Annotated in this window: 48 protein-coding genes and 1 riboswitch (1 of these 49 only partly in view); of the genes, 21 read left to right on the forward strand and 27 right to left on the reverse strand. The window is 49.4% G+C overall.

What is annotated here, in order from left to right:
* The first annotated feature begins 55 nt into the window (after positions 1-55).
* Complete coding sequence (gene cutC / locus ACO05Z_RS18090) at positions 56-2,449, forward strand: choline trimethylamine-lyase (RefSeq protein ID WP_421903579.1); 2,394 nt, start codon at positions 56-58, stop codon at positions 2,447-2,449.
* Between the two features lie 241 nt (positions 2,450-2,690).
* On the opposite strand, the gene ACO05Z_RS18095 is transcribed toward cutC, so the two are convergent.
* From ACO05Z_RS18095 to ACO05Z_RS18110, 4 genes are all read right to left on the reverse strand, one after another.
* Entirely contained in the window at positions 2,691-3,986 is a 1,296-nt protein-coding gene (locus ACO05Z_RS18095; protein WP_421903580.1) for a serine dehydratase subunit alpha family protein, read from the reverse strand.
* A gap of 232 nt (positions 3,987-4,218) precedes the next feature.
* Positions 4,219-5,418, reverse strand: coding sequence for a dicarboxylate/amino acid:cation symporter (locus ACO05Z_RS18100; protein WP_421903581.1), 1,200 nt, complete (start codon positions 5,416-5,418; stop codon positions 4,219-4,221).
* Between the two features lie 70 nt (positions 5,419-5,488).
* On the reverse strand, positions 5,489-5,863 hold the full coding sequence (locus ACO05Z_RS18105) for a RidA family protein (RefSeq protein ID WP_421903582.1): 375 nt from the start codon (positions 5,861-5,863) through the stop codon (positions 5,489-5,491).
* 272 nt (positions 5,864-6,135) lie between these two features.
* Complete coding sequence (locus ACO05Z_RS18110) at positions 6,136-6,834, reverse strand: helix-turn-helix transcriptional regulator (protein WP_421903583.1); 699 nt, start codon at positions 6,832-6,834, stop codon at positions 6,136-6,138.
* Between the two features lie 186 nt (positions 6,835-7,020).
* Between ACO05Z_RS18110 and ACO05Z_RS18115 the strand changes: the two genes are divergently transcribed.
* Entirely contained in the window at positions 7,021-8,022 is a 1,002-nt protein-coding gene (locus tag ACO05Z_RS18115) for a sensor domain-containing diguanylate cyclase (protein ID WP_421903584.1), read from the forward strand.
* Between the two features lie 70 nt (positions 8,023-8,092).
* Here the strand turns inward: ACO05Z_RS18115 and ACO05Z_RS18120 are convergent, their stop codons facing one another.
* Positions 8,093-8,917 (reverse strand): TatD family hydrolase, encoded by an 825-nt coding sequence (locus ACO05Z_RS18120; RefSeq protein ID WP_421903585.1) that lies wholly within the window; start codon positions 8,915-8,917, stop codon positions 8,093-8,095.
* Between the two features lie 172 nt (positions 8,918-9,089).
* Positions 9,090-10,073: a glycosyltransferase family 1 protein gene (locus ACO05Z_RS18125; protein ID WP_421903586.1), complete on the reverse strand. Its 984-nt coding sequence runs from the start codon at positions 10,071-10,073 to the stop codon at positions 9,090-9,092.
* A gap of 177 nt (positions 10,074-10,250) precedes the next feature.
* Here ACO05Z_RS18125 and ACO05Z_RS18130 point away from each other — a divergent pair, with 177 nt between their 5' ends.
* The 7 genes from ACO05Z_RS18130 to nhaB all read left to right on the forward strand — a co-directional run bounded on the left by ACO05Z_RS18130 (position 10,251) and on the right by nhaB (position 17,802).
* Positions 10,251-11,615, forward strand: coding sequence for a sigma-54 interaction domain-containing protein (locus tag ACO05Z_RS18130; protein ID WP_421904199.1), 1,365 nt, complete (start codon positions 10,251-10,253; stop codon positions 11,613-11,615).
* Between the two features lie 3 nt (positions 11,616-11,618).
* A complete protein-coding gene (locus tag ACO05Z_RS18135) occupies positions 11,619-11,954 on the forward strand; it encodes a NifB/NifX family molybdenum-iron cluster-binding protein (protein WP_421903587.1) in 336 nt (111 codons plus the stop codon).
* Positions 11,955-12,212: 258 nt separating this feature from the next.
* Positions 12,213-12,575 (forward strand): response regulator, encoded by a 363-nt coding sequence (locus tag ACO05Z_RS18140; RefSeq protein ID WP_421903588.1) that lies wholly within the window; start codon positions 12,213-12,215, stop codon positions 12,573-12,575.
* 41 nt (positions 12,576-12,616) lie between these two features.
* Positions 12,617-13,171 (forward strand): CBS domain-containing protein, encoded by a 555-nt coding sequence (locus tag ACO05Z_RS18145; RefSeq protein WP_421903589.1) that lies wholly within the window; start codon positions 12,617-12,619, stop codon positions 13,169-13,171.
* Positions 13,172-13,188: 17 nt separating this feature from the next.
* Entirely contained in the window at positions 13,189-14,658 is a 1,470-nt protein-coding gene (locus tag ACO05Z_RS18150) for an SLC13 family permease (protein WP_421903590.1), read from the forward strand.
* A 142-nt stretch (positions 14,659-14,800) separates the two neighbouring features.
* A complete protein-coding gene (locus tag ACO05Z_RS18155) occupies positions 14,801-16,240 on the forward strand; it encodes a transferase (protein WP_421903591.1) in 1,440 nt (479 codons plus the stop codon).
* A gap of 71 nt (positions 16,241-16,311) precedes the next feature.
* Positions 16,312-17,802: a sodium/proton antiporter NhaB gene (nhaB, locus tag ACO05Z_RS18160; protein WP_421903592.1), complete on the forward strand. Its 1,491-nt coding sequence runs from the start codon at positions 16,312-16,314 to the stop codon at positions 17,800-17,802.
* Positions 17,803-17,885: 83 nt separating this feature from the next.
* Here the strand turns inward: nhaB and ACO05Z_RS18165 are convergent, their stop codons facing one another.
* From ACO05Z_RS18165 to ACO05Z_RS18210, 10 genes are all read right to left on the reverse strand, one after another.
* Positions 17,886-18,767 carry a DMT family transporter gene (locus ACO05Z_RS18165; protein WP_421903593.1) on the reverse strand — a complete coding sequence of 294 codons (882 nt, stop codon included), beginning with the start codon at positions 18,765-18,767 and terminating at the stop codon, positions 17,886-17,888.
* Between the two features lie 144 nt (positions 18,768-18,911).
* Positions 18,912-21,227, reverse strand: coding sequence for a methyl-accepting chemotaxis protein (locus ACO05Z_RS18170; RefSeq protein WP_421903594.1), 2,316 nt, complete (start codon positions 21,225-21,227; stop codon positions 18,912-18,914).
* Positions 21,228-21,456: 229 nt separating this feature from the next.
* Positions 21,457-23,769 (reverse strand): methyl-accepting chemotaxis protein, encoded by a 2,313-nt coding sequence (locus ACO05Z_RS18175; protein WP_421903595.1) that lies wholly within the window; start codon positions 23,767-23,769, stop codon positions 21,457-21,459.
* Between the two features lie 170 nt (positions 23,770-23,939).
* A complete protein-coding gene (locus ACO05Z_RS18180) occupies positions 23,940-24,170 on the reverse strand; it encodes a hypothetical protein (protein WP_015853375.1) in 231 nt (76 codons plus the stop codon).
* A 162-nt stretch (positions 24,171-24,332) separates the two neighbouring features.
* Positions 24,333-26,390: a ribonucleoside triphosphate reductase gene (locus tag ACO05Z_RS18185; protein WP_421903596.1), complete on the reverse strand. Its 2,058-nt coding sequence runs from the start codon at positions 26,388-26,390 to the stop codon at positions 24,333-24,335.
* A 264-nt stretch (positions 26,391-26,654) separates the two neighbouring features.
* Positions 26,655-26,805: riboswitch (cobalamin riboswitch) on the reverse strand.
* A 270-nt stretch (positions 26,806-27,075) separates the two neighbouring features.
* Positions 27,076-29,310 carry a methyl-accepting chemotaxis protein gene (locus ACO05Z_RS18190; protein WP_421903597.1) on the reverse strand — a complete coding sequence of 745 codons (2,235 nt, stop codon included), beginning with the start codon at positions 29,308-29,310 and terminating at the stop codon, positions 27,076-27,078.
* A gap of 261 nt (positions 29,311-29,571) precedes the next feature.
* Positions 29,572-29,982: a MarR family winged helix-turn-helix transcriptional regulator gene (locus ACO05Z_RS18195; protein WP_421903598.1), complete on the reverse strand. Its 411-nt coding sequence runs from the start codon at positions 29,980-29,982 to the stop codon at positions 29,572-29,574.
* A gap of 13 nt (positions 29,983-29,995) precedes the next feature.
* Positions 29,996-30,721 (reverse strand): sulfite exporter TauE/SafE family protein, encoded by a 726-nt coding sequence (locus ACO05Z_RS18200; RefSeq protein WP_421903599.1) that lies wholly within the window; start codon positions 30,719-30,721, stop codon positions 29,996-29,998.
* A 213-nt stretch (positions 30,722-30,934) separates the two neighbouring features.
* Positions 30,935-32,056, reverse strand: coding sequence for an amidohydrolase family protein (locus tag ACO05Z_RS18205; protein ID WP_421903600.1), 1,122 nt, complete (start codon positions 32,054-32,056; stop codon positions 30,935-30,937).
* A 94-nt stretch (positions 32,057-32,150) separates the two neighbouring features.
* Positions 32,151-32,747: a LysE family transporter gene (locus ACO05Z_RS18210; protein WP_421903601.1), complete on the reverse strand. Its 597-nt coding sequence runs from the start codon at positions 32,745-32,747 to the stop codon at positions 32,151-32,153.
* Between the two features lie 100 nt (positions 32,748-32,847).
* Here ACO05Z_RS18210 and ACO05Z_RS18215 point away from each other — a divergent pair, with 100 nt between their 5' ends.
* Positions 32,848-33,402 (forward strand): helix-turn-helix domain-containing protein, encoded by a 555-nt coding sequence (locus tag ACO05Z_RS18215; RefSeq protein ID WP_421903602.1) that lies wholly within the window; start codon positions 32,848-32,850, stop codon positions 33,400-33,402.
* 45 nt (positions 33,403-33,447) lie between these two features.
* Here ACO05Z_RS18215 and ybaK read toward each other — a convergent pair whose 3' ends face one another.
* Positions 33,448-33,912, reverse strand: a complete 465-nt coding sequence (gene ybaK, locus ACO05Z_RS18220) for a Cys-tRNA(Pro) deacylase (protein WP_421903603.1) — start codon at positions 33,910-33,912, stop codon at positions 33,448-33,450.
* Between the two features lie 132 nt (positions 33,913-34,044).
* Between ybaK and ACO05Z_RS18225 the strand changes: the two genes are divergently transcribed.
* A complete protein-coding gene (locus tag ACO05Z_RS18225) occupies positions 34,045-34,605 on the forward strand; it encodes a DUF4125 family protein (protein WP_421903604.1) in 561 nt (186 codons plus the stop codon).
* 43 nt (positions 34,606-34,648) lie between these two features.
* Here ACO05Z_RS18225 and ACO05Z_RS18230 read toward each other — a convergent pair whose 3' ends face one another.
* The 6 genes from ACO05Z_RS18230 to ACO05Z_RS18255 form a co-directional block, all read right to left on the reverse strand.
* Positions 34,649-35,452, reverse strand: coding sequence for an energy-coupling factor ABC transporter ATP-binding protein (locus tag ACO05Z_RS18230; RefSeq protein ID WP_421903606.1), 804 nt, complete (start codon positions 35,450-35,452; stop codon positions 34,649-34,651).
* On the reverse strand, positions 35,442-36,296 hold the full coding sequence (locus ACO05Z_RS18235; protein WP_421903607.1) for an energy-coupling factor ABC transporter ATP-binding protein: 855 nt from the start codon (positions 36,294-36,296) through the stop codon (positions 35,442-35,444). Before ACO05Z_RS18235 ends, ACO05Z_RS18230 begins: the two co-directional genes overlap by 11 nt.
* A complete protein-coding gene (locus ACO05Z_RS18240) occupies positions 36,283-37,080 on the reverse strand; it encodes an energy-coupling factor transporter transmembrane component T family protein (RefSeq protein WP_421903608.1) in 798 nt (265 codons plus the stop codon). Before ACO05Z_RS18240 ends, ACO05Z_RS18235 begins: the two co-directional genes overlap by 14 nt.
* Positions 37,081-37,091: 11 nt before the next feature.
* On the reverse strand, positions 37,092-37,682 hold the full coding sequence (locus tag ACO05Z_RS18245) for an ECF transporter S component (protein WP_421903609.1): 591 nt from the start codon (positions 37,680-37,682) through the stop codon (positions 37,092-37,094).
* Positions 37,683-37,687: 5 nt separating this feature from the next.
* Positions 37,688-38,098: a PPC domain-containing DNA-binding protein gene (locus ACO05Z_RS18250; protein ID WP_421903610.1), complete on the reverse strand. Its 411-nt coding sequence runs from the start codon at positions 38,096-38,098 to the stop codon at positions 37,688-37,690.
* A gap of 217 nt (positions 38,099-38,315) precedes the next feature.
* On the reverse strand, positions 38,316-39,818 hold the full coding sequence (locus tag ACO05Z_RS18255; protein ID WP_421903611.1) for an APC family permease: 1,503 nt from the start codon (positions 39,816-39,818) through the stop codon (positions 38,316-38,318).
* A gap of 591 nt (positions 39,819-40,409) precedes the next feature.
* Between ACO05Z_RS18255 and ACO05Z_RS18260 the strand changes: the two genes are divergently transcribed.
* Complete coding sequence (locus ACO05Z_RS18260; RefSeq protein ID WP_421903612.1) at positions 40,410-40,970, forward strand: DUF4125 family protein; 561 nt, start codon at positions 40,410-40,412, stop codon at positions 40,968-40,970.
* A 7-nt stretch (positions 40,971-40,977) separates the two neighbouring features.
* Positions 40,978-41,712 (forward strand): sulfite exporter TauE/SafE family protein, encoded by a 735-nt coding sequence (locus ACO05Z_RS18265; protein WP_421903614.1) that lies wholly within the window; start codon positions 40,978-40,980, stop codon positions 41,710-41,712.
* A 92-nt stretch (positions 41,713-41,804) separates the two neighbouring features.
* On the opposite strand, the gene ACO05Z_RS18270 is transcribed toward ACO05Z_RS18265, so the two are convergent.
* Positions 41,805-43,304, reverse strand: coding sequence for a sigma-54 interaction domain-containing protein (locus ACO05Z_RS18270; RefSeq protein ID WP_421903615.1), 1,500 nt, complete (start codon positions 43,302-43,304; stop codon positions 41,805-41,807).
* Positions 43,305-43,638: 334 nt separating this feature from the next.
* Between ACO05Z_RS18270 and ACO05Z_RS18275 the strand changes: the two genes are divergently transcribed.
* The 4 genes from ACO05Z_RS18275 to ACO05Z_RS18290 all read left to right on the forward strand — a co-directional run bounded on the left by ACO05Z_RS18275 (position 43,639) and on the right by ACO05Z_RS18290 (position 47,971).
* The gene (locus ACO05Z_RS18275) at positions 43,639-46,092 is read left to right on the forward strand and encodes a glycyl radical protein (protein ID WP_421903616.1); all 2,454 of its coding nucleotides are present in this window, start codon (positions 43,639-43,641) and stop codon (positions 46,090-46,092) included.
* A gap of 117 nt (positions 46,093-46,209) precedes the next feature.
* The gene (locus tag ACO05Z_RS18280) at positions 46,210-47,103 is read left to right on the forward strand and encodes a glycyl-radical enzyme activating protein (protein WP_421903617.1); all 894 of its coding nucleotides are present in this window, start codon (positions 46,210-46,212) and stop codon (positions 47,101-47,103) included.
* Between the two features lie 23 nt (positions 47,104-47,126).
* Positions 47,127-47,654, forward strand: a complete 528-nt coding sequence (locus ACO05Z_RS18285; RefSeq protein WP_421903618.1) for a C-GCAxxG-C-C family protein — start codon at positions 47,127-47,129, stop codon at positions 47,652-47,654.
* 23 nt (positions 47,655-47,677) lie between these two features.
* Positions 47,678-47,971, forward strand: a complete 294-nt coding sequence (locus ACO05Z_RS18290; RefSeq protein ID WP_421903619.1) for an ErpA-related iron-sulfur cluster insertion protein — start codon at positions 47,678-47,680, stop codon at positions 47,969-47,971.
* Positions 47,972-48,057: 86 nt separating this feature from the next.
* On the opposite strand, the gene ACO05Z_RS18295 is transcribed toward ACO05Z_RS18290, so the two are convergent.
* The 3 genes from ACO05Z_RS18295 to ACO05Z_RS18305 form a co-directional block, all read right to left on the reverse strand.
* Positions 48,058-49,518, reverse strand: a complete 1,461-nt coding sequence (locus ACO05Z_RS18295) for a hypothetical protein (protein WP_421903620.1) — start codon at positions 49,516-49,518, stop codon at positions 48,058-48,060.
* A gap of 53 nt (positions 49,519-49,571) precedes the next feature.
* Positions 49,572-50,789 carry a hypothetical protein gene (locus ACO05Z_RS18300; protein ID WP_421903621.1) on the reverse strand — a complete coding sequence of 406 codons (1,218 nt, stop codon included), beginning with the start codon at positions 50,787-50,789 and terminating at the stop codon, positions 49,572-49,574.
* Between the two features lie 171 nt (positions 50,790-50,960).
* Complete coding sequence (locus ACO05Z_RS18305; RefSeq protein ID WP_421903622.1) at positions 50,961-52,520, reverse strand: sigma-54 interaction domain-containing protein; 1,560 nt, start codon at positions 52,518-52,520, stop codon at positions 50,961-50,963.
* A 258-nt stretch (positions 52,521-52,778) separates the two neighbouring features.
* Between ACO05Z_RS18305 and ACO05Z_RS18310 the strand changes: the two genes are divergently transcribed.
* The 4 genes from ACO05Z_RS18310 to hpsH form a co-directional block, all read left to right on the forward strand.
* Positions 52,779-53,180 (forward strand): SAM-dependent methyltransferase, encoded by a 402-nt coding sequence (locus tag ACO05Z_RS18310; RefSeq protein WP_421903623.1) that lies wholly within the window; start codon positions 52,779-52,781, stop codon positions 53,178-53,180.
* A complete protein-coding gene (locus ACO05Z_RS18315; protein ID WP_421903624.1) occupies positions 53,177-54,052 on the forward strand; it encodes a helix-turn-helix domain-containing protein in 876 nt (291 codons plus the stop codon). The genes ACO05Z_RS18310 and ACO05Z_RS18315 overlap by 4 nt, the downstream gene beginning before the upstream one ends.
* 233 nt (positions 54,053-54,285) lie before the next feature.
* Complete coding sequence (gene hpsG / locus ACO05Z_RS18320) at positions 54,286-56,766, forward strand: (2S)-3-sulfopropanediol dehydratase (RefSeq protein WP_421903625.1); 2,481 nt, start codon at positions 54,286-54,288, stop codon at positions 56,764-56,766.
* Positions 56,767-57,041: 275 nt separating this feature from the next.
* On the forward strand, positions 57,042-57,671 hold the 5' portion of the coding sequence (gene hpsH / locus ACO05Z_RS18325; protein ID WP_421903626.1) for a (2S)-3-sulfopropanediol dehydratase activating enzyme. Its footprint extends 303 nt past the window's final position; the window shows 630 of its 933 coding nt (coding positions 1-630); it begins with the start codon at positions 57,042-57,044; its stop codon lies beyond the right edge, outside the window.

Here is a 57,671-nt window from a genome sequence, read left to right on the forward strand (position 1 = left end):
TGCGCTTTATTCTTCTGCTGTTGATAATGTTTTCTACAGGAAGGGGTTCCAACAAATGAAGACAGATTATACTGAAAATTTTCTTACTGACAGAATCAACAAGCTCAAGGATAAGTATCTTAAAGTAAAACCGAGCATTTCAATTGTTCGCGCTCAGGCTTTCACTGAAGTTACCCGCGACAATCCCGACCTGCCGGTCAATATCCGCCGGGCCATGGGCTTCAAACGCGCCTGCGAAATCGCGCCCATGTACATCCAGGAAGACGAACTCATTGTCGGCCACCCCTGCGGCAAGCCGCGCACCGGATCTTTTTCCCCTGATACAGACTGGCAGCTGATCAGCAATGAACTGGATACCATCGGAACCCGCTCTCAGGACCCTTACCAGATCAGCGACGAAGACAAGAAAATTTTACAGGATGAAATATTTCCTTTCTGGGAAGGCAAATCCATTGCCGAAGCCTGTGAAACTGAATTCCGCAAAGCCGGAATCTGGGAATTCGGCGCTGAATCCTGCGTCAGCGACCTGACCTACCACATCTCCAGCGGCGGCGGTGATACCAGCCCCGGTTACGACATCATCCTCTTTGAAAAAGGCATGTCCGGCGTAAAAGCCGAAGCTGAAGCACATCTTGCAGAGCTGGAACAAACTGCTCATCCTGATCAGGAAAGGATCAACTTCTACAAGGCTTCCATCATTACCTGTGAAGGTATCCTGCTTTATGCCGAGCGTGTTGCAGCATACGCAAAAGAGCTGGCTGCAAAAGAAGAACATCCGGTACGTAAGGTAGAGTTAGAACTCATCGCCGAGATCAATGAGCGTGTTCCGGCTAATCCTCCCAAGACTTTTCATGAAGCCCTGCAGGCAGTCTGGACCATCCAGTCCCTTTTCCTGCTGGAAGAGAACCAGTGCAGCACCTCCCTTGGACGTTTCGACCAGTACCTGCTGCCCTGTTACGAAAACAGCATCAAATCCGGTGAAATCGATCAGCAGCAAGCCTTTGAACTGATGAGTTGCTTCATCCTCAAATGCTCTGAAATGATCTGGTACACCCCGGAAGGCACCGCCAAATACTTCGCGGGATACATGCCCTTCATCAACATGTGTGTTGGTGGTATCAAGCGCGAAGGTGGTGACGGCACCAACGACCTGACCTACCTGATCATGGATGCTGTTGCCAAAGTCGGTGTTTACCAGCCGTCTCTGGCCTGCCGCATCCACAACCAGTCACCCCACGAATACCTGCAGAAAATTGTGGAAGTGGTTAAATCCGGCATCGGCATGCCTGCATGCCATTTTGACGATGCCCACATCAAAATGATGCTCCACAAGGGCTTCGATTTCGAAGATGCCCGCGATTACTGTCTCATGGGTTGCGTTGAACCCCAGAAGTCAGGCCGCATCCATCAGTGGACCGCCGGGGGATTCACCCAGTGGCCCATTGCCATTGAATTTGTCTTCAACCGTGGAGTACTCAAATCTTACGGTGAAAACAGACAGGGTCTTGATACCGGAGACCTTGAACAATTCACTACCTATGATGAATTCGACGCAGCAGTAAAAAAGCAGCTTGATTACATCATGGAAATCACCGCACAGGGAACTCTCATCAACCAGAAATTGGTCCGGGATCTGGCCCCGACCCCGTACATGTCCCTCTTTGTGGACGGCTGCATGCAGAGCGGTAAGGACGTCACCGCCGGTGGAGCCTGTTTGTACGAAGGTCCGGGAACCATCTTTGCCGGACTGAACACCTACGCCGATTCAATGACCGCCATCAAGAAGCTGGTCTTTGATGACAAAAAATACACCCTCGCCCAGTTGAAAGAAGCTCTTGACGCCAACTGGGAAGGGTTCGAGGCAATGCAGAAAGATTGCCTCGCTGCTCCTAAATTCGGTAACGATGATGATTACGCCGATCTGATCACCTCCGACATCATCGACTACACCGAAAAGACCATGAATGGTCACAAATCATTATACGCCCGCATGATTCACGGAACCCTCTCCCAGTCATTCAACACCCCGCTGGGTGAGATGATCGGGGCTACCCCTGACGGACGCATGAGCGGAATGCCCCTCTCCGATGGAATGAGTCCCACTCAGGGAGCCGATACCAAAGGCCCCACCTCCGTGATCAAATCCGTAGGCAAACTCAATGTGGAATCCATGAGCCTAGGAATGGCTCACAATTTCAAGCTCATGCCCGGTTCCCTTGATACACCGGAAGGTGAAAACGGACTCATCGCCCTGCTGCGCACTGCCTCCGTGCTCGGCAACGGCCAGATGCAGTTCAACTATGTTGATAACCAAACCCTGCTCAAAGCCCAGCAGAATCCTGATGATTACCGCGGCCTCATTGTTCGCGTGGCTGGGTACTGCGCTTTCTTTGTAGAACTCTGCAAGGAAGTACAGGACGAAATCATCAGCAGAACTATGCTTGATTAGTATTAAACCTCCTCTGTTCAAGCATACACGCCCCAGGCTTTGAGAAAGTGCCATATGCTAGGCGCAAAAAAAAGCTGGAACGATGCGTATACAGACATACGTGAGTTTCAGCTTTTTTTGCAGCATCGACGCAGATGGTGCTTTATCAACAGACTGTAAAGCCCCCGGTTAGTGGTAAAACCGGGGGCTTCTTTTTATCCGAGGGAGGACGGATTTAAGGGGGAGGTGTAGTTCTGTAAATTTAAGCTGCCGGGGCAGTTGTATGCTTTCCGGTCATAATCTTGAGGATGACCTTATCAGTCTGAGCCATACCCACGGAACCGAGCTGGCCCACGTTATGGATGCAGGTCTCAATGTCATCATCAAGGATACCGTCTTTACCGGGAATGGATATACCTTTCATGGCCAGCAATGCGGAATTGATGGCTGCTTCAACTGCGGAGGAGACCTTCAGGGCGCAGGAGGTCTTTGCACCGTCGCAGATCATTCCGGCAATATCACCGAGGGTGTTCTTGATGGCACTTTCCACTTCTTTTAGGCCGCCGCCGAGAATAAGCACTATGCCGCAGCCGGAAGCAGTTGCCGCAAGGCTGGCTCCGCAAAGAGCGGAAAGCTTGCCGAGGTGACTCTTCATGTGCACTGCGGAAAGGTGGCTGAGAATAAGAGCACGGATAAGCTCCTCTTCACTGGAATTACGGCGTCTGGCAAAAGCCACAACAGGCAAAGTTGCGGTCAGGCCCTGATTACCGCTGCCGGAGTTGCTCATTACCGGCATCTGGATGCCTTCCATGCGCGCATCGGAAGCAGCGGCGGTCAGCTTGATAGCGTAGGAAACAATATCGTCTGAGCGGATACCGTCTTCAATATCCTTGGCAATGGATTTACCTACTTTCAGTCCCCAATCAGAAGCAAGTCCTTCAGCTGCGACCTTTTCATTAAGCTCCACAGCTTCAAGGATGAAGCGCAGATCTTCAAGCGGGGCTTCGGTGGCGTATTCAAAAATTTCTTTCATGCTCATGGTGCAGCCGGACTTTTCTTTGTCTTCGCTGAGCCAAGGAGCGGAGAAAACCTCTTCACCGTTCTTTTCCACCAGCACGATGGCAGCATGCGCACGGGCGATCACGCAACGGGCAGAATCTTCACCGGCTTCGACAATCGCTTCCACGTAGAGCAGTTCTTCAGTATCGGAAAGTTCGACATGCAGACGGCCATCGGCGATCAATTTCTTGCCAGCTGCCAGCTGTTCGGCATCAAGGTCACGCAGGACTTCAAGTGCGAGGTCGGATTTACCACCGGTAACACCTACAGCAGCGGCAATGTCCAGCCCGGTCATACCGGTACCGGGAACACCTACGCCCATACCGTTTTTGAGCAGGTTACCACTTACTTTAACTACAACTTTCTCAGCTTCTTTGCCGAGTGTCTCAGCAGCCTTGGCTGCAGCAAGGGCGATGGCAACAGGCTCTGTACACCCCAGAGCGGGAACAACTTCACGTTTCAGAATTTCTGCGTATTCAGACCATTTTTTATTAAGCATAATATGCCTCCGGCGGCTTAAACCCTTTTGATTCGCCCCGTCCTGGGGCTCACCCCTTCGGGGCGTTGCCGTTTGGGCAACGTCCAAATCTGCAGTCATACAGATTTGTGCCAAAAGGGTTTAAGAATCCCAAAACCTTTTAGTTTGGCTTCGCCGCTATAAATATTAAATTTGTGCTTTTTCTAAATCCCTGCGGAGCCTCATGACTCCGCAGGGTAATGGAAGACCGGGCTTAAGATGATGCGCGGGCTTTATCGAGTTCACCGTTGCGGTTGAAGATACCTTCCATCATCAGAGCAAGGGCACCGTCACCGGTTACGTTACAGGCAGTACCGAAGCTGTCCTGCAGGGCGAATACTGCCAGCAGCAGAGCCACGCCTGCGGGGTCGAAGCCGAGTACGCCGACAACGATACCGAGGGAAGCCATAACGGTTCCGCCGGGAACACCGGGTGCGCCGATTGCAAAGATCCCGAAGAGCAGAATGAACATAGCCATTGTGCCCACGGAAGGCAGGGTGCCGTAGAGCATCATGGAGATGGTCATGGCAAAGAAGGTTTCAGTCAGAACGGAACCGCAGAGGTGGATGGTTGCTCCGAGGGGAACCATGAATTCAACGGTGTCCTTGCCAAGCGCCTTGGACTTGCCTGCGCATTCAAGGGAAACAGGCAGAGTTGCAGCACTGGACATGGTACCTACCGCAGTGAGGTAAGCGGGAGGATAATGTCTGAACACTTCAAGGGGGTTACGTTTGGAAATGATTCCAGCAAGGGTGTACAGGAAAGCAAGCCAGATAAAATGCCCGGCGAGGACGATTACAATAACTTCGAGAAAAACCGGGAGCTGCTTGGTGAGACTGCCTTCGTAAGCAAGACCAGCAAAGGTGGTTGCGATAAAGAAAGGCAGGACAGGAATGATGATACGGCTTACAACCTGCATCATAATGTTTTCAAATTCGCCGAGCATGTTTTCAAAGGTCTTAGCCTTAACCCAGATGGTTGCGATACCGAGAACAACTGCGGTTACCAGCGCGGTCATAACAGACATAATCGGGGGGATGGACAGCTGGAAAACAACCTCGGGAAGTTCACGAAGACCTTCAACCTGAGTAGCAATGGAAAGATGGGGAATGAGAACGTATCCGGCAACAGCAGCCATGGTAGCGGCGCCTGCTGCGGAAAGGTAAGCAAGGCTTACGCCCACGCCCAGCATCTTGGATGCGTTCTGGCCCAGTCTGGTAATCGCAGGAGCGATAAAAGCCAGAATAACGAGGGGCACAGTATAGAAAATGAACTGACCCATTACATACTTAGCAGTAACAACGACTTCCATTACCGCATGGTTGGCAAAAAGACCGATCACAACACCGGCCGCAATACCGATGAGCAGTTTGATGATCAACCCGAACTCTTTGAATTTTGATTCACTAGACATTTTTCCACTCCTTTGTAAGAGCCGCAAGCGGCCCTAAAATTTCACCCGGCAGCACCACAGCCGGATTTAACTATTTAGCCGCGACAGCCTCAATCTCAACAAGAGCACCGAGAGGGAGGTTAGCTACTTCAAAGCAGCTGCGTGCGGGAAACGGTTCAGAGAAATAAGTCGCGTAAACTTCGTTGATGGCAGCGAAGTCTTCGATGTTCTGGATCAGCACGGTGGTCTTAACCACGTCATCCATGGTCGCGCCGGCTGCTTCAAGAACGTATTTGAGGTTATCGAGAGCCTGTTTGGCCTGAGCAGCAGGACCTTCGGGCATTTTTCCGGTTTCAGCATTGATGGGCAGCTGACCGGAGGTGAAAACCATATTACCTGCTTCAATTGCGTGAGAGTAGCAGCCTACTGCTGCGGGAGCTTTCTCACTTACAACTACTTTTTTCATTTCTATCTCCTATATGGATATTTTCTTTGCGTTCAAAAACAACCTTCACGTTGCTACGGATTCACGTATAGCGATAAGAAAATCACACGTCAATAATTTTTTATTTAAACAAGAAAAAATTATTATCAAGAGATAAAAATATTTTATTCAGAAAATGAACACTTACTTTTTTGCGAAATATGCAAATTCAACCCTTGTCATACTCAAAAACAAAAAAAACGGACCAAACTCAGTAGAGTTTAGCCCGGTTCAAAATTCTATGCCCGTAATAATTATTTATCGTTAATCTTCTGCAAGTAGCGATAAACTGTAGCTTCGGAGACCGCCAGATGCTTGGCAACGTCTTTAATCGCTCCCTTGAGCATGAACACTCCACGCTCATCAAGAGTTGAAACCACATCCATTTTTTCTTCGGAAGTCATACGTTCCGGCAGGATATTAGTATCTGAAATAACCCGTACAATCAGCGATTCTGTCAAGTCTTCCATGGATTTTGGAAAAGTCTCGCTATGCTCTTCCTCTGGCTGGGAAGCTGAAAAATCTTCCTTGCGCACGCTGCGGTCAAAACCGGCACTGTGAATCACTTTATTAATCAGGTCACGGGCTGCCAGCATGTCGGAGGTATCCATGTTCAAGCAGAGCATGCCGAGCAGTTCACCTTCGGAATCCTTAATAAAATACGTCGCAGAATGAAGAATATGACCGTTTCGGCCCTCGGTGGTATAGCCCATCATCCAGTCTTTTTCACGGTAGACTTCATCAACCATAAACTTAAGGGCCAGATCGGTCAGCGGCGCGCCTACTCCGCGCCCGGAAATATGTTCATTGGCAATGGCAAGGACCGATTTTTCCTTGCTGGTGGTATCATGCAGGACCACCTCGCAATTCTCGCCCAGAAATGTTCCCAAAAATTCAACAAAAGGAACATAGTTATCAATCTTTCTTGATTTAGTTTTGGATTTAGCTGGCAAAAGACTCTCCCTCATAATAATTTTTTATCAGCTCCAGAATTTTTTCTACTCATGATAATTTTTTTGTCAATCCTACATTTTAATAAAACCAATTTGCGCTAAATTTCACTAAAACCTAATACTATATTTTTGTCCGAACCCATTGTATGCTCTAAATAACCTACCAACACCAACACCCGACCGAACATGTCCATTGATAAATTCGATTTCGATTCGACCCTGCTGACCGTAAATTTCGCAACCCGTCTTCTTGCCATGGAAGTTGACCGGGATATTCTTGTTGACCGTGTTCTGGAAGCTTTCTGCGACCTTGGCAACTGTCAGGACGCAACCCTGATGATGTATGACGAATATGACCAGCTCAAAGGAATTGCCGCATCACTTAAAAGGCGCAGATTCATAATTGATGAAGAAATTCCAATGACCAAAGCTATGGAAGAAGCTGCCCAGTCCTTGAAACCGGTAGTCCGTCCGGTCTGCGACGACTCAATATACCCGCTGCCCTCAGAATGCTGCGACACGGACAAAACCTGCCTCTGCGTTCCGCTTGTCGGTTCCCGAGACCGCATCCGCGGCTTTGTCACCCTCTACCGGGCAAAGGAACAGCAATGGGACATTTCAGAACTTTTCCAGCTGGGTATTATTTCAACAGTTGCAGCAATTTCCATCGAAAACTCAAGGCTGTTCCGCCAGACAATAGAGGACAGCCTGACCGGACTATACATGCGCCGCTATCTTTTCATCAGGATGCGTGAGGAAATTCAACGCTTTAAACGCCGTGGCGGCCCGCTCTCAGTCATCATGATCGATGTTGATGAATTTAAAACCGTAAACGACACCTACGGCCATGCCACCGGAGATGTTGTACTGCGTTCCGTAGGACAAATCCTGCACGACAACAGTCGTCAGGGCGTAGATATCCCCTGCCGCTATGGTGGAGAAGAATTCGTAATCCTGATGCCCGGATCCGAAAAGAGGGAAGCTGAAATTGTAGCAGAAAGAATCAGGGCAGCCTGTGAAGCCGCATCTATTTCCGCTCCTGAAGGAAAGATACAAATCACTGCCAGCTGCGGCATTGCTTCTGTTGAAGAATGTCAGGAAGCATCAGCCGATGCATTGCTGAATATTGCGGATAAAAGGCTGTACCGGGCCAAGGAATCCGGACGTAACCGGGTGGTGAAAAATTAGAAGGCTGACAGCTTTTCACTGCCAGCCCATCATAAATTCACTTTGTCCGGTGTGTTCATCTGCACACTTGCTACAGATTGAAAAACTCATGCGCGTTATCTGAACAGGCTTTCCAGAGTTCATTCACTTCCATGCCTTTCAGTTCCGCCACCTTGGCAGCAGTAAAAACCACAAAAGCAGGCTCGTTGCGTTTACCGCGCCACGGCTCAGGGGTCAGGAACGGGCAATCTGTTTCCAGCACCAGACGCTCTACCGGAATGGATTTGACTGCTTCCTGCGCAATCTCATTCTTTCTATAGGTAATAGGACCGGGGATGGAAATGTACCAGCCGTGATCAATAATGCGCTTTGCTGTTTCCTCATCACCGCCAAAACAATGCCAGAGCAGCGGTTTGCCGGACCAACCGAAATCTTCCAACACTTCAAGGGTCCGCTCATGGGCGTCGCGGCTATGGATAACCACCGGAAGATCCAGTTCTTCAGCCAGCTGGAGCTGCTTGCGGAACACATCTTCCTGCACATCATAAGGCACGCGATCCCAATAAAAATCCAAACCGATCTCGCCCACAGCCTTCAAACGCGGGTCTGCCTTAAAAGCATCGCGCATGGCATCAATGTCTTCTTCTACAAATTTGCCGGAATCATTTGGATGCACGCCGAGCAGAAAGAACACTTCCGGGTAATCCGCAAAAATTACTTTATTTTCATCGTAAGCCTGCGGTCCCAGAAATACGTTGCCTATTTTGCCAACCCCGCTTTCTTTGGCTCTCGCCATAATTTCAGGCAGGTCTTCACGGAATTCTTCCAAGTCCAGATGGGCATGGGTTTCCACGCCCGGAATATTTATGCCCACGCTCTGGGGCAATGCTCTGTTTTTCTTTTTTTTCTTAGCCATTTTATTGATATGATGCGCTACGCGCTTTTTGTTGAAAAGATTTCGCCTCCGGCGGCTTAGCCCTTTTTGAAAAAAGGGCTAAGAACCCCAAAAACTTTTAGTTGGGGATTTGAACTTTGACGGGAAGCTGTGCCTGAAGGGCACTAATCTCAAAAATATACAAATAGAAAATTTAAAATTTTTCCCAGATATCCAGAACAGTCTTTTCCTGCTCTTTCATGATATATGAACGGATGGTCTGTTGCCCTGCTTCGAGAGCACTGTCAAGGACGGGACCGCCCTCGCGCCAGAGGGTAATGGCTTTTTCGAGATTGAAAGCCGCATCAAGGACGTCCGCATCTGCGGACCAGAATCCATTACCGGACCACGGAACTTCACGCAGCGGCCACCACGGTTTGAAGGTCGCACCTTCTATCTGGCGCATGTAATCCCAGCCGCCGAAACCGGAAAATCCAACGGGGATACAACCGGATGCTAAAGACTCAAGAGGGGGAAGCGGACAACCTTCCGGAAAACCGGAAACAAGAAAAATATGGCAGGAACGTAAAGTATCAGCCACACCCTGCGCATCCATCCCGGCAATCTCTACCCAACGGACCTCAGCGCCGGGGTTACGGGACTCGAAAATGGATTTTATCTGGCTGACCAAAGCCTTGTTCTTGCGCGGCATGTACGCGATTTTAATTTTACCGGAGGGCTTCTTCTCTGGAGGATAAAAAAGCTCCGTATTAATACCCGGCCTCAAAATAGGTGAAACCTTACCCACGGTCTGCTGCATAAACCATTCAACCGGATGAGACACAGCTAAGAAAGACACTGGCAAATTAGCCCACGAAACACCCTCCGGCAAAGAAGAAAACAAATACGCCCAGTTCTGACAATAAACGACGCAACGCGCTCCGGCATTAAGTCCCGGCGCAAGGCTGTTCACCCAGCCCTCCGGCACCAGCCAGAGATCATCCGGAGTCAATTGCACATCATCCCAATGAACAGGCTCAGGATAACCTTCAACAAGCTGCGGCATCCAGCTCCCTTTCTCACGCATAACAAGCTGAACATCCTTCCCGTGACGGGCAAGAATAGAAGCAATCTGGCAAAAAACAGTGATCCCCCCGGTAGGCTTACGAACTGGAGGTATAAATATATATGTTTTCATAATTTTGTTTCCTTGGGCGAAGCCTATCAAAAAAGTTTGGGATTCTTAAACCCTTTTCAAAGGGTTTAAGCCGCCGGAGGCAAAAATCTTTCCATCAAAAAGCGCGTAGCGCATCAAAACCATTCATGTTATTAAATTCACGTGTCAAACGAAGCCCAATATATAATCAACGGCCTGATGGGCCAGCAATTCATGCTCCCGGACCTTTTGAATGAGGTCCCCATCGGTATTGCTGTGCTGGACATTGAGGGCAGGGTCAAGCTGGTCAACCGTGCATGGCAGACCCTCACCGGTGCCGATCCGGAGTCCATGCAGGACTTGAAATGCTACCTCGGCCTGCGCTGCGATTACTGCTTCAAGGGCTGCCCGGTCATGGCCGACAAGGCGGACTTCCAGACCGTATCCGTGGATGCGGACATTATCGACCGCACAAGGGCCAAGATTCCAATCCGGTTGAACATTACCCCTATTGTAAACAGCGACAATGTCATTTCCGGATACGTGGAGACTATTCAGGACATCCGGCAGGTTGCGGAACTGAGCAGCTCAGCCAGCAAAGCATACTCTCTGGGCGGACTGATCGGCACCAGCCCGGACATGGTCAAAATTTTCAGCATGGTTCCTTCCATTGCAGCCACGGATTCATCGGTGCTGATCACCGGGGAAACCGGAACAGGTAAAGACGTTCTTGCTGAGGCCATCCACAATGCCTCGGACCGTGCGGGCGCACCGTTCATCAAGGTAAACTGCGGTGCACTGCCGGAAACCCTGCTGGAATCGGAACTGTTCGGACACGTGAAAGGAGCATTTACCGGAGCCAATGAAGACAGGCCGGGCCGCATCAAACTAGCCCATAACGGCTCCTTCTTTTTGACCGAGATAGGTGACTTGCCACTGCCTTTGCAGGTCAAACTGCTTTCCTTTCTGGACGACAAGGTCATCCATCCGCTGGGTAGCTCACGCGGCTTCAATGCTGACGTGCGGGTCATAGTTGCTACCCACCGTGACTTAAAAAAGATGGTTCAAGAAAAGACTTTCCGCGCCGACCTGCTCTTCAGGTTGAATGTAGTACACCTGCATCTGCCGCCCCTGCGTGAACGCGGCGACGATATTTTGTTGCTCAAAAACCATTTCCTCATGGAGTACTGCAACAAATTCAATAAGAAGATCAAAGGCTTTTCCAAGAAATCAGCAAAAATTTTATCCGCCTACCGTTACCCCGGCAACGTGCGTGAACTGAGCAATATTGTGGAATATGCGGTCAACTTCTGTGACCGGGATTTAATCGGGTCCGCACACCTGCCCGCCTATCTTACTGAACAGGATATCCTGCGTCCGGTCACGGAATCAGCCCATGCAACGCAAGAACGAACCGTTCCCTTGGAATACTCTTCGGCCCAGAGCTGGGATGATGCGGAAAAACAAATGATCATGGACACCTTGCTAAAATGCGGCGGACGCAAAGGTGATGCAGCTGCCATACTAGGCTGGTCTCGCTCTACCCTCTGGCGCAAGATGAAAAAACACTCCATCACCGGATAAATTATGTCGCATAAGATCATGATCCCCCTGCACAATAATGAGGTTGCCCCCCGGTTCGACCTTGCCACTGACGTGCTGCTGGTCAAAGTCAAATCTGGCGGCGAAATCAGCGAACGTATTATTGTACTACCTCAAGCTTCAGCTGACGACCTCTGTGCATTGGCAACCTCTGATGGCACAGACGCCGTAGTTTGCGGCGGTATTGATGACGAGCATTACCAGTACCTCAGGTGGAAAGGCATCGAAGTTCTCGACGACGTGATCGGACCGGTAAAAGACGTCCTCCAAGCATACAAAGATGGAAAGCTTTCCTGCGGCGATAATTTTTACCGTTCATAGCCTGCAACTTAACCCCCTATAAACCCACCCCCATTTCAGCGCACTTCACTATTTTGTCTCTTTTTGTTTCATTTTGTTTCTTGAGAAACTTTTCACAATAATTCATTTTGTTTCAACAAAAAGAAACAAAAACCCTTCCTCCAAACTTAATACTCTGTTATACATGGAATTATTTTATCTGGCATACCGAGTGCTTTAGGAAGTCGGGTGCTGCAGAGGCCGAATTCCCGGCCAGTAGCAAAGACAACATTCCAAAACATGAAAATAATGATTGTTGAGAAGGACTCGGAATTTCGTGAACACCTTGTGCTGCGTCTCAGGAGTGAAGGCCTGAATGTCGCAGAGTCCGGCAATCTGGACGAGGCAGAAGAATTCATCCGCGAGAATGAACTGGACGGCATAGTGCTAGGCCTTTCGGGATTCGGACGGAGTTCTTTGAAATTCATGGAGGACATTTCACCAGTCGTTCCTGATTTGAAAGTTGTTTTAATCAATCGGCACAATAAGATTCCGCTTTCCATTGAGGCAATGAATCTGGGGGCATGTGCTGAAATTTCAGTTCCGGTGGATATTGCCGCGTTAGTTAAGACATTGCGCAGATTCTGCGCACCGGAAAACTAGGTACGCAAATTCCGTCCGGACAACCTACATAGGGGGAAAATGTGAAAAATTTCAAAGCAAAAGATCTGATGATTCCTGTTGAGGAATACAACAGAGTCAAAAAGGACACTACACTGTTTGAAGCATTGCAGTGTCTTGCTCTGCATGGGGAAGAAATGAACCTTCCTCATCCGCATCGTGACCTGTTGGTAGAAGATGATGACGGCAAGGTTGTGGGCAAGATCACCATGCTCGACATCTTCAAGCACATGGAACCGTCCTACTTCAAGATGGACGACCAGCGCCATCCCGGAGCTTTGAGCATGGATTTCGTGCAGAAAGTCTACCGCGACTTCAACCTCTGGTCCGAACCGCTGAGCAGCCTCTGCCGCAAGAATGCCGGAGCAAAAGCCGGAGACATCATGCACGAACCCAAGAACGCTGAAATCCTTGATGAGGACGATACCCTCGACAAGGCTCTGCACGCTTTTGTGCTCGGGGTACACCAACCTCTACTGGTCCAGAAGGATGGCATAATTACCGGGGTGGTCCGCCTCGGGGACACCTTCGAAAAAGTCAGAACTGCAATCCTCGCCTGCGAGATTGAAACAGCCTAAGGTCAAGGAGTTAAATAATGAGTGCTGAAGTTGCAACCAAGCCCGGATTTGATTTCAAGAGGCTGTTCTTCATGCTGCTGGGCGTTGCCCTGTTTGCTATTGTCTACTACTGCCCGGCATGGCCGGATGCAATCGACCCCGGCGGGCAGCATTTTGTTTTAAGTAAAGAAGCTAAAGGTGCTATTGGCGTATTCCTGCTGGCAGGCACATGGTGGGTATTTGAAGTTGTGCCTATCGGCGTAACCTCACTGGCCATCGGCGTACTGCAGGCCATGTTCTTCATCCGTCCGGCCAAGGTGGCCTTCAAGGATTTCATGGACCCCTCCGTCCTGTTTATCTTTGCTTCCATCATGATCGGACTCGTATTCACCAAGACCGGACTGACCAAACGTCTGGCCTACAAGATGCTCATGGTCGTCGGCGAAAAGACCAGCCGCATCTATCTGGGCGTATTCGTTGTAACCGCCTTGCTGACCCATATCATGGCTCACACCGCTGTTGCTGCGACAGTCTACCCGCTGCTGCTGGCTATCTACTCCCTTTACGGTGAAGGAGACAAGCCCACCAAGTTCGGTAAGGGTCTGTTCATCGGTATGGCTTATGTGGCAGGTGCCGGTTCTATTGTAACCCTGCTCGGTGCTGCACGTGGTGCGGTAGCTCTCGGTTTCTACAACCAGATTCTGGGCAAAGACGTTACCTTCTTCGAACTGACCTACTATATGGCACCCATCGGCTGGGCTATGGTCTTCCTCCTTTGGGGCTTCTTCATGGTCTTCCTGAAGCCTGAAAAGGACGTCATTCCCGGTCTGCGCGAAAAGGCACGTGACCTCAACTCCCAGATGGGACCACTCTCCCGTGATGAAATCATGGCTGCGATTCTCGTCGGCGGCGTTATCCTGATCATGAGCCTGCGCTCTTTTATTCCTGAACTGAAGGCCATCGATAAGACCTCCATCATTCTGGTCTCGTCCATCTCCTTCTTTGTATTCAAGATTCTGGACATCAACGACCTTGAAGACATTCCCTGGAACATCATCCTGCTCTTCGCTGGTGCCATGTCTATCGGTTTCTGCCTCTGGGATACCGGCGCAGCCAAGTGGATGGCGGTCAACTGGCTGGTTCTCTTCCAGGAGTCAAGCGGATTCGTTTTCATCATGTCCATCGCCTTCTTCGTAATGATGATGACCAACTTCATCATGAACGTGGCGGCAATTGCGATCTCGCTCCCGGTGGCACTTGTTATCGCGCCTTACCTCGGCGTTGCTCCGGAAGTTATCCTCTTCGCAGCTCTGGTTGTTGCGGGTATGCCTTTCCTCCTTCTGGTTGGCGCGGCTCCCAACGCAATCGCATACGACTCCAAGCAGTTCACCACCGGGGAATTCTTCATGTACGGTATCCCCGCAAGTATCCTGCTCATGGTCGTAACCGGCATCTTCGTCAAGTTTGTATGGCCCATCATGGGCATGCCCGTGACCTTGCCGGGTTAGCAATATAGGGTTATAAGGGACTATTAAACATAGGGCAGGACGGTTCCGGCAAGGCGTGCCGGAACCGTCCGACTTGTACAACCCCTGTTGCCGGTTTCCGCCTACGACTTCCGGTGCTCAAATAAAAAAGCGAGAAGGATTTATGAAACAGCTGAATAAGCTTATTGACCATATCGTCAACCGTGTGAACGTCAACCTGCGCGAGCCGCTTGTGGATGTCGGTCCCTACATCAAGGACCTTATCCCCGAAGACAGCTTCGCTCTCTACTACGCGTTCTACTCCCTGACCAACAACCATCCTCTCATGTTCAACTTCCGCCACTCCAGCATCGGCGGGACCTACTTCCTCGGCAAATGTAAAGTAAACCACTCCATCCTCTACAAGAGTGATATCCGTGGTGACGAACTCAAGAGAAAAGGCAGTGAGGTGGAAGTCAACGGGCAGAAGATCAAGCTCCGCGATGACGAAGTCATTAAGATCCGCGACAGTTTTCTGATGAAAACCCTCGTCCACAACAACTCCCACGACCCTGAAAACCTTGAGTGCTTCAAAATTTCAAACACCGTGTCTCTGCACTACGCAAACATTCACGGTACTTCCGTGGAAGGCTGTTTCCTTGAGCCTTTCTCCTCAGTAGACCTCTCCATCTGCCATGACTGCGCAGTAGGAGCTTACTCTTATGTTCAGGCCGGGGAACTCTCCCACAAACGCATTAAACCAGGCCGGATCTGGGTTAAGGCGGACGGCGCATTCGAATTCAACTACCAGTACCCCGAAGAAGTCCTCGCCAAGTACATCCGTATGGAAGACAGCAGGCCTAAAGGAATTCTCATGGACTTCTTTGATGACCGCAAAGAAGATTTCGTGCCCATCTACTCTTCGGTTAAGCCTGAACTCACCATCGACGTTCCTGAAGGAGCATCGGTAAGCCCGTACGCAGTACTCAAAGGCGACTGCAAAGTGGACAAGAATGTTCTCGTGGCCCAGCGCTCATACATCGAGAACTCCACCCTCGGCCCCGGCGCCAACGCACAGGAAAACTGCTACATCATCAATTCCGTCTACGAAGGTGAGGTTGTTACCCCGCACGGCGGCAAGGTAATCTACACCCACATGGGCAAGCGTTCCTTCGTAGGTTTCAACTCTTTCCTCAACGGTAAAGAGGACGCTAAAATCGAAGTAGGAGCGGGAACCATATTAATGCCGCACACAATTATAGATGCGGAAGAAACCATTAAAATACCTGACAACTACCTCGTTTGGGGCTATATCAGCAAGCAAGAAGATCTCGAAATGCACTCGATTCCTCTATCTGACTTCGCTGCACTCAAGGGCCAGTTCCGTCTCGGCAACATGACCTTTGAAGGCATCGGAGCGAAATTTGTTGATGGATTCCGGCACCGTATCGAACATATTCTCGAAGCAAACGGTGCTTTCTGGGATGGAACCGAAGAAACCGCGGGCCATTCCCAGCAGACTCAAGACATCTCCTTCAATATCCTTCAGCCCTATCCTGAAGGAGAATTGCAGGGACTCTATCCGGAACTGACAATCGACCCGCTGGTTCCCAGCGATCTGTAATGTCGCGTCCTGACGCCGCATTAGAAACCACAGATCACTAGGTTCCACACAAAAGGCAAAAGGAGTAACCCGTGCCCAAAACAATGTCACAGGCGCTGCAGAAAAACCTTCTAGGTAATTCTCCCGACTGGTACAAACTCACTATTATCGGATTTTTAATACTAAACCCGATTCTTATGGCCGTTGCTGGCCCGTTCATCACCGGTTGGGTGCTGATCGGACAGTTCATCTTCACTCTGGCCATGGCCCTCAAGTGCTACCCCCTGCCCGCAGGTGGTCTGCTTGCGGTTGAAGCAATTGCCCTTGGGCTGGCTTCACCCGAAACGGTCTACAATGAGACAGTACTGAACTTCCCGGTAATTCTGCTGCTGATGTTCATGGTTGCAGGTATTCATTTTATGAAAGACATGCTCCAGTATGTTTTCACTAAAATTATTACCCGCGTGAAATCGAAGATTGTAATTTCACTGCTCTTCTCCATTTCAGGTGCTGTCCTGTCCGCATTCCTTGATGCACTGACTGTTACGGCTGTTATCATCGCGGTTGCATACGGATTCTATGGAATCTACCACCGCTTTGCATCTACAGGTAAATGCTCCCTGACAGACGACTCCATGCTGCGCGGTGAATGCGTAAGCCATCTTGGTGAATTCCGTGGCTTCCTCAGAAACCTGATGATGCACGGTGCCGTAGGTACTGCTCTGGGTGGCGTTTGTACCATCGTAGGTGAGCCCCAGAACCTGCTTATCGGTAAAACCATGGGTTGGGAATTCATGGAGTTCTTCTTCAGAGTAGCTCCCGTATCCATGCCTGTACTGGCTGTCGGCCTTGTGACCTGTATCATGCTGGAAGTTACCGGTATCTTCGGATACGGATACCAGCTGCCCCAGAACGTGCGTGAAATCCTCGAAGAGGAAGACCGCAAGAACGACGAAGAAATGAGCCTCAAGAAAAAGGCAGCCCTGTTCACTCAGGCTTGCGCGGCTGTATTCCTCGTTCTCGCTCTGGCATTCCATATTGCGGAAGTAGGCCTTATCGGTCTGACCGTTATTGTTGTACTTACCGCTCTTAACGGAATCACCGAAGAACATCAGATCGGCCACGCATTTGAAGAGGCCCTGCCCTTTACCGCGCTGCTGGTTGTATTCTTCGCTGTTGTCGGCGTTATCCACGAACAGCACCTTTTTGCCCCGATCATTCATTACGTGCTCGGCCTTGAAGGTAAAATTCAGCTTGCAGCATACTACATCGCCAACGGCGTGCTCTCCATGATTTCAGACAACGTATTTGTTGCGACAGTATACGTTTCTGAAACCCTGAAAGCATTCCAGACCGGCGTTATCGACCGTGCGCAGTTCGACCTGCTCGCAGTTGCAATCAACACTGGTACCAACATTCCCAGTGTTGCAACTCCTAACGGACAGGCTGCTTTCCTGTTCCTGCTTACCTCCGCCATCGCTCCGCTCATCAGGCTTTCATACGGCCAGATGGTCAAGATGGCTTTCCCCTACACAATTACCATGTCCATCACCGGCCTCGCCGCGACCTGGTACTTCCTGTAGGAACTGCTCTTACATTATTAAAATTAAAGCCCCTGCCGAGCGATCGGCAGGGGCTTTTTTTAGGACAGGTAAAAAGGAGCATACTATCCGCTCAGGGCGGACCTTCTTTTCAACAATTGCAGGTTAGGCAGTATAATTCCAAGCAAAATAAACACCATCCCTACAATCTGGATAGAAGCAATGTGTTCATCAAGAACAAATGCAGCCAACAGCACCGTGGTCACAGGTTCGATAGTGGAAAAAATAGCCACATTGGTACTGCCGATGGCATCCACAGCCCGGTAAAGAAGACTGATTGCCAGTGCAGTAGGGATTAATCCCAGACCAATAGCGATAAACCAGCCCTGGATATTGAGATCAAATATTTTCAACGGTGAAGAAAGGCAGCTAAAAACAAGAGCCATAAACAGAATGACATAAGGAACAATGGTCTTGGCTTCATCATTGCGGGTAAAAATCTGGATAACAGTAAGGTAAATTGAAAAGCACCCCATACACCCCAAAGCATAAAGGATTCCCCGGGGATCAAGCTGCTGTGCGAAGGCATTATAAAAAACAAGCCCACTTCCGAGAACTATCAATCCTAGCGCAGCGAAGACTTCCCGTCCGGGACGCAATTTCAAAAAGACAACCGCAATAAGCGTCGTCATCAAAGGGTAGAAATAATAAATCAGCGATGTAGTTGAGGCGGGAATATGCTTAAGGGCCATAACAAAAAGCCAAGACTGCAACGGGTAGAGAGCTACGCCCAGAACCGCAGCTTTCAAAAGAACTCTAAATCGGACTTTAAGCACCCCGGGGCAAGATATGCCCAACCAGAGAAACAGGGCCACAGCCCCTAATGAGAACCGGTACTGCACCAGTTCCACAGGCTGCAACCCCATGGCAAGTCCCAACTTAAAAAAAATAGCCAGCGTGCCAAGTCCTAGTGCAGACAATATTGAATAGATCAACCCTTTAACCATTTCTAACTCCTTAAATGGTATCAGCCGGACTGAGCCTATACGCAGGATTATAAAAATACAATAAATTGAGTTGAATTACGGGCAACAAAAAAGGGCTGCCCGCTAACGGACAGCCCTTTGCTATTCATTATGGTTCAGAACGATCTAGCCCTGCATGCGGGCGATGATTGCATCCAGCTCTTTTGCAAGCTCGGACATGCGGCTTACAGCTTCAGCTGATTCATTCATGGCCTGTGCAGTTTCCCCGGCGATGGTGTTGATCTGTCCGGTGGAACGGCTGATCTGTTCACTTGCTGCAGACTGCTCTTCCGATGCGGTGGCAATGGAACGGACCTGATCAGCGGTCTCGGAAACCTTCTCAACGATTTCCTTCAGGATATCACCGGACTGGTTAACCAACTCAGTAACCTCACCGATAGCCTTGGTGGATTTCTCGGTATTGGCGATGTTGGTCTTGGCGCTTTCCTGAATCTTGGTGATGTATTCACCTACCTCGCTGGTGGCATTCATGGTGGATTCTGCCAGCTTACGGACTTCATCTGCAACCACGGCAAAACCTCGACCGGCATCCCCGGCACGGGCAGCCTCAATAGCGGCATTAAGCGCCAGCAGGTTGGTCTGGTCGGCAATGTCACTGATCACACCCATGATATTGCCGATGCCGTCGGCCTGCTGACCGAGATCAGCCATATCCGTCTGCATCTGATCGGACTGGGTACGAACCAGAGAAATGGTCTCAACTGCCTGTACAACTTTCTGCTCACCTTCACCGGCCTTCTTCTGCGACGCATCTGCCAGTTCTGCGGCAGTGGAAGCATTGCGAGCAACTTCAAAAACAGTGGAGTTCATCTCATCCATAGCGGTCGCTGCTTCGCTGGCCATGACCGACTGTTCCTCTGCACCGCGGCTGGACTGCTCAACCTGTGCAGCCAAAGCCTCGGAAAAACCGGAAACCTGATTGGAGACCTCAGTAGCATTAGCCGCAGCTTCGGAAATCATGATATTGTTTTCTTCGATGCGTTTCTGCTGCTGCTTAATCTCCGTCATATCGGTAATCATGACAAAAGCACCAAGCATCTGCCCATCCAAATCAAAAAGAGGTGAAGCATTCACCAGCACATTACTGATTCCGCCCCCCTCAACAGGGAGCTCTGCTTCAATATTTCGCTGGGCAGCATTATCAGCCATAACTTTACCGGCAGTTGTGGACCTGCTGGATTCACTATACACAATGTCCCCGACAGTTCGGCCCAGATAATCCTGCGGTCTGCCGGTCTTGCCCACCAGATCCAGCATATCCTGATTCAGAAAAAGAGCTTTTTCTTCGGCATCAGCCACAATGCAGGGAATGGAAATACCGTTAAGCACACCCTCGGAAAAACCAAGCTTGTTTTTCAGTTCCGCCACCATGTGATCGATATTCTCGGAAAGATCCTTAAGTTCGCAGGCATATTTGCCGGTCAGTTCTGCCTTGAAGTTGCCATGGGCAATCTCACTGGTAAAATCACGGATGGTAGCCATGGGTCCGGTAACCAGCTTGCGGATGGTAAAAACAATCACACCGACAAGAAGCAGGACCATCACGGAGCCCATAACGATCAGTACATTACGCTCCTCAATAGCGGCCCGGGTCAGGTCAGAAACATAAGCAGACATGCAGACCACCCAACCAGTGGAAGGCACAACCTGAAACAACTGAACCTTGGCTCGGCCTTCCCACTCATATTCGGTCTTGCCCTTTGAAGCGGCAAGGCTGTCTCTCACAAACTGATGGCTGGTAAAATCCTTGAGGAGAATATCCTGATTCACCTTGTGAGCGATCATGCGTCCATTTTTATCTAAAATATAGGCATAGCCGTCTTCACCTATGGAAATATCACCGATCATAGCATACGAATATTCCTGCCAGTCAACGGATGAAAGAAAACCACCCAGAAGCTGGCCCTGTTCATTACGAACCGGAACAGCCATAACCACAATATAACGGCCATCCAATACGGACTTTAAAATTTCGGAAACAGCAAAAGGCTTACCGCTCAATACTTCCTGCACATACTTGCGGGAACGCAGATCTGCTCCGGCAGCAGACTGACCATTTGACTTAATACCGAAAACAATCTGTCCATCAAGGTCAAAAGCTGCAAGAGTTGCAAGCTTGCTGTTGTTTTCCATTTTCTGTCGAAGGTGCCTCATGATCCTTTCTCTGGCACTATCATCTATAAAAGCATCCTGTAATTCAGCACTGCTGGCATAATCAGCGAGATCACTTTTGGAAAGCTCTAAAAACTGATCCACTTCGTTGACTATTTTATTGTTCAGCACTTCCATATTCTGTTCCTGAATTTCCAGAACTGCTGAATTGGTCATGGAGCTGACTACAACAATTAACGATATAACCGAAATCGAAACTATCACAGTAATCAAAACTGCAAGAGCGCTGTTGATACTCTTAAATTTCATTCCTATACCCCTTATTTATGTCAATTAAACACACGCCATTAATCTATGTTGTAAACCCTTAATATTATCTTACTAAAATCATATTATTTTTGGTTGTTGATCATAAATTTATAATTGCTTTTATGCCTGCACCAAATCCATTGCTGTCTCAAAAAAAAGCTCCCCATGCTATTTCCACAGCATGGGGAGCTTCTTATGTCACAGTCACAACAGTATATTTTATATAATATTAATTCTGCATACGCCCGATGATACCATCCAGTTCTCTGGCCAAGCCGGACATCCGGCTGACCGCTTCAGCGGACTCGTTCATAGCCTGTGCTGTTTCACCGGCGATGGTGTTAATTTGTCCGGTAGAACGACTAATCTGTTCGCTGGCTGCGGACTGCTCTTCCGAGGCAGTTGCAATGGAGCGAACCTGATCATTGGTTTCGGAAACCTTATCCACGATATCCTTTAAAACATCACCGGACTGATTGATCAAGTCAGTAACGTCCATGATGGCCTCAGTAGATTTTTCTGTATTTTCAATATTCTTGCGGGCACTGGATTGGATATTGGAAATATAATCTCCCACTTCATGAGTAGCGGTCATCGTCTTCTCTGCCAGCTTGCGGACTTCATCAGCAACCACGGCAAAACCACGCCCGGCATCTCCGGCACGGGCAGCTTCAATGGCAGCGTTAAGCGCAAGCAGATTGGTCTGATCAGCAATATCGCTGATAACACCCATGATGTTACCGATCCCCTCAGCCTGTTTGCCCAGATCGGCCATATCTTCCTGCAACTGCTCTGATTGCGAACGCACCTCAGTGATAGTCGAAACCGCATTGGCAACCATTCGCTCGCCTTCACCGGCCTTATCCTGAGACTCACGGGCAAGATCTGCGGCAGAGGAAGCATTACGCGCGACCTCCAAAACAGTGGAGTTCATTTCATCCATGGCAGTGGCTGCCTCACTTGCCATTACCGACTGCTCTTCCGCCCCACGGCTTGATTGCTCCACCTGCGCTGCGAGAGCTTCAGAAAAACTGGAAACCTGATTAGACACCTCGGTGGCACTAGAAGCTGCTTCGGAAATCATTATATTGTTTTCCTCAATCTTTCGCTGTTGAGTACGAATTTCCGTCATATCAAACCAGATAGCCACCGAGCCCAGCATCTTCCCGTCCATATCGTAAAACGGCGTGGTCGAAACCATGATATTCTTATGTGTACCGGAGAAAGTTGTGTATTCTGCTTCCTGCTGAATTTGGCATTCTTCGGCTATTGCCTGCTGGGAAAGAGTCTTCCGACTCCTATCGCCAAAAAAGAACTCACCCGCAATCATGCCAATCGCTTCTTCAGCCCTAACCCTGCTTTCAATCAGTTCACAAATCTGAGAGTTGGTCCAAAGAATCTTTCCGTCCGGACCGACAATGCAGCATGGAAGAACAAGTCCTTTAAGAACCCCTTCAGAAAAGCCGAGCTTATTTTTTAATTCCCCAACCATATGCTCAATATTGAGGGACAAATCCTTAAGTTCGCAGACAAACTTTCCGTCCAACTCTGCTTTCAGGTTACCGGCGGCGATCTCACCGGTAAAATTCCTGATACTCTCCATAGGCTTGGTCACCTGCCTGCGGATAACAAACACAATCAGGCTTACAAGAATAATGATCAGCAGCAACCCCAGTCCGCCAAGAACATTGCGCTGCTGTGTCGCTGCCTCAGTCAGATCAGACTCATAAGCGGATATGCAGACAACCCAGTCGACCATGGGAACACGCTTAAAAGAAGTTACTTTTTGTTTATCGTCCCACTCGTAAGAGAAAAAGCCACTGTCCGCCGACAAACTCTTACGCACAAAATCGTAGGAGGAAACATCTTCCATGATAAGGCTGTAATCTTTATGAGCGATGATATGGCCTTCGCTATCTAACATGAAAGCATACCCCTGCTTTCCTATGCTGATATCACCGATCAATTTCTCAATATATTCTTCCCAATTATATACTAAAAAGACACCACCGAAAGACCTTCCGGTCATGTCTTTGATGGGGGCTGCAAATGCCAGATTGTAGCCTTTTGCTCCATCATATTTAAATAAATCTGAAACAGAATATTCCTTACCGCCAAGTATCTCCTGCAGATAAGGCCGGTTTTTAAGATCCATGCCTTTAAGGCTCTGCCCGGATTCGGTCCACCCGTAGACCACCTTCCCATTACGATCGATAACACCGATAGCATTGGCTCCTTCATGTTGGGCCAAAGCCTCTTTAAGAGACTTGCTGGCACTGCTCAATGCGTATGAGTCTACAAAGGCACGGTAGTATTCCTTATTTTTGGAAATAGTTTTAAGGTTGACAATTGCTCCGACTGCAAAAGTCTCTATCTGCTGTCCCAGCTCATTATTAAGAACTTCCATATTCTGTTTTTGTATATTGTAAACAGCAGATCTGGTCATTGTATTGACTACTAAAACCAAAGACACAATAGCCACAAACACAACAACAGTGACCAGCACAGCAATCCTGCTGTTTATATTCTTCAACCCAATCATATTTCCCTCACTAATATGTTTAAATTTACACAATACTCCATACACTTAAAGAAAATAAAATCAAACACGTAAGCACTTACTGATAACACAACAAAATCATTAGTGAAATTATCAAAAAAAAGACCCCGGACGGTATAAACAGTCCGGGGTCCTTATGAAGCAAAGAGTCTTTATTTTGATTTATTATAGTCTTCCAACAATCCGTTCATTTTATTAAGCAGCTCGCCACGTTCCTGCGCGACTTTCTTCCACTTCTTTTTTTCACTCTTCAAAGCCTCAATAGTATGCAACAGGTCCTGAATCGTGTTGGCTGGATAACCATGCTTGGCATAGCTTCCCTTACGAAGTTCTTCATCATTTCTCTGGCGCAGGGCGCGTAACTGACTGGCTGATAATATCATACTCATAAGCGGTTAATGGTTCCGGTCAATGCATAAATTACATCCTGAAAACCGCTAACGCAAGCAATTACAAAACAATATAAATGGTGCGTAGTAAAAAGCCCGGAGAAGCTACTTCCCCGGACTTGATATTTCAGTCTGTATACCTGAACCGAACCAATCCTAGCATGCGCATGAATTGTAGCTGTACTCAGTCCTTTCGCGGTATTCTTCCTGCTTACCCTTGTTCCAGCGGTTAACCGGACGGTAGTAACCGACGATACGTGTGTAAACTTCGGCGTCTTTACCGCATTCAGGGCATTCGAAGTGCTCGCCGTAAAGGTAACCATGATCTTCGCAAACAGAGAAAGTCGGGGTTACCGAGATATAAGGAATCTTGGTGTTGGTCATGGCCTTGATGATAAAGTTCTTCAGCGCGGTGGTATCCGGAACTGCTTCACCAAGGAAGGAGTGGAACACTGTTCCCCCGTTGTACAGGGTCTGCAGGTCATTCTGATGCTCAAGGGCGTAGACAACGTCCTCAGTAGAGCCGACAGGCAGCAGGGTAGAGTTGGTGTAGTACGGAGTACCTTCACCGGAGGTGTAGATATCGGCATAAAGGTTCTTGTCGATCTTGGCCAGACGGTAGCAGGTTCCTTCGCCCGGAGTAGCTTCAAGGTTGAAGAGGTTTCCGGTTTCTTCCTGGAACTGTACGGTCAGATCACGCAGGTGGTGCAAAACCCTCTGCATGAGACGTGAGCCGGAGGGGGTATCGATACCTTTACCAAGCAGGTTGTGGCAGGCTTCGTTACCACCGATCAGGCCGATGGTGGAGAAATGGCCTTTGAAACCATTCTTCAAGTAACGCTGGGAGAAGGGGAACATGCCGTTTTCGAAATTAGCGGAAACCAGCTTGCGCTTGTACTCGAGGGAGTCCTTGGCCTGAGTGGCGTACTCGGTGATCAGGTCGAGGAAATCTTCCTCACCCTGTGCAAGGTAAGCCAGCTTGGGCAGGTTCAGGGTAACAACACCGATGGAACCGGTCAGGTCGCCGGCGCCGAACAGGCCACCGGTTTTCTTGCGGATCTCACGCAGGTCCATCTGCAGACGGCAGCACATGGAACGAACGTCCTCGGGGTTGAGGTCGGAGTTGATGAAGTTCTGGAAATAGGGAGCGCCGTATTTGGCGGTCATCTGCAGGAGCAGCTCGCCCACTTCGCTTTCCCACGGAAAATCCGGGGTAACGTTGTAAGTTGGGATGGGGAAAGAGAAGATACGGCCGTCGGAGTCACCTTCAAGCATGACTTCAACAAAGGCGCGGTTGATCATCTCCATTTCCTCTTCGTACTCACCGTAAGTGGTATCCTGAAATTCACCACCGATGATAACAGGCTCGTTAGCAATATGCTTAGGTGGAACCATATCAAAGGTGAAGTTGGTGAACGGACTCTGGCCGCCCCAACGGGAGGTGGTGTTCAGGTTGAAGATCAGCTTCTGCACGATCTGCTTTACGCGGTCGTAGTCCAGACCGTCGTAGCGGATGAAAGGTGCGAGGTAGGTATCAACGTTGTTGAAAGCCTGTGCACCGGCCCACTCGTTCTGCAGGGTGCCGAGAAAGTTGACCATCTGTCCGGTGATGGAATCAAAGTGCTTTGCCGGACCGGAGGAACAACGGCCTTTAAGGCCGAAACCGTCCAGCAGCAGGTCGCGCAGGGACCAACCGGCGCAGTACCCGGCAAGGCCGAAAGAAAGGTCATGAATATGGAAATAGCCGTGCTCGTGAGCCAGCCTGATTTCTTCGGGATACTTTTCAAGGCAGTAACGGGCCTGAACTGCTCCGGACATGTGCAGCATCAACCCCTGAAAGGAATGGCCCATGTTGGAGTTTTCATTTACGCGCCAGTCGGAACGGTCAAGGTAACTTTCAATGGTTCCGGCGATATCAAGGTAAGTTTCATCCTGACGACGCAATTCGCGACGTTTTTCACGGTAGATAATGTAGCGTTCAGCAACAGAGTAAAGACGGTTCTCCATGAGCACGAGCTGAACCATGTCCTGAACCATTTCCTGTTCGGGAACATCAACATCGATAAGCTTCTGCTCAACCTTGCGGCCAAGACGCTTACTCAGCAGAGGATCTTTAATACCACTTGCTTTCAAAGCTTTAAAAATTGCTTCTGAGATCCGCTCAGTAGACCAGGACTCGAGACATCCGTCACGTTTAAGAATTTGTTTGGGCATTTAGTTACCTGATTAAAAATTTGTCCGCACACATCACCGCCCGCGCCGTAAAAAGGACGCAGAAAAGGAAGCAACCTCCCCAGATTGCAAGCCCACGGCTGAACCGTGTCTTATGGTGGTGTGGCATTTTGGCGCAGGGGGCCCGGTAGGCGCATCCCGCAGGACTTTTGAAACCGGAAAAAATGTCAGAAACAAAATATTCCGGTCAGTTTGAACCGACCTGCCCGGAAGGTGTGGTGTCCGTAAAACGTAAAGGACGAACACTGGGCAGGCATGCTTCAGGCCGGGGTGCTGGCTCGGGGTCACACAAAATGCTTCCCTGACAGCGGCAGGACCGCCCCGGATTCAAACCGGGTTCCCGACTTACCCATTTCAAATGCTCAGAAAGCAGAAATGGATTCCTGAAGTGCTGACGACTGAGGGCAGTCTAACAGACTGATAAATTCGGTCAAGACTCTCTAGACTTTTTCTTGGCTAATGACCTTTCAGCCTTAGAGCCATCTGGCATAACTCTTGTGGAACAGCAGTTTTCCACAGTTGTTCATAGCATGTTCAAAACCACTTAAACTCTTGATTTAGAGACAAAATCTTCTATCAATTTTCACACAATTTCAGCCGGACAATTTTGTCCGGCTGAAATATTTTTTCACCTGCAAACAACAGCAGGCTTCATTTGATTTAAAAATTAAGAAACATGGCATTCATCACGCAAACCATCGATAAGGGACCGAAGCTCAGCAGCCAGTCCGGAAAGGTCCTCAGCTGACTCACGGGTTTTATCCATGGACTTGGTGGTCATCAGCGCCATCTGATTAATACTCTTGGATGAGGAGTTAATCTGATCAGAAGAAACTGACTGCTCTTCAGCGGCAGCAGAAATATTCTGAACCTGCCCGGTCACTCCGCCCACAAGCGTGACAATTTCCTCAAGCGCTTCCCCGGCCTGTTCAGCAAGTCGGGTGCTGTCCAAAACGGACTGAGCAGCCTCTTCCATGGACTGCACATTGGTACGCGAACTTTCCTGAATGGCTTCTACCACGAGGGTAACGTCGCGAGTGGCATCCATGGTCTTCTCGGCCAGCTTGCGCACTTCATCAGCAACCACAGCAAAGCCGCGTCCGGCCTCCCCGGCACGAGCAGCCTCAATTGCAGCGTTCAAGGCCAGCAGGTTGGTCTGGTCGGCAATATCGCTGACCACAGACATAATCCTTCCGATATCCTCAACCCGTACATTCATATCGTTAAGACTTTCCTTAAGCTGCTCACTCTGCTCCTTAACGCTGAAGATGGAATTGATGGCCTTACCAGTCATGACCGCCCCTTTGTTGGCAGTCTCCATAGCTTCTCCGGCGCCGACAACAGCATCGGAGCAACTGCGGGCCACATCCTGAATAGAGTGGGTCATCTGATCAAGGGCCGAGGTGGATTCAGAGAGACTACCCTGCTGCTCTCGTGCACGCTGACTCGAATCCTCAACATTAGTGCTGATGTGCTCAGATGCGTTTGAAAGCCCGTAAACTATCTGCTCTAAATTGCGAACCACATCGAGGACACCCTGCCGACGCGCATCTTCTGCTTCTTTTTGGGCCTCACTCAATCCGGCAAGAGCCTCACGTGCGGACATTGCCTCACGCTCTGCTACAGCGGTAGCCTGTTCAACCGTTTTCTTGTCTTCTTCAATAACATGCATGAGCCCGTTATATGCTCCGGCAAGATCACCCAATTCACCATTACCACTCTGTTCAATACGATGGGTTAGATCACCTTCCCCGGCAGCAAGATTACGGCTGGTCATCGAAATCTCACCGACAATCCTACGCAGCGGTTTGATGATCATCACCCGGCTGAGCACGATAAGCAGCAGGCCGATCAAGACCACAACACCGCCCAATACGGTAACGACATAGACAGCCCGTTGCTGAAGCAGGTTGTAGCTTTCAACCTGTTCCGCACGAATAGAAGATTCCAGCTCCATGAGCTTTTCACGAGCTTCTTCCATGGATTGCATGGATTTCTTCATCTCAAGACTGGTATTGTAATAAGCTTTAAAAACGTCCAGATACTCCCCGGTCAAGGCAACTATTTTCTTGAACAGCTTGGCCTCGCGTCCTTTGGCAAACAGGGGCGCAAACTGGGGATATGAGGCTCCCATACTTGAATCTGGGTCGATACCCATCAATTTTTCAATATCAACGATCAGCCCTGATCCACTGGCTGCATCTTTATAAAGAATGAAGTCTTTCGCCATTTCCTGAAAGCCGAGCGGTTTGTTGAGCAGGATAGCTGCCGCCTGCCGTTTGGCTGTCAGATCGTTCAGACCGTCGATGGAGTCAGCAAAGGTACGGGCAAGCTCAGCGTTATCCTGACCTGCCTGCGGGGTAAGAGCCTGTTCCTGAAGAGCGCTTACCTTTTTAGTCCGTTTCCTTGCCGTGCGGGCAATACTCTTCTGTAATGAAAGGGCCTGCCCAAGAATTTCTACCGAAATTTCGCGCAACCTTTTTACATGCCCAACCCCATCATTGAATTGTCCCTGAAACTTACTAAACCCACGGTCAAAACTGTTAAACGAGCTTTTCAACGCACTCAAGGAGCCGATCATCTCCGCATCGATACCGGACCTAGCAACAGTATCCAACCTTTCATTCATGCTCCGGGTCATCTTGGTATAATTTTGCAGGACTTCAGGTTCTGCCCCCCCCTCTTTCATGGAAAGTTCTTCGCGGTGAGTCAGCCAGTCAAGAGCTTCAGACTGGGCCTCAACGCCAATGCTGATTATCTCATCAAGGCTATTGCGGGCTTCCATTTTCTCGGTCAATTCCCGCAGCGTAAAAATGGAAACAGCGGCCAGACACAATGCGCAAAGCAGAAAGACCAGCATTCCTGCTACAATTTTATGTGACAACTTAAATGTATATTTCATTTTCCAACTCCCCTGTATTAGAAAATGACTCTCATTTTCATACAGTAAATATAATTGACATTGCTCAAAACAACTTCAGCAGGAATAATGAAAATGAGAACGCTTTTCAACTAAAATCGGGTATTAAAATTAAAATACGGGTATTTTTAATAAAAACCCCCGCAATCTCAGTGATTGCGGGGGTCATAATTAGAAACAAAAGTTTTCCACAGATGTTCGTTGTTTGTTCATAACGATATTAGCATCTTAGTTTAATGAACATTAAAAGGCCCCATTCATTTTCTTAATGAAAGACAGCAGTAAATCACGCTCCTCAGCGGAAAAATCAGCAGTTAACTCCTCGATTAAGCGCAAATGTAAACGATCATGCTCTTCGTACATTTTCTGACCGGTTTCAGTCAGTTCCACAAGAATTGAACGGCGGTCGGTCTGGTGCGGCTTACGGCAGACAAAGCCCTTATCTTCAAGTCGGTCAACCAAAACAGTCAGGGTCCCGGTGGTGATGCCCATGCACTGAGCCAGCTCTTTCATGCGCATATCTTTATGGATGCCCAATACTTCTAAGGTATGCATCTGGGGCAGGGTCAATCCCTTCTCCCGCACCACGTCATGTTCCCATGATGATAGTTTTTCATAAAACTCAATTATGGCATGATTGAGCTTTTCCAGCACAAGGACCTCCACTTTATAAATTCGTATAGCTGTATATTGCGAAACCTATAGTCATAACTCCGGCAGTGCGCATGACCAGCGGCTCCACCCAATCCTGCTCAAGGGTACGCACAAATGATGCCGCCCGGTAAATAGCATAAATCACTGTCGCAAGGGCAACACCAGTCCCCAAAGCATAGCTGGCAAAAACCGCACTTCCCTTGAAAACACTGCCGGAATCAAGGGCATATTTATACATGATCGCCACTGTGGGGCAAGGCACAATCATGTTCACAAAACCGATGGAAAACAACCCCCACGCGGTAATATTGCCTAACGCTACTCCGGAATGACTAGTGCACGAACAACTATGCCCGTGGTCATGGGTATGATGCGTATGGTCATGATGCTCATGCACATGTACCTGCTCGTGGTCGTGACTGTGCAGAATCTCCGGCTTGAGCATCAATATCCCGCCCAGCAGCACCAGAATACCGATCGTGACCATATCCACCACATGTGTCAAAGACTGGGGAATAGTCAGGGAAATCGAGCCTAGGGTCAACCCGATAATCAGGCAGGCCAATGCAGTCCCCGAGAAAAATGCTGTAGTCAAAGAAAAAACCCGCTTACCGTTCTTCTCACCGTAGACAAAGGGAGCCAGCACCAACCATGAATGACCGCAAGGGTTAATTCCGTGAATGAGCCCCAGAAACAGGCTGGATTGCATGGCAACCAGAAAGATTGAATCAAAATCCATTTTGAACTCCATATAGTTTGACTATCAAATTAAATATCTTTCAAACTACCTACGCCTAATTTAACTTGAGTGTCAAACAATTTGCAAAACAAACTAACCGCAAAAAAAAGACCCGCTCGAAAAATTTCGCACGGGCCTGTTAAGCTGGAGTCCAGCTTAATATCTTTAAACAACAGACATAAATATAGCTGCCGGAGCCACACTTCTTAGGAACTATTGAATTTTCACACCATAAACCCGTTCAGCATTCTTATAAGCAATCTTCTGCGCTACCTCCTTGGGCAACTGTCCCAAGACAACTCGGCTTAAAAATACATGAGTCGGATACTCCGACCAGAGCTTTTTCATATGTGCGTCAGTAGCGGCAAGTATGCGGTCCTGATGTTTGATCAGGATTTCAAGCCATTCCGGCTTAAGGGACAATCCCACAAGCATAGCCGATCCGGTCATAGCCAGTTTGTCAGAGTCACGGAAATTGTCCATTTTGACCGCTTTTTTGGACATGGTCATATACACGTTGTCATGACGACTTAAAAATTCATCCACCTGCTGCGGTGAGCCGAAAGCCATATGCGGTATGATGAATATCTGACCCGGCCAGCGCTCATACAAATCATGAAAACGGTGAAAATCCCTATCTGGAGCGTAGACCTCGAAATGGGTCATGAGTGGTATGTTCTTTTCCTCCAGTCGAGATAAGAAGCGGTCCGTACCCGGCAACGAAGGATCGGTATAACGCTCACCGGAGGCATAGCTGGCACCTGACTTTTTGTCCCCGTGGGTGTAGAGGATCTCGCCCACAAATTTATATCCGTGTTTTTCTATGCCCTTAAGCATGGCCGAGGAATAACTATTGCCTATGTCTTTTTTGTGGCGAAAATATTTGGGTGCGCCGAGAATGATCAGATCATTATTGTCGGCCGCTAGGCGCAACACAGCACGCTCATTCTGGCCCAGCTTCTTTCTGCTGCGGGCAAAAAGAGCCAGCTTATCCACACCAGCTTCACGCACTCTTTCAATGGCCCTGCCCATGCGCACTTTTTCATCTATCTGGCTCATGGCATCGAAGTATGGGCCCGCGTAAAAACCGACTTCTTCAGGCAGCTTTTCATTCAATTTGAGCAGGCAATGGGCATAGAATTTGTCTGCCTTTACGGCTCCGGAACTATCTCCGGGATCAAGTCCACTCTCCAGCTTTGCAAGAACATCCCGGCCTGCTTTTTTACTTATGCATGCGCGCATTGCCGGACTAAGATTACTGTATGCCGGAAAGCTGTCGGCGAAGACTGAAGAACTGAACAGGACAAACAGTACGCTAAGAACAAATCTTTTCATGCCCTCTCCCGTATTAAGGTTTAATGTATTTAAAATACATCTTCTACGGGAGTCAGGCCAGATTCTTTTAAATTACTCTCCAGTTAAATACCCCTTAAACAACACCTAACAGGGAGATAGCCGTATAAACAAGCATTGCCGCCAGAACAGCATTAACAACCTTGCGGAAAGTTTCATTTTCAAGCCTGCTGCGAATAGCCGCACCGAACATGGCCCATGTTGATATGGCCATGAAGGTATTCAAGGCCAAAATCATGGCGGACAAAGCCAGATAATCTATGCGCCCAACAATGGAGGCTAAAAAAGTAGAATAAATGGTCAGCCCGTAGACCGCCACCTTGGGATTAAATAACTGTAGAGCAAATCCCTTGGCAAATGCCTGCGGATCTTCCTTAGTATCAGCCTTTGCCGCGCCGGACCGTAAAATTGACCATGCCAGCCAGAGGATATAAGCCGCCCCTACCCAACGCAGGTAACTTTCTGCCTGCGGAAGGACCATGAGCAGGGAATGAGAAAGAAAAGCACAAAGCATCATGACCAGAAAAAAGCCCGTGGAAATACCCACCAGATACCCAAGGGTCTTCCGGTAACCATACAGTATACCCATGGAGGCACTGGAGATATTATTGGGCCCCGGAGTATAGGTTGTGATGAACATAAATGACAAAAAAGGCATTAATTCTATAGACATAAGAACACCTCTTGAAAATATTGCTGAAACATATACAATTTTACGCGCGTTTGAGTGCTATAGTGAACACTGTGCAATATACTGTCAATAGGTGCGTTATATGAATCAAGACATTGATATTGTGGCCCATAACCTGAAGATCCTACGCGAAAGCCGAAAACTCAGCCTTGATCAGCTTTCCCAAAGGACTGGTGTCAGCAAATCCATGCTGCGCCAGATTGAAAACGGCAAGTCCAGCCCGACCATTGCCACCATATGGAAGATAGCCAACGGGCTGAAAATTTCCTTCACCACCCTGCTGCGCAAGCCGGCAGTAGAGGCTGAAGTACGTGGCTTCAAGGATGAAGAGCCTTTAACCGGAGAAAAGAACCATTACCGGCTCTACCCGATCATCCCCTTTGAACCGGAGCGGTCTTTTGAAACATACTATGTAGAAATCGACCCGGAAACGACTTTTTACGGCGAGCCGCATGAGGGGAATGTTTACGAATATATCTTTGTGAAGCAGGGAACCCTGCAAGTCACTGTGGATGGAAAGGAAATGGTGGTCAATGAAGACCAGTTCCTGCAATTTCAGGCCAACTGCCCACATGAATACAAAAATGTCGGCGACGGGATGGCTGCAGTACTGATGCAAATAAGTTATTTATCTTAATAGGTAATCACCACTTTTCATGAAAAGTGGCGATATACCAGAATTCTATCGTGCTATCTCGGCAAATGAACCGCGCAGTAAACCAGCAAGATCCTGCGGGCTCAGCTCGATGTCCAAACCGCGCTTGCCGCCACTGACGTAGATGGTTTCAAAACCTTCTGCTGATGAATCAATTACCGTGGGCAAAAGTTTTTTCTGGCCCAAAGGACTTACCCCGCCGACCACATATCCGGTCGTACGTTCAACCAGCTTTACGTCGGCCATAGCGATCTTCTTGACCTTAACGGCCTTGGCCAGAGACTTAAGGTCCAGCATTTTCATAACCGGAACCACAGCTACAAAGAGATCTTTTCCGCTTCCGGCGACTAAGGTCTTGAAGACCCGCTCCGGGTCAACGCCCAGCTTTTCCGCAGCTTCCTTGCCGTAAGCCTCGGCAGAAGGATCATGTTCATATTCGTGGACTTTAAACTTTATCTTCTTTTTCTTGGCTATATTAATTGCAGGTGTCATGAGCGCTTTTTACACAAGGGGCATGATGCTTGGCAAGACTCAAACAGCTTGGGGACTAATTAACAATACTTGACTTTAACTCATGATTTACGATGATGAACAAAAACAAAACTTCATAGAAAGGAGATATACATGACTGAATCACAGCGCCAAGAGCTCATCGAGGAGATCATTGAGCTTGAACTGAAAATGTTTCTGGCGGTAAACAACCGGGGTGGTAAGGCAAACTGCCAGGAAAGTCCGGAGTCCTTCCGCACCATGCGTTTCATGACTCACTCCGTACTTCCTGAAAAATTTCTCAAATCATATAAAGGCGACTTGATTCAGGCTGAAAGCGATCAACGCAACCTGATGACTGAAAAATATGCTCTCATGGAAGGACTGATCCCGACCTTGAACTCATCTCCTGCGATCGCTGAGATTGTGAAAATGGAATGCGAATGGCGCAAAGAGGTTGCTGCACAATTCCCCTTATCCGTCCACCCGGAAGGGCACGAACGTTTCCGCATCTACCTCAAGGGCGAATTGCAGACCTACTCCCCGGCAAGTCTGAATATCTACCTTGCCCACGCAAAGGAAGTTCAGCAGAAGCAGGGCAATCTTGTCCGTGACAGATATGAAGTGCTCATGCGCAAACTGGGCTACAATTCCCTTACCCATTGCGAAGAATCGCTGGCAAAACGCGCCAGCTAACCCTACGCACTCAAAAGTATTCCAAAGAAAATCCCTCTTGCACTTAAGGAGCAAGAGGGATTTTTTTCATAAAACCCTGCGGGGTAATTTCATCCAGCTGCACGCCATAATGATTACTCAATTGAACCACCTGAGGCGGCAACAGCCCACAGCGCTCAAGCAACTCACTATTCATAAACAATTCCGCGACCTTTCCGTCAAACTGCTTTACGCCATTCTCAAGGCATATAGCCCGGGTACAATTTTCAGCCACAAAATCCATATCATGGCTGATAATAACCACTGTCCGACCTGCATCCCTGAGCTTTGAAAGTTCAGCCTCAAGCATAGCTATTTCACGCTGATCAAGTCCGGCTGTTGGCTCATCGAAAACCACTATGTCCGTATCCATTGCCAGTACCGAGCCCATGACCAAACGTTTGCGTTCGCTGAAACCAAGATCATGCGGATTGCAATCTTTCATTTCCAGCAAGCCCAGCGAACTCAGAAATTTCTCGCCCAGCTTTTGGATTCGTTCAGGGGCATAGCCAATATTTATCGGCCCGAAAGTTATTTCATCCCAGACGTTTGCCTTGCAAATCTGATCATCAGGATTTTGAAATAGCATGGCGACCATTCCGGCCAGCCGTGAAACTTTCTCATCAGCAGTTGAAATGCCATTCACTTTCACACAACCGCTTGATGGATGCAGCAGTCCGTTGAAATGGCGTACCAATGTGCTTTTACCGGAGCCATTGTGCCCCAGCAGAGCTACAATCTCGCCCTGATTCAGGGTCAGCGAAACATCTTTAAGGGCTTCAACCCCGGACTCGTAGTTGAAACACAGATTTGTTACCTCAATTGCCATTACGAACCTCCAACCCTTCAACAACTTCACCGAAGGTCGTTGCCAGCGCCCGTTCTTCAGCCCAGCGGCCACGGCTCCGAGCCAGTTCGGCAATCTTGCTGAACCGGGTCCAGTCCAACCCAATCTCCTTTAGCAACGGCGAAACAAGGACTTCGGCAGGCGGCCCATCCAAAACCACCCTACCTTCATGCAGGGCTATGACCCGGTCGGCATATAAAGCGAGACTCTCCACTCGCTGTTCTGCAAGCACAATGGTTTTCCCTTTACTACGCAGCTCATACAGAATTTCAAAAACCTGCTTGGCCGCCAAGGGGTCAAGAAAAGTAGTAGGTTCATCAAGAACCAGTACGGGAGTATCGCAGGCCAGAGCCGAGGCAAGGGCCACTTTCTGCAATTGCCCGCCGGAAAGATGATGCGGAGAACGCTCTGCCAGATCTGAAAGTCCAGTCAAAGACAATGCTTCATCAACCCGCTGTAAAATCTCATCACGTTCCACACCTCGGTTCTCTAGGCTGAAGCCCACTTCTTCAGCAACGGTGAAACGGATACCGGAAAGCTGCCGTTCAGGATGCTGCATGACCAAGGCCACAGATTCGGACAGTTCAGCCAGCGGAACTTCTGCGATATCTTTTGCGCAAACCCGAACATTACCATCCATCTTGCCATGATAAAGCTGGGGGACAGCACCGCAAAACGCATTGCAAAGCGTGGACTTGCCGCTGTTATTGACCCCGATCAGGGCCACAAATTCCCCTGCTTCAATCTCCAAATCCAGATTACTCAGAACTGGACGAGATGACGGAGTGTAACTGTATGAAAATTTTTCGATCTCAATAAGGGACATAGTGATACAACAATGTTTTGTAGAGCAGGAGGAACAAGCAGATCAGCAACATCAAGCGCCTGCAAAATCGCTGTGAGAAAGAATCCTCAACAACTCGCATGGAAGTCCGTTTACCTTTTGAGCTGAATCCACGCAATTCAAGGGCAATGGCCCGCTGCTCAATCTCAGCAAAGGCCCCCAGAATCAGGGGAGAAATCAAAGGAGCAATGGAACGCGCCCTGTTTAAAAAACTTCCTTCGGAATCAAGTCCCCGCGCCCTTTGCGCATCCTGAATAGTCTTCACCCGTGCCCGCATGGCCGGAAGCATAAGCAAAGGACTGCCGCAGACATAAGCCAGCGATGAAGGCATGCCGGATTGAATCAGGGAAGTAATCAGATCCGCGGGATCAGTTGTAAACACGAAGATCAGGGAGACAGTCAGCACTGTCGCCAATTGCAGCAGAATAGTTGCGGCAAAGAACAACCCTTCCGCATAGAGAGATATACCCTGATATGAAAAAAGAACGCTGCTGTTACCGGGATAGAGCAAACCATGAATAGGAATCATGAACAGGGCAATAGGCAGTAGGGTACGCCAAAGGAACTTCCAGACCCGCCCTGCAACCCCGGCGACAAGAGCCAGTACCACATTCAAAAACAGCAAAGCCGCATCAGGCCAAGGCCCGCCCGGAGCACAATAAACCGCCACCCCCGTGAACAGCACAAATGCAAGCTTGCTCAGGGGGTGGACAGAATGGATACATGATTTTCCCGCATTGAAAAGGGAAGTACTTTCAGTCGACAAAAACTTTTCCTTTATGCCTTCGCCAGCGCAGGGAAACGAGCAGCAGCCCTTTCAGGAAGACTCTTCACAATTCCCCAGACCAGCACGGCTGTGACGACCTTGTCGATAACATTAGTGGTGAACACGGTAACCACCACAGAACCGAAAAGATCACGGCCCAATGCCAGCAGGTAAGCCATGGCAAAGTCAGCACCGCTTCCGGTGATACCACCGAACATGTACAGGCGGATAGGCACGGCAACTACGGAGTTGAAAACAGTAATGATCAAGCCGGCAAGAATGGCTGTCCACCAGTTCTTGAACATTCCCATACGGGCGCAGACACCGGCGGCAATACCGATAACCATGGCTACCGGAGCAAAGGCAGCAGCAACCGGGGATGAAATCACACCCCAGATCAGGTTGGTAATCAGCCCGGCAAGCCCGCCAGCCCACGGTCCGGCCAGCACACCCACCATTACTGTTCCGATGGAATCAAGAAAAATAGGCAGCTTAAGCAAAGAAACAAGCTGGCCAACGGCAATATTGATGACGATTGCCACGGCGATCAGGACCCATGTAAATGTTGTGAAATCTTTTTTAATCTGTTCGCTAACACCCATCCCACTCACTCCTTGCTGCTGGTTTGTGATTTGATTTCCAGTTCCGGGTATCCGGTCTGGGGGTCAAAAGTTCTTAGGAAAGAGTATTCCGGGAAAACAGCGAGCACGATTTCAGCGGTGGTGTAGACCCTGCTGCCCTCCATTAAATGTGCGCCGATGGTTTTTCCTTCGCCGTCGGAAATGGCGATATGAAAATGGGAACCGTGCCGGGAAAGCACCCCGGTCAGGGAGACGATCTCAAAATGTCCGTTGAGTTCCGTGGTCTGCCCCTGATTGGCGAAACGTAAAACCGCCTTGGTCAGACTGCCCACACAGGTCAGCACGCAAGCGGCTTCAATCTCCTGTTCCTGCGCAATACGCTCCAGTTCGAGCAGGATATCCTGCCCCGGTTTGAACCTGACCGCCAATGGCTCCATGTAGCAACTCCATTCCTGATTAAGATTGACCATTCCTTTAAAGGAGTTACAAATACATCACCATCTCAAATACTACCAATCGGTAATCAAAATAGATTGCAACCACATGTATTCAATAAAACTATATCTCCGCTAACAATAAAACCCCGCCAGCACTGCTGACGGGGTTTATTAATATATAGGATACGGCAGTAAACCTGCCGGGAATTTCGATCAACTACTCGGAAGCGGTCTGGGGCTGACCCTGAGCTGCACCTTTGTAGAAGACGGGAATATCATCGCTGCCCAATACGTTTCTACGCATCTGTGCTTCGGGGAGTTTGTCCCATGCGCTCTTATTTGAGAAGTAGAAGAACACACCCATTGCTACCCATACAACCATGCACCAACGGGAAGCTTCGCTGATGTAAGCCGGAGAACCGGGGATCAGCAGCAGAACGATACAAAGGACGGAAGCAAGGGTACCCATGCCGCAGCAAAACAGTTTCAGGGAACGCTGGTCAACGTTAGCGGAACCGAGGATTACACGGCGTGCTGCTAGGCAGGAGAACAGGTAACCGATACCGGTACCAACAGAACTCATATCAACAATCCAGACGATAACAGAACGTCCGGCAAAGGGAGTCAGCAGAACAATAGCGATGGTGAACAGAATCGCCTTGTGAGGTGTGCGGTATTTGGGGTGAATATCACCAAACCAGGAAGGCATGATACCGGCACGGGACATACTCAGCAGCAGACGGGAAGTAGCGATATAAAAACCGTTAATCCCGGTACACACAGCACCCATAACCGCACAGGCCAAGACAACAGCACCAAGTTTACCGAAAGCCATGGCTGCAACTTCACCTGTGGCCCAGGCTGTACCGCCGGCAGCGCGCATGGCATCCATTTTAGCAAGCATTTCAGGAACAGGGATGGCAACACCGACAGCAAGGGTAACCAGAGCATAAAGAACGAAACCGCACAGAATCGCGATGATCATAATATTACGTGCGTAGGAAGGCTCAAAGGTAAATTCCTCAGCAGCCTGCGGAACAGTATCAAATCCGGCAAATAGGAAGGGGGAGATTGCAAAAATGATAAGTACACAAGAAATCATGGAACGGTGCTCGGCAAAAAGCGGGAGCAGGTTGCCGACTTCAGCGGTTTCAAGAGAAGCGGAGCCGGTGAACAGGGAAACAATACCGAGAGTAAGCAGGAAAGTCAGCATAACCTGAAATTTACCCGCAAAACTGTTACCACGGTAGTTCATCCAACCGAAAAGCAAGGTTGCGAAAGTCATAAGAATTACTTCGCCTGTGTATACCTGCCACCCGGCAATGGAATATAAGGCCCCGAACTCAAAAACACCCGGGAATAGGAAACGGAAAATCAGTGCCAGAGCGGCAACGTCGATGCCGATGATGGCTATGTACCCGAGCACGAGTGCCCACCCGCAGACAAAAGCAGCTGACGGTCCAAAGCCGACATAAGCATATGCAAACGCGCCACCTGCAACAGGGGCGTACTTGATCATGTAACTGTAGCTGATTGCTACAAAGCATATAAGGAATGCGCCGACACCGAAGCCGATCAGGGTACCCAGAATACCGGCCTGCGGAAGAAACATATCACCGGGGAGAACAAAACATCCCCAACCTACGATTGACCCCAGCGCCAGTGCCCACACCTGTGAGGGCGACATTGATTTTTCTAATTCCAGTTGTTCTTGTGACATCAGATTATCTCTTTGTTTTATGAGTTCACGGCAGACATCCCCTGAATCTCAAGGTGTCAAACCCCGGCAGTTGTTCCTCCTCGAACATAGTCCGGCAACTGCCTGCTGCCGTGTGTCGGTTTGTGAACCGACACGCTTCGCCATGACTGCGCTAAAGCGGCATGGCCCTCCTCTCCTTTGCAAAGAGCGAACGATTATCTTTACACTTTCAATCTACCTGAATTGACGGCTCTACCATTAACCGTCGCCCTCTTTAAGCAAACAGGGTGCCAATTCGTGAAATTCTTCACCATCGGCTTAATATTCAGAAATAACTAATTAAAATTTTTTAACCATCACCAATGTCAATAAGGTCTTTTTTAAATATTTTTATTTTTCGAAAGTTTTTTTTATTTTTTTATAAATTACTTTAATTCTCCCATCCTGTTCCAAAAAGGAGCCGATTACTCACCCGCAGCAGGTGAATCATTGACTTAAGCAATCAAATCAAGATGATAGCTCAAAGCACACAATTTTATCACTCAAAATCACTGAAAAGGCATTCCCTTTGCAGTCCTGAAGATCGTTATTTTTTTCATTAAGGAGACACCCATGGCCGAAGATAAACGGACCCAACTAATTGAGCAGATCATCAAGCTGGAACTGGATATGTTCCTTGCAGTCAACAACCGCGGCGGCACCTCACTTTGTCAGGAACGCCCGGAGTCTTTCCGCATCATGCGCAACATGACCCATTCCGTACTCCCGGATGAATACCTTGAATCCTACCTTGCCGACCTTGAACAGGCCGCAGCCGATAAGCGCAATCTCATGACTGAAAAATACGCTCTAATGGAAGGACTCATCCCGGTACAAAACAATTCCCCGGCCATTGCCGAAATCGTGTCCATGGAAAGTGAATGGCGCAAAGAAGTTGCCGCCCAGTTCCCCCGTTCGGTGCACCCTGACGGACACCAGTCCTTCTGCATTTATCTCGGCAGCGAACTGCAGACATACTCCCCCAAAACCTTGGATATCTATCTCAAATACGCACAGTCCGTGCAGGAAAAACACGGCAACCTTGTACGCGAAAGATACGAAATCCTCATGCGCACGCTGGGCTATGAATCCCTCGCCCATTGCGAAGAATCAGTAACCAAGCCAGCAAAGTAAAATTTCCATGTTTGATTCACCCCACACCCTTGTATTCCTGCTCTGGCTGATCGGCGGATTTGTATCCGGGGTCAGCGGTATCGGCGGGGCCATGGTCGCTGTTCCGGCAGCGGCCATGTTCATTCCCATGCAGGAGTTGGTACCCCTTGCCTGCCTGCTGAACGTAATCATGGACGGCTCCATTGCAGCCATGCATTTCCGGCATTGCCGCTGGCCCGCGCTCAAGCCGCTATTGGTCGGGTCCGTACCCGGAGCCTTTGCAGGCCTGTATATCCTGACCTTTGTATCCAGCTCCATCCTGCAAGGAGCCGTTGGTGCGCTGCTCATCTATTACGTATACTGGCAGCTGACCTTCAAGGTCGAAAAAACTCACCCGGAATCATGGTCACGGGGCAGTGCCGCCGGATTCGGGGCCAGCCTGCTCGGCACCGCCATATCCTTTGACGGGCCTCCCATCGGAGCCTACGGACTCTACGTGGGCTGGCAGCCACGCGTATTCCTCGGCACCCTCGGCGTCTTCTTCGTAATCCGTGCCACCTTCACCTGCGTACTACAAGCCGGGGCCGGACTGATCACCCCCACTGTAATCGATTACGCCATCTACGGAGCACCAGCCACGCTCATCGGGACCATGCTATCCTTCCCGGTGATCAAACACATCAATCAGAATCTGTTCCGCAAAGTGCTCATGACCGTGATTGCGCTGGCAGGAGTGGTTTGCTTGATCAGGTCATTCTTATAAAAACACACCCGGCGAAGCCGAAATAAAAGGTTTTGGGATTCTTAAACCCTTTTGCAAAAGGGTTTAAGGCCCTCGGCAGGGTCGCCGAAGGCTTAATAATCGTCTTCGATTCCTAATTGCTGAATCTTATAGCGCAAACCGGCTCCAGTTATCTGCATTATCCGGGCGGCCTTGGCTACATTGCCGCCCGTTACTTTAAGTACATTCCTGATGCACTCGGTCTCATACTGCTGAACACAGCTTTTGAGCGGCACCACGCTATTACGCTTAATCATGTTGTAATCAAAGAAATTCTTACCAAGCATGGAATCATTACCCTGCTGCGGTGTGATTTCACTGGGCAGGGTTGGCGCAGACATGACCGGCCTCTCGCAGGCCTCACGAAAATGACGGGGCAGACTGTCCACGCCAATGGAAGTGCGACTGCCCAGCAAGGCCAGACTACCTTCAATAACATGCAATAATTCTCGCACGTTACCCGGCCAATCATAATCAAGAAACATCTGCACAACATCAGGTTCAACCCCGATCAGACCAGGCGAATTTGTCTGCTCTGAGCGGGCAATAAAAGAACGGATGAGCACGGTCAGGTCTTTCTTGCGTTCACGCAAAGGCGGAATGGCAAGTCCGACAACGGCCAGACGGTAAAACAAGTCACTGCGCAGAATGCCCTCGCTGACAGCATTGAGCGGAGGTTCGTTAAGAATACTGATCACCCGTACATCCACGGGAATTTCCTTTTGTGATCCGAGCCTGCGCACCCGCTTCTCCTGCAGCACACGCAAAAGCTTGGCCTGCAAGCCGAGGGGCATGGAGTTAAGCTCATCAAGAAGCAGGGTTCCGCCGTTGGCGTCCTCGAACAGACCGGGCTTATCCGGGGCATCGGTATAGGCACCTTTGGAAGTGCCGAAAAGAATGGCTTCAAGCAGGTTTTCCGGAATGGCCGCACAGTTCTCAGCAATGAAAGGCTTTTCTCGGCGCTCACTTTCCATATGGATGGCCTGTGCAAAGACCTCCTTACCGGTACCGCTCTCACCCCAAATCATAACGTGGGAGGAAGACTTGGCGGCAGTGCGGGCCTCGGCCAGAACTTCGCGCAGGGACTCATCCTCACCCACAAGCGAATCAAAAGTGTAATAAGAATAGTCTTTATCGCGGGAAGCAGATTTGCGGGACCGCTTCTTGGTACCGCCCAAAGGGACTGATCCGGTCCAGAGAGTGAAGGCAATAACCCCGTCCTTGCGGCCCTGATCGTAGAGCGGAAAGAAGTCGGAAACAGTCCCGGCAAGGTAATTGTTGGTGGTCTTGTAAAAATAACTTTTGCGCAGGATAGGTTCGCTTTTACGCAGACATTCTACTGTGGGAATACAATCCAATTCATGAGGCACATAGAGCTTGGTAATATGCTGCCCCTCCACATGGATACGGTTAAAACCGTCCGCCCTGCGCTGGATAGGGTTCATATATTCACAGTACCCTTCGGCATCCACCACGGCCACGCCAAGTCCCAGATCATCCCAGATAGCGGTCATCTCCGGAGTCAGCATGCTGGCACGGCTGACATTAAAAAACTTGTCCTTGCTAAAATACATTTTTCACAACCTCTCTCTTTCCCCGGAAAGGCCCAAGACAAGTCCTGACCTCCGGCAGTTGATTGGGTCGATAATTAAAAAAATATTTTTTAGCAAACAAAAAATTTCTTTAAAAAAGAAAAATTTCTTTCTTTTTGTTTTTTCACCACTTTAACTCGCAACGACTCGCTTGTGCACATTTAAACACTTTTATTTCAAGACCTTAAAGATAAAATTTAGCAAAAAAACCATCTCTGGCACAGCCCGTGCTAGTGACGAAATTAACAAGCGAACGAACAACACTTTCAATCTACCTAGAAAGACCAAAACAATAGCACAATTACAGGAGATGGAAATGAATACTACTCTGTCTGCAAAAGAAGAAACCCAGACTGCCGCAGGATACGGCATCAACTGGGATACAGCCGAAGACCGCGTCAAGGAACTCAAAGATTTTCTCATGAACGCTCCCCAGATCATGGACCCCGAGCGTTTGAAGTTCCTGAACGAAGTATATGAAAAACATCAGGGTGAACCTGTAGTATATATCCGCGCCAAAGTTCTCGAGCGCGTACTGACCCAGAAAAAAATTTTTCTCGACGGCAACCCCATCGTAGGTACCCTTACAGGTGTCCGCGCGGGTGTTTACGCCTACCCCGAATGGAACGTCTCCTGGATCAAAGAAGAAATGCAGATGGCTAAAATGGCCTCCCTCGGCGAGATGAAAATTCCCGCTGAAACCCAGGAACTGCTCGAAAAGACCTACAAGCTCTGGAAAGGCCGCACCTGCATCGACCAGAACAACAAGATGTACAAGGAAAAATACGGTGAAAGCGCTAAAAAGTACGCCAAAGCAGGCATGTACTACGAAAACGTTTCCGTTGCTTCCGGTTCCGGTATTGCAGACTACGGTCTGGTACTGAACAAAGGTATCCGCCATCTCATCGAAGATGTGCGCACCCGTCTCACCGAGACCCCGAACATTCTTGCAAACAGAGACAAAATCGATCTCTACCGTTCCATGCTGATCACCTTTGAAGCGGTAATCAAACACTCCCACCGCTATGCTGATCTCGCAGAACAGACCGCAGCAGACGAGTCCGATCCCAAAATAAAAGCAGAGCTGCTCGAAATCGCAGAAATCTGCCGCCGCGTGCCCGAGCATCCGGCCCGCAACTTCCGTGAAGCTATCCAGTCCTTCTGGTTCACCCACCTCTGCGTGGCAACCGAGCAGATGGCTTGCGCTGTTTCCCCCGGTCGCTACGGCCAGTACATGTACCCCTTCTTCAAGAAAGACATTGATGAAGGCAACCTGACCCGCGAGCAGGTCCTGACCATGCTCAAGTTCCAGTGGATTCGCCACCTTGAACTGGGTGAATACCAGGGTAACTCCTACGCACTGACCCTTTCCGGCCACACCGGACAGTCCATGACCATCGGTGGTGTAGACAAAGACGGTCGCGATGCTTCCACCGAACTGGAAGAGCTCATGCTCGAAACCCAAATTCAGATGAAGAGCATTCAGCCTACCCTGACCCTGCTTTACCATCCGAAGCTTAAAGATTCTTACATGCAGAAAGTTGTTGAATGCATTCGCGGCGGTTCCGGCCAGCCCCAAATCCTGAACAACAACGCTGTTATCCAGCGCACCCTCGCCCGCTTTGCCCAGTACCCCGACGGCATCACCCTTGAAGATGCGCGTAACTGCGGTAACTACGGCTGCGTATCCACCGGTGTTTGCGGCAAGGGTAGCTTCATTACTCAGGAAGACCAGCCCTGCCTCGCAAAAGTAGTTGAACTGGTGCTCAACAACGGTAAATGCCCCGTGACCAAGAAAATGGTCGGCGCAGAAACCGGTGACCCTACTACCTTCGAAACTTTCGAAGACCTCTACGAAGGCGTAAAAGGACAGCTGGACAACCTCTTCCGTGTTTCCCGTGCCCACTCCGATCTCAGCCAGATGGCACGCCTTCAGGTTGTACCGAGCGTATTCCGCTCCGCCATGTACGACGGCTGCATCGAAAAAGGTATGTGCGAAGAAGCAGGCGGAACCCGCTACCCGCAGGTTAACCCCATCATGACTGCCGGTGTTGACGCTGCGAACTCCATCCTCGCTATCAAGCACCTTGTTTACGATACCAAGGCAGTCACCATGGAAGAACTGATTGAAGCACTCAAGGCAAACTTCGAAGGTTACGATGAACTCCGCCAGATGTGCTTCGACGCTCCCAAACACGGTAACGACTACGAAGACGTACAGGCATTCGTACAGCGTTTCTACCGCGATGTAGATGAAATCCATCACTCTCAGGGTCCGGACTGCTTCGGACAGCGCACCCCTCTGGATGCATACTCCCTGTCCTACCACAACTACTTCGGCGGACTCATGGGCGCACTGCCCAACGGCCGTAAAGCAGGCGTGGCCCTTACCGACGGCAGTGTTTCCGCAATGCCCGGTACTGACAAGGAAGGTATCACCGCACTGATCAAATCCGGTGCTGAAGCAATCGACACCGTCCGCTACGGCGCGAACCACTTCAACGTGAAGTTCTCCCCCTCCGTATTGGAAGGTCCTCAGGGCGCTAAGACCCTGATCTCCCTGATCAAAACCTACTGCGACTTCGGCGGCTCCCACATCCAGTTCAACTGCGTAAGCTCCGACACCCTCAAAGATGCGCAGCAGAACCCGCAGGACTACTCCGACCTCATCGTCCGTGTTGCTGGCTTCAGTGCCTACTTCACCAGACTGGACTGCGGCGTACAGAACGAAATCATCAAACGTACCGAATACGACGCCGGACGTTGCTAGTTAAAAGATAATCATATTGCGAAGGAGAGAGCGTCCCCGCGCTCTCTCCCTTTCGCAGACCTTCACGACGGCTCAGTCCGCCGCGCAAGGCCTGAAAAACCAAAAGCGGAGACCATAATGAGCCAAGGGATGATCTACAATATTCAGCGTATGTCGCTTCACGACGGACCGGGACTGCGCACAACTGTTTTCCTGAAAGGCTGCCCGCTGACCTGCCTGTGGTGCAGCAACCCGGAATCACAGAAGGTCAAGCCGCAGATGATGTGCTTTTCCGAACTGTGCACCGGATGCGGAAAATGCGCTGAAGTCTGTCCCAACGGTGCCGTCACCGAGATTGACGGCAAATTCGGACGCGATACCGATAAGTGCACCAACTGCGGAGCCTGCACTGAGAACTGCGCAGGCAAAGCCCGCGAGATGTCCGGCAAGACCATGACCGTTGAAGAAGTGATGGATGTGGTCCGCAAGGATGCCCTTTTCTACGACAACTCCGGTGGCGGGGTGACTTTCGGCGGCGGCGAGCCGACCTCCGGCGGACAGTTCTTCCTTGATATGGTCGAAGCTGCGGTAAACGAGGGCTACCACGTAACCGTTGATACCTGCGGCTACTGCCCGGAAGAGCGTTTCGACAAAACCATTGAGCTTGCAGATTTATTCCTTTTCGACTGTAAGCACATGGACCCGGAAGAACATAAAAAGCTGACCGGGGTCGATAACGCAATCATCCTACGCAACATGGGCGCGGCCCTTTCTTCAGGCAAGGAAGTGCGCATCCGCATGCCGCTCATGCCGGAGATGAACGATTCCGAAGAAAACATAGCAGCCATGGCCGAATTCCTGAAAGGATACAGACGGGACAAGGTGGAAGTAATGCCCTGTCATGCATTCGGCCGCAACAAATACGCCGCACTGGGCTGGAAATATAAAATGGACCGGGAATACACCCCGGAACAGCTGGATGTGGTTTTCAAACGCTTTGCCGACCACGGCTTGAAGACCGAGATCATCTAATTTTTTTATCGGCGCAAAGTAAAATGAACTGTTCAATGACTGAAAAGCTGATCTGCGAATCCACCGGGCGTGAGGCCAAGGAACTTTATGGCAGCGATGCCATGTGCTGTTCCGAAGCAGTGCTCTGGACCATCAATCATGAATTCGGCGGAGGTCTGAGCAAAGAGACAGTCATTGCGCTGAGCAAAGGTTTCTGCGGCGGCATAGGTGACGCAGGCTGTGTCTGCGGAGCCCTGTCCGGCGCGGTCATGGGGTTATCCCTGATCCTCGGCAAAGGTCCACTCCCCGCTGGCGAGGATCAGGTTCGTTCCCTTTCCAAGGAATTGCATGACCGCTTCATGGCTGAACACGGATCAGTCTGCTGCCGGATCTTAAGCCGGGACCGCGATCATGAAGCAGAAACCAAGGGCATCTGCCTTGATTATGTAGAATCTGCAGCAGCCATCTGCACCCGTTTGCTCCTCAACCCGGAAGCTGTAAACCAGCATGAAGAGCACGGCTCCGGACCTTTCTTAAAGGAATCAACAGCGGACCAGACCGCTTTGATATAAAAAAACATAAATGGAGAGAGAATATGTTTAACGTAACTGTTCCCGAAGAGATGCTTGAAAAGCTCCGGGATATGCTTGAAGACGAAGATGAAGAATCCTGTGTGCGCCTTAGAGAATACAAAGTAGGCGGCGGCTGACACGCTAAAATCGTGCTCGGTCTGGGCATTGACGAAGCGGATGAAGATGAAGACGTACAGATTGAAGTCAGCGATGTTCCCTTTATCGCCGAAGAAGACTTCCTCACCAAATACGGAAAAGACTTTTCCCTCTCTTTCAGCGAGAACAAGGAAGTAGTACTGACTGCACTCAGCGCATAACTCCTTGAAAGAACCATATACCCCTTAAGCGAAAACCCCTTTCGCGAAATCAGCCCTCCGCGCCTCCCTGCGGAGGGCTTTGCTTATCAAGTCCGTTTCAGGAAGTAGTACAAACCTCGAACAAAGTAAGCGACCAGAACAATCCCGAAAAGAATCCACGTCAGGTCCATGCGCTCATCATGTCCCGGATACAAAACGCAACCCCCTCCTCCGCCGGAACCGGAATATCCAAAGACCGTGGGGTCGGCAATAGTCCCCAGTGCAGGATCGGCGTCATAGGTAGCGCCATTATCCTCAATAACGAAAAAGACCGTATAGGTTGTTCCCGCTTGCAATTGTTCACCGGAAACCTTCACTACGCCTTCAGGGTCAGTCAGCCAGTAAGTACCGTGAGCGTAATCGGCCTGCGCGGGAATACCGTTCAATCTGGTGTAGTCAGTACTTGAACTGCTCGCTGAAATAAGCTTGTAGAGATGACAGTCGTTGACCGGGACAGCAACATCGGGAGTTACGTTAAACTTGAAACAGTGTACCGATCCGGCAGCAAGGGTTGTCTTGGTGGTAAAATCTTCCACATTACCCAAAGGATTAAAACCTTCATCAGTATTGAATTGCTTTTTAAGCTCCGCTGAACTTCTCTTCACCGGATTGTTGGAAGCAATAAGGTCAGCATCCTCCCCTGTGGCCGGAAGGACTTCGGTTGAGGCTTCTTCACCGCCGCCTCCGCTTCCAAACTTGGCCCGGAAAGCCCTTCCGTTATCTCCTCCGGCAAAAAGGAACCCGCCTTCACCGGACCCGCCCAACCCATAAAACTGAATTGCATTGACTAGCTCAGAAGTCCAAACCTGTGTTTCTGTGTTGTAATTATAGACGTATCCCTGATTGGAATCACCAAGGGCATATATGTACTTTCCATAACTCCAGAGCTTGACCAGTTCGACTCCGGCTGGTCCAGCAGGAAACTCCGTAAAGGATGTGCCGTCATATTTTGCCAGAAACGCCTTATCTGCGGCACTATCTTTGCCTGCAATATAAAGATCGTCGCCCACAAGCAGCATATAGCTGACGATTGTATCCGAATAGGTCTTGAGCAACTGAGTGGTGAAACCAAGCCCCCCGTTAACAGAGCTATATATTTTTGAATCCGCTCCGCTCTGCTCAGCCATAAAAAGATTGCCGGGGTTCGTTGCCTCCAAGGCTGCGAAATTCATAGCTGGACGAGGACTATAAGGATCTAAATCAGCTGCGTTATTCCTCAGAACATATGTCCCGGCCTCTGTCCCCATATAAAGCTGATAATCTTCCGGCGTATCCGTAAAAGAGGCACTATTCTTGTAAGTTGCTGTAACTTCCGTAGATAGGGACTGGAAGTTACCGTCTGTATCAAGCTTCATGGCCCGTATCTTCCCGGCACCGGAAGCATAAAGAACGTTAACAAAACCTTTAATGAAATGGATGGCGTAAATCTTCCCTGTTCCCAACTGGCCAACCCTGCATCTGGTCCAGAGAAAAGAACCGTCAGCCTGCTTGTCTCCCCTGTAAAGCATACCGTTATCCCCTCCGGCAAAAATCCTGCTTTCGGAACTGGAACAAAAAGAGTTTATATTTGAGCTGAAAAAAGGTGAGTCTGACGAACTGAGTTTTTTTGGGAAATAAATCCTGAAGAATAACTATGGATAATAAATATGGAAAGACCGTTACTTCCGGCAGCAAAGAAATGCCTGCCACTCGTGCTGGTGCAAGGCAAATAATAGGCCACAGAGTTAAAATTATCCGAATATATATTGGCGGCAACTTCGGTCACACTCTCCACATATACACCTTGGCCCATGTCAAATATCCTGCTTGTACAGAAAACCCGTCCACCTTCACATACCGCGTAACCGTAATAGTCCATATAGCCGGAGCCGGGATTATGCAGATAAACGGATTTAAAACTATTGGTAACAGGTACAGATAAGAATGAAGCGGAGGTAAAGTCACGGGGACTGGAATCAGCATAAAACATATTATCCCGGACAAGACCGTATACCCCGTTTTGTCCGGCAACAGCGACCCCGTCATGTGTAATAAGGCAGAGATCATTTATCTCAATCGGTTGCCCTGTTTCCTTAATAGCTATAGTGGATTGCAAGTCTGGACTGGAATTCAAATCTGTTCCGTCAAATCTTATTCGTAAAATGTTAATGCCGTCAGCTCCGGGATAGCCGTAACAATAAAACATTTTTTCATTATGATCATGATATTGGCGAAGATTCTTGATCCCTTTAACCTTACCAGCTGCACACATATCGCCCAACCTGTTGTTGCCGACGTTGGACTCCGAGGTATCTTTGAAACGGAACAAATAGCCTTTAGAAGTCACTGCCACAAAAACATCACCGTCTGCATGGCACACTCCTACGAGCGGACCGCAGACATCCTGCGCTACTGAACATTCCCCTTTTTTCACCCAACTCAAGGTACTCCCGGAGATACTGCTGACGTACCATTCGTTCTCAGTCAGGGCCATAAAACAACTGTCTCCACGATCTACGGCAACAAAATCTTTCTGTGTAGGAGAGACACATTCTGTCCATGAAGGATTGTTACTTTTGGTTACAGCAGCAGTCATATAATAAGACTTGCCATTCCTACCGACCATAACAGTACCAAGACCATCATGGGTTGCCAGCCCCAGCATATCGCAATTCAATGCTCCTGGACTATTTTCAACCCATGAAGAAGCAGGATCGCTGGCATATAAATCGAAAGGTAAACAGAAGAACAAGACCAAAAACAACAGAGATTTTAACTCAAAGCAATCCAAACGCAACATAAGACACCCCTCATACTAATGCTTTCTTACAGAACGCACACATATGAGCAATAGCTATGCCACAGAACACACGCTTATTTTAACTTAAAATTCAAATGCTTAAAATGAAGAGAATATCAAGCGCGACTACCGACTCTTAAATATCATACTTAAAACTACTATATTTCAGAGCTAATCAGATTTTTTATACAATCCCAAAGCCTTGCGCCCGAAGGGAATATTGAATTTCTTGAGCTTACTTTGCAGGGTACGTGGATTAAGCCCCAACAACTCTGCCGCACCGCCCTCGCCTTCAATACGCCCCTCTGAACGCTTCAATGCCCGAATGAGGACATCAACAATTGCGGCCTCAAAATTCAAGTCAGATTCATCTTTAATAATAGGACATTGGTCCGGCTGTTCAAATAACTCGAAATTCAGCGGTACCCCGCGCTGGGTTATGACAGCCCTTTCAATGACATTTTCAAGTTCACGGACATTACCGGGCCAGCTGTATACCAACAAAGAATCTATGGCTCCGGGAGCTAACACGGGTAAGGATGCCAAGCTCATCTCACCGGCAATCTTCTTGATAAAATGTGATGTGAGCGGCGGGATATCGTTCCTGCGCGACCTCAACGGCGGAATTGTAATTGGGATAACATTAAGGCGGAAATACAAATCCTGCCGGAAGGCCCCATGCTCCACAAGCTCTTCCAGATTACGATGGGTAGCGGCAATAACCCGAACATCCGCAACTCTGGGCTTGTTTCCACCGACACGCTCAAAGCTGCCGTCTTGTAAAACATGTAAGAACCGCGTTTGAGCCTCAAGTGAAAGCTCGCCTATCTCGTCCAAGAAGATAGTCCCTCCACGGGCGCGCTCAAAATATCCTACGGCATCTTTTGTGGCACCGGTAAAAGCCCCCTTACGGTGCCCAAAAAGAGCACTTTCCAGCAGGGTCGAAGGAATCCCGCCGCAATTAACTTTAACAAAAGGTCCTTCATTCTGGTTGGAAAGCCGATGTATAGCACCGGCCAGAACTTCTTTACCGGTCCCCGTCTCGCCCAACAACAACACAGGGGCCTGAGTCGGAGCAACCTGCTTGCAGGAATCAAAAACCTCTTTAAGCCCTCCATCTGAACCAACGACCCCAAAATCAGAAGAATTATTCAACTTCCCCTGTAAAAGTCTGGTCCGGTCGGCAAGGCTGGCCCTCAAACGGATGCATTCCCGTGAACTTAGGAACTGTGAGACAACGCAAGCCATGGTATCGTGAATCTGTGTCATCAAACTACCGTGTTCATGTGTGTACCGGATTCCGGGTTCAGCGGTCAGAGCGACTGAGCCGAGATACACACCATCGCGACACAGGTCCAAAACCAGACTGGGTGAATCGGGAGTCCCGAGATCAAGGCCCAATTGCTGGGCCATTACCGAATCTCCAAGACGGTCAATGATCTCATATGGCTGTTCCGGATCAATAAATTCAATGCTTGCGGATGCAATATCACGTGCTTCAGGCGTAAGAACGGTGGTTTTACTTATCTCCGGCGAGGAATCAATTGTCGCATCAACAACTGTCTCAATTATCCCCAAACCTTCATCATATAGATGTAAACTGATGTAATCCGCCGGGATATAATTTCTCAAAACAGACAGGCAGTCCTGAAAAGCCAATCTTATCTCAGAATTCTTCAGCAACTCTCTGCTGACGGCAATCAAAAATTCTTGCAACTGCGCTTCAGACATCTCTCCTCCGGGCCATTCTTTAAAACTCTCAAATGAAGTAGTTCAGACTTACTTGAATTAGAATATTTTTAAAAGCTCCGGTTTTGGTGCCTTAAGGCCACTCATTACAAGCCGATGGTCAAGATTCCCCAGACATGAGATAAAAGAGAATAAACATGTTCAAATTGTACCACAAATTCATCACTTCTACCCTCAACACAATTCCTCAATCAGCATATAGTGCTATCAAAACCACTCAAAACATGTGAGGATAATACCATGAATGCTGATTTGAAATCTATCGGCCATATAGCCACCCCTTATAATACCGTAGATGAATGCCCGGCCAACATTGACTTTAACGGACCTGATTGCAGGCTGCTGCTTGATGAAGAATACAAAGCCGGCATTAAGGGATTGAAGCCGGGGGAAAGCATTCTCATTCTATACTGGCTGGACGACACAGACCGAACATTAGTTTCACAACACAAACGGAATAAAACCAGTGGAGAAATGGTCGGCACATTCTCCCTGAGATCTCCCCATCGCCCGAATCCCATTGGAGCTGCCGTAACTCCAATCATAAACATTAAGGATGGGACAATAGCAGTCAAAGGACTGGACTGCCTGAACGGCACCACCCTGCTGGACATCAAGCCGGCCATAAAAATCGAAAAATGATAGAAGTGAAGAATCTGCCCCAAGGGCAACATCTGGACATAGAACTGCTGGACCGGGGCATGGAGCCGCAATCTCTTTCGCCCCATCGCCACGAATATTATGAAATGTTCTGGACTCTCGAAGGAAAAGGCTCTCACAGCGTAGACTTTATTGAATACCCGCTCCAGCCGGGACTGATCTATTGCATTCCCCCGGGACAGGTCCATCATTGCCGGGATCTGCCGCATAAATTGTACGCCATATCTTTTGATGGCTCCTTCTTAAACTCTGACCACAGAACCCAGCAGGACCTTAAACAGCTCTTCCGGCCCGATCCGACCCACAATCCTCCCTTACAGATTGATAATCCGGGCAGGCAGGAACTCCTGCAACTCATCACCATCATGAACAACGAACTCGGCACAGTTGAGCCGGACAATTCCCTGCTCAGCATTCTGCTGGCAGCATTCATCCGCTACCTAACCCGCTACCAGAACAGCAGCGAGGACGGTCCGCATTTTTCAGATGAGCGGATTACAAAGCTGCTGGCCCTGATTGAGGAACAGCACATGAACCACAAGGATGCCGGTTACTATTCCGAACAACTTTCCCTGACCAGCAAAAGAGTCAACGAACTAACCCGGCTTTATCTCAGCAAGACCGTAACTCAGCTCATCCATGACCGGATCATTCTCGAAGCCCGCAGAGAACTAGCCTTTACCCATAAAACCATAAAAGCCATTTCATTAGACCTCGGCTACGCTGATACTGCCTATTTCTGCCGCTTCTTCAGAAATCAAACCGGAGAATCTCCGAGGACTTTTCGTAACCGCTGGCAGTATGGTTGCAAAACTGCACCCGCCCAAGTCCGGTTGCAAAACTGCACAAAGTGATTACTCCCCGTTTTACTTGGATAAACAGGATTTACCCTTATCTCGTTTCCGAATTGCAACATCAGGCCATTTCCACACCAATATCGTCCGAAAATCATTCCTCTTAAAAAAGCCTTTATTTACGACATCTTATGAAGCTTGTTCATTTTGGCACACTCCATGCTCAAGGGAAAAACAATTCGCCCACAATTGTGGTCAAAAATTTCCACAGTAAACATAGAAGGAGAATCCAAATGGAATGCTGTCGTTCACCTCATGAGCAGATGCTCGAAGATAAGATTGCAGGTAAAGCTAACCCTTACCGCGAAACTCACAAGCGCGTTTTCAAAATTCTCGATACCATCGAGAACCAGAAGCCCGCTATTGACGTAGAGCGCGCTCTTTACTTCACCAAGTCCATGGAAAAAACCGAAGGCCAGCCCCTGATCCTGCGCTGGGCCAAGGCCATGAAGAACGTTGCTGAAAACATCACTGTATACATTGATGATGACAACCTGCTCTGCGGTCGCGCTGGTTACCCCGGCCGTTATGGCATCCTCTACCCCGAACTCGACGGTGACTTCCTCGACATGGCTGTCGAAGAACTGCCCAAGCGTTCCGGTTCTCCCTTCTCCATCACTGAAGAAGACGCTAAAACCGTTATCGAAGAAATCGCTCCTTTCTGGAAAGGTAAGACCTACCACGAAGCACTGAACCAGGCTCTGCCCGAAGAAGTTCACACCCTCACCTACGATGATCCCGAAGGCCTGATCTCCCGCTTCATCGTTAACGAAACCTCTTCTTTCCGCTCCTCCCTGCAGTGGGTTCACGACTTCGAAAAGATCCTTAAGCGTGGTTTCGGCGGCATCCGTGCAGAAGCACAGGAAAGACTCGACAACATCGATACTTTCTCCCCCAAAGCCAATACTCAGGACATTCCTTTCCTCGAAGCTATCATTATCATCTGCGACGCAGTAGTTCTCTGGGCTAACCGCCACGCAGACCTCGCTGCTGAAAAAGCTGCAGCTGAAACTGATCCTACCCGTAAAGCTGAACTGGAAACCATGGCAGAAGTATGCCGCAAGGTTCCCGAACAGCCTGCTACCAACTTTCACGAAGCAGTACAGTCCCAGTGGTTCACCCAGATGTTCTCCCGTCTTGAGCAGAAGACCGGTACCATCATTTCCAACGGCCGCATGGACCAGTACCTCTACCCCTACTACGAGCAGGACGTTGAAGCAGGTATCCTTGACGAAGACAAGGCTATCGAATTCATCGAGTGCATGTACGTAGGCATGGCTCAGTTCATCGACCTCTACATCTCCCCTCAGGGCGGCGCATTCAACGAAGGCTACGCACACTGGGAAGCTGTTACCGTCGGTGGCCAGACCAAGGACGGCGTTGATGCAACCAACGATCTCACCTACCTCTTCCTGCGTTCCAAGCGTGAGTTCCCGCACCACTACCCCGACCTCGCTGCACGTATCCACGCACGTTCCCCCGAGCGTTTCCTCGCTGAAGTTGCTGAAACCATCAAAGAAGGTTCCGGTTTCCCGAAACTGATCAACGATGAAGAAGTAATTCCCCTGCACCTCTCCAAAGGCGCAAAATTCGAAGAAATCTACGACTACGCTGTATCCGGCTGCGCAGAAATCAGAATGCCCAACCGCGACACCTACACTTCCGGTAACCCCTACATCAACTTCGCAGCAGCAGTTGAGATGGTTCTTTACAACGGAAAGATGCTCAAATACGGCGACAAGCAGCTCTCCATCGAAACCGGCGATCCCTGCTCCTTCAAGACCTGGGACGAATTTTACGATGCATACAAAGCACAGCATAACAACTTCCTGAAGAACGCTTTCGTTCAGCAGGCTAACGTTATCCGTCTGCGTAAGAACCACTTCGCAACACCTTTCGGTTCCGCAATGCACGACCTGTGCATGGAAAGCTGCACCGACCTGCACCAGCCCGACGTACCCGGCGGAATCGACCTCGGTTACTTCGAATTCATGGGCCTCGGAACCGTTGTTGACTCCCTCGTTGCCATTAAGAAACTCGTCTTCGAAGACAAGGTTCTGACCATGGAACAGATAGTTGAAGCTTGTAAGGCAAACTTCGAAGGTCACGAAGATGTTCGCGCAATGCTCCAGAACGTTCCCTGCTACGGCAACAACGATCCTTACCCGGATTCCATTGCTAAAGAGCTCGACGAACTCTGCGTATCTTTCGCACAGAAATACCAGATGGAACTCGGCGTACACCTCGACGTTCGTTACGTGCCTTTCACTTCCCACGTACCTTTCGGTAAGGTTGTATCCGCTACTCCTAACGGCCGTTACGCATACACCCCGCTTTCCGACGGCTCCTCTGCATCCCACGGTGCAGACAAGAACGGTCCCACCGCGGTTATGCTCTCCAACTACACCACCAAGAACTTCAACTACCGTGAACGTGCAGCACGTCTGGTAAACATCAAGTTCACTCCTAAGTGCGTAGAAGGCGAAGAGGGCACCAAGAAGCTGGTAGACTTCATCCGCACCTACTGCGACCTGCGCCTCTGGCACATCCAGTTCAACGTAGTTAACGCGGACACTCTGAAAAAAGCTCAGGAAAACCCCGAGCAGTACCGCAACCTGATCGTTCGTATCGCAGGTTACTCCGCATACTTCTGCGACCTGTCCAAAGACCTGCAGGACGACCTGATCAGAAGAACTGCACACGAAACCATCTAGTAGTATTGAGATAAATCAACACCCCTTTTGGCCTCACTAGTGAGTCCGGTCGGCGGGCTGATCCTCCTCAGCCCGCCGACTTTTAATTTTGCCTTCGGCGATCCTCCGGGGGCTTAAACCCTTTTTGAAAAAAGGGTTTAAGAATCCCAAAAACTTTTATCGGACTTCGCTACTGATGATTCCAGCTGGGTGCAAAGTCATAAAACTTACACACTTTCTAAATCTTCCCCGTCCGTCGTAGAGGCAACCTCGGGTTATATAAGGCAGACACACAAATGAGTTCTCTTCTTGATAAAAAACAGACCGGCATAGTTTTCAGCGTCCAGAAATATTCCGTTCACGACGGTCCCGGAATCAGGACTCTCGTGTTTCTTAAAGGTTGTCCCCTGCGTTGCGCATGGTGCTCCAATCCGGAATCACAGATTTTCCAGCCCGAACTGGCCTACAACCGCAACAAGTGTCTCGGTATTGATAAGTGTACCCGTTGCGTAGACCACTGTTCCTCCGGCGCCATCACCTTCGGTGATGACGACAAGATCGACCTTGATCACGATCTGGCCAAGAACGAGTTACACCTCGCCAAGGCCTGCCCCAACGATGCCATTATCGTTTACGGTGAAGAACAGACTGTGGACAAGGTTCTCAAACGCGTTGAAGAAGATGAGATGTTCTACGCCCGCTCCGGCGGAGGCATGACCCTTTCCGGCGGTGAACCCTTTGCCCAGCCGGACTATGCTCTTTCCCTGCTCCGCGAAGCACGCCGCCGCCACATCAACACTGCGGTGGAAACCTGCGGTGCTGCTGCATGGAAAACCTTTGAAGCCTGCCTGCCCTACGTGAACACCCTCATGTACGACATCAAATCCATGGACAGCGTCAAGCACAAGGAATTCACCGGGCACTCC

This window comes from Maridesulfovibrio sp., assembly GCF_965230075.1.
GTDB lineage: Bacteria > Desulfobacterota > Desulfovibrionia > Desulfovibrionales > Desulfovibrionaceae > Maridesulfovibrio.

Bases quoted from the DNA above. Each gene is read 5' to 3' on its own strand.
- cutC (WP_421903579.1), top strand. From the start codon at position 56: ATGAAGACAGATTATACTGAAAATTTTCTTACTGACAGAATCAACAAG.
- ACO05Z_RS18095 (WP_421903580.1), bottom strand. From the start codon at position 3,986: ATGCTTAATAAAAAATGGTCTGAATACGCAGAAATTCTGAAACGTGAA.
- ACO05Z_RS18100 (WP_421903581.1), bottom strand. From the start codon at position 5,418: ATGTCTAGTGAATCAAAATTCAAAGAGTTCGGGTTGATCATCAAACTG.
- ACO05Z_RS18105 (WP_421903582.1), bottom strand. From the start codon at position 5,863: ATGAAAAAAGTAGTTGTAAGTGAGAAAGCTCCCGCAGCAGTAGGCTGC.
- ACO05Z_RS18115 (WP_421903584.1), top strand. From the start codon at position 7,021: ATGTCCATTGATAAATTCGATTTCGATTCGACCCTGCTGACCGTAAAT.
- ACO05Z_RS18120 (WP_421903585.1), bottom strand. From the start codon at position 8,917: ATGGCTAAGAAAAAAAAGAAAAACAGAGCATTGCCCCAGAGCGTGGGC.
- ACO05Z_RS18125 (WP_421903586.1), bottom strand. From the start codon at position 10,073: ATGAAAACATATATATTTATACCTCCAGTTCGTAAGCCTACCGGGGGG.
- ACO05Z_RS18130 (WP_421904199.1), top strand. From the start codon at position 10,251: ATGGGCCAGCAATTCATGCTCCCGGACCTTTTGAATGAGGTCCCCATC.
- ACO05Z_RS18135 (WP_421903587.1), top strand. From the start codon at position 11,619: ATGTCGCATAAGATCATGATCCCCCTGCACAATAATGAGGTTGCCCCC.
- ACO05Z_RS18140 (WP_421903588.1), top strand. From the start codon at position 12,213: ATGAAAATAATGATTGTTGAGAAGGACTCGGAATTTCGTGAACACCTT.
- ACO05Z_RS18150 (WP_421903590.1), top strand. From the start codon at position 13,189: ATGAGTGCTGAAGTTGCAACCAAGCCCGGATTTGATTTCAAGAGGCTG.
- ACO05Z_RS18155 (WP_421903591.1), top strand. From the start codon at position 14,801: ATGAAACAGCTGAATAAGCTTATTGACCATATCGTCAACCGTGTGAAC.
- ACO05Z_RS18165 (WP_421903593.1), bottom strand. From the start codon at position 18,767: ATGGTTAAAGGGTTGATCTATTCAATATTGTCTGCACTAGGACTTGGC.
- ACO05Z_RS18170 (WP_421903594.1), bottom strand. From the start codon at position 21,227: ATGAAATTTAAGAGTATCAACAGCGCTCTTGCAGTTTTGATTACTGTG.
- ACO05Z_RS18175 (WP_421903595.1), bottom strand. From the start codon at position 23,769: ATGATTGGGTTGAAGAATATAAACAGCAGGATTGCTGTGCTGGTCACT.
- ACO05Z_RS18180 (WP_015853375.1), bottom strand. From the start codon at position 24,170: ATGATATTATCAGCCAGTCAGTTACGCGCCCTGCGCCAGAGAAATGAT.
- ACO05Z_RS18185 (WP_421903596.1), bottom strand. From the start codon at position 26,390: ATGCCCAAACAAATTCTTAAACGTGACGGATGTCTCGAGTCCTGGTCT.
- ACO05Z_RS18190 (WP_421903597.1), bottom strand. From the start codon at position 29,310: ATGAAATATACATTTAAGTTGTCACATAAAATTGTAGCAGGAATGCTG.
- ACO05Z_RS18200 (WP_421903599.1), bottom strand. From the start codon at position 30,721: ATGGATTTTGATTCAATCTTTCTGGTTGCCATGCAATCCAGCCTGTTT.
- ACO05Z_RS18205 (WP_421903600.1), bottom strand. From the start codon at position 32,056: ATGAAAAGATTTGTTCTTAGCGTACTGTTTGTCCTGTTCAGTTCTTCA.
- ACO05Z_RS18210 (WP_421903601.1), bottom strand. From the start codon at position 32,747: ATGTCTATAGAATTAATGCCTTTTTTGTCATTTATGTTCATCACAACC.
- ACO05Z_RS18215 (WP_421903602.1), top strand. From the start codon at position 32,848: ATGAATCAAGACATTGATATTGTGGCCCATAACCTGAAGATCCTACGC.
- ybaK (WP_421903603.1), bottom strand. From the start codon at position 33,912: ATGACACCTGCAATTAATATAGCCAAGAAAAAGAAGATAAAGTTTAAA.
- ACO05Z_RS18225 (WP_421903604.1), top strand. From the start codon at position 34,045: ATGACTGAATCACAGCGCCAAGAGCTCATCGAGGAGATCATTGAGCTT.
- ACO05Z_RS18230 (WP_421903606.1), bottom strand. From the start codon at position 35,452: ATGGCAATTGAGGTAACAAATCTGTGTTTCAACTACGAGTCCGGGGTT.
- ACO05Z_RS18235 (WP_421903607.1), bottom strand. From the start codon at position 36,296: ATGTCCCTTATTGAGATCGAAAAATTTTCATACAGTTACACTCCGTCA.
- ACO05Z_RS18245 (WP_421903609.1), bottom strand. From the start codon at position 37,682: ATGGGTGTTAGCGAACAGATTAAAAAAGATTTCACAACATTTACATGG.
- ACO05Z_RS18250 (WP_421903610.1), bottom strand. From the start codon at position 38,098: ATGGAGCCATTGGCGGTCAGGTTCAAACCGGGGCAGGATATCCTGCTC.
- ACO05Z_RS18255 (WP_421903611.1), bottom strand. From the start codon at position 39,818: ATGTCACAAGAACAACTGGAATTAGAAAAATCAATGTCGCCCTCACAG.
- ACO05Z_RS18260 (WP_421903612.1), top strand. From the start codon at position 40,410: ATGGCCGAAGATAAACGGACCCAACTAATTGAGCAGATCATCAAGCTG.
- ACO05Z_RS18265 (WP_421903614.1), top strand. From the start codon at position 40,978: ATGTTTGATTCACCCCACACCCTTGTATTCCTGCTCTGGCTGATCGGC.
- ACO05Z_RS18270 (WP_421903615.1), bottom strand. From the start codon at position 43,304: ATGTATTTTAGCAAGGACAAGTTTTTTAATGTCAGCCGTGCCAGCATG.
- ACO05Z_RS18275 (WP_421903616.1), top strand. From the start codon at position 43,639: ATGAATACTACTCTGTCTGCAAAAGAAGAAACCCAGACTGCCGCAGGA.
- ACO05Z_RS18280 (WP_421903617.1), top strand. From the start codon at position 46,210: ATGAGCCAAGGGATGATCTACAATATTCAGCGTATGTCGCTTCACGAC.
- ACO05Z_RS18285 (WP_421903618.1), top strand. From the start codon at position 47,127: ATGAACTGTTCAATGACTGAAAAGCTGATCTGCGAATCCACCGGGCGT.
- ACO05Z_RS18295 (WP_421903620.1), bottom strand. From the start codon at position 49,518: ATGCTTTACAGGGGAGACAAGCAGGCTGACGGTTCTTTTCTCTGGACC.
- ACO05Z_RS18300 (WP_421903621.1), bottom strand. From the start codon at position 50,789: ATGTTGCGTTTGGATTGCTTTGAGTTAAAATCTCTGTTGTTTTTGGTC.
- ACO05Z_RS18305 (WP_421903622.1), bottom strand. From the start codon at position 52,520: ATGTCTGAAGCGCAGTTGCAAGAATTTTTGATTGCCGTCAGCAGAGAG.
- ACO05Z_RS18310 (WP_421903623.1), top strand. From the start codon at position 52,779: ATGAATGCTGATTTGAAATCTATCGGCCATATAGCCACCCCTTATAAT.
- ACO05Z_RS18315 (WP_421903624.1), top strand. From the start codon at position 53,177: ATGATAGAAGTGAAGAATCTGCCCCAAGGGCAACATCTGGACATAGAA.
- hpsG (WP_421903625.1), top strand. From the start codon at position 54,286: ATGGAATGCTGTCGTTCACCTCATGAGCAGATGCTCGAAGATAAGATT.